The sequence below is a fragment of the Streptosporangium sp. NPDC000509 genome (assembly GCF_042898365.1).
GTDB lineage: Bacteria > Actinomycetota > Actinomycetes > Streptosporangiales > Streptosporangiaceae > Streptosporangium.
The window spans coordinates 115,343-173,013 of the sequence record NZ_JBIAYX010000020.1 but is presented as its reverse complement, the minus strand read 5'-3'; the positions used below and the strand labels follow the sequence as shown (position 1 = coordinate 173,013).

20 protein-coding genes (2 of these 20 running past the window's edge) are annotated in these 57,671 nt (G+C 71.1%); 8 read left to right on the top strand and 12 right to left on the bottom strand.

The features are described 5' to 3' along the window. Window positions 1-691, bottom strand: the beginning of a protein-coding gene (locus tag ACFY3D_RS32005; protein ID WP_389986366.1) for an AMP-binding protein. The gene continues 848 nt to the left of window position 1, outside the view; 691 of the gene's 1,539 nt are visible here — the first part of the coding sequence; the start codon lies at window positions 689-691; the stop codon falls past the left edge of the window. A 262-nt stretch (window positions 692-953) separates the two neighbouring features. On the opposite strand from ACFY3D_RS32005, the gene ACFY3D_RS32000 reads away from it, so the two are divergent. Further along, window positions 954-1,202 (top strand): acyl carrier protein, encoded by a 249-nt coding sequence (locus tag ACFY3D_RS32000; protein WP_350950179.1) that lies wholly within the window; start codon window positions 954-956, stop codon window positions 1,200-1,202. Between the two features lie 48 nt (window positions 1,203-1,250). Here ACFY3D_RS32000 and ACFY3D_RS31995 read toward each other — a convergent pair whose 3' ends face one another. From ACFY3D_RS31995 to rfbC (ACFY3D_RS31980), 4 genes are all read right to left on the bottom strand, one after another. Next, window positions 1,251-2,201, bottom strand: coding sequence for an ACP S-malonyltransferase (locus tag ACFY3D_RS31995; RefSeq protein ID WP_362906895.1), 951 nt, complete (start codon window positions 2,199-2,201; stop codon window positions 1,251-1,253). Between the two features lie 4 nt (window positions 2,202-2,205). After that, window positions 2,206-3,105 (bottom strand): proline iminopeptidase-family hydrolase, encoded by a 900-nt coding sequence (locus ACFY3D_RS31990; protein WP_350950181.1) that lies wholly within the window; start codon window positions 3,103-3,105, stop codon window positions 2,206-2,208. Between the two features lie 157 nt (window positions 3,106-3,262). Continuing rightward, a complete protein-coding gene (locus ACFY3D_RS31985; RefSeq protein ID WP_389986361.1) occupies window positions 3,263-4,387 on the bottom strand; it encodes a DegT/DnrJ/EryC1/StrS family aminotransferase in 1,125 nt (374 codons plus the stop codon). Between the two features lie 25 nt (window positions 4,388-4,412). Continuing rightward, window positions 4,413-5,042, bottom strand: a complete 630-nt coding sequence (rfbC, locus tag ACFY3D_RS31980) for a dTDP-4-dehydrorhamnose 3,5-epimerase (protein ID WP_350950183.1) — start codon at window positions 5,040-5,042, stop codon at window positions 4,413-4,415. Between the two features lie 796 nt (window positions 5,043-5,838). Here rfbC (ACFY3D_RS31980) and ACFY3D_RS31975 point away from each other — a divergent pair. The 4 genes from ACFY3D_RS31975 (at window position 5,839) to ACFY3D_RS31960 (ending at window position 10,702) form a co-directional block, all read left to right on the top strand. Further along, window positions 5,839-7,260, top strand: coding sequence for an acyl-CoA carboxylase subunit beta (locus ACFY3D_RS31975; RefSeq protein ID WP_389986382.1), 1,422 nt, complete (start codon window positions 5,839-5,841; stop codon window positions 7,258-7,260). A 203-nt stretch (window positions 7,261-7,463) separates the two neighbouring features. Further along, on the top strand, window positions 7,464-8,825 hold the full coding sequence (gene ccrA / locus ACFY3D_RS31970) for a crotonyl-CoA carboxylase/reductase (protein ID WP_389986378.1): 1,362 nt from the start codon (window positions 7,464-7,466) through the stop codon (window positions 8,823-8,825). 6 nt (window positions 8,826-8,831) lie between these two features. Further along, window positions 8,832-9,845 carry a 3-oxoacyl-ACP synthase III family protein gene (locus ACFY3D_RS31965; RefSeq protein WP_389986358.1) on the top strand — a complete coding sequence of 338 codons (1,014 nt, stop codon included), beginning with the start codon at window positions 8,832-8,834 and terminating at the stop codon, window positions 9,843-9,845. Then, window positions 9,842-10,702 (top strand): 3-hydroxybutyryl-CoA dehydrogenase, encoded by an 861-nt coding sequence (locus ACFY3D_RS31960; protein ID WP_389986355.1) that lies wholly within the window; start codon window positions 9,842-9,844, stop codon window positions 10,700-10,702. Before ACFY3D_RS31965 ends, ACFY3D_RS31960 begins: the two co-directional genes overlap by 4 nt. 359 nt (window positions 10,703-11,061) lie before the next feature. On the opposite strand, the gene ACFY3D_RS31955 is transcribed toward ACFY3D_RS31960, so the two are convergent. Next, window positions 11,062-11,859 (bottom strand): thioesterase II family protein, encoded by a 798-nt coding sequence (locus ACFY3D_RS31955; RefSeq protein WP_389986352.1) that lies wholly within the window; start codon window positions 11,857-11,859, stop codon window positions 11,062-11,064. A 623-nt stretch (window positions 11,860-12,482) separates the two neighbouring features. On the opposite strand from ACFY3D_RS31955, the gene ACFY3D_RS31950 reads away from it, so the two are divergent. After that, window positions 12,483-15,248: an AAA family ATPase gene (locus ACFY3D_RS31950; RefSeq protein WP_389986349.1), complete on the top strand. Its 2,766-nt coding sequence runs from the start codon at window positions 12,483-12,485 to the stop codon at window positions 15,246-15,248. A 61-nt stretch (window positions 15,249-15,309) separates the two neighbouring features. Here ACFY3D_RS31950 and ACFY3D_RS31945 read toward each other — a convergent pair whose 3' ends face one another. Then, on the bottom strand, window positions 15,310-16,848 hold the full coding sequence (locus ACFY3D_RS31945; RefSeq protein ID WP_389986346.1) for an MFS transporter: 1,539 nt from the start codon (window positions 16,846-16,848) through the stop codon (window positions 15,310-15,312). Window positions 16,849-17,364: 516 nt separating this feature from the next. Here ACFY3D_RS31945 and ACFY3D_RS31940 point away from each other — a divergent pair. Further along, entirely contained in the window at window positions 17,365-18,054 is a 690-nt protein-coding gene (locus ACFY3D_RS31940; RefSeq protein ID WP_350950190.1) for a TetR/AcrR family transcriptional regulator, read from the top strand. Between the two features lie 128 nt (window positions 18,055-18,182). On the opposite strand, the gene ACFY3D_RS31935 is transcribed toward ACFY3D_RS31940, so the two are convergent. Together ACFY3D_RS31935 and rfbA are read right to left on the bottom strand one after the other, a co-directional pair. Next, complete coding sequence (locus ACFY3D_RS31935) at window positions 18,183-18,473, bottom strand: DUF5988 family protein (RefSeq protein ID WP_389986342.1); 291 nt, start codon at window positions 18,471-18,473, stop codon at window positions 18,183-18,185. Window positions 18,474-18,560: 87 nt separating this feature from the next. Then, window positions 18,561-19,433, bottom strand: a complete 873-nt coding sequence (rfbA, locus tag ACFY3D_RS31930) for a glucose-1-phosphate thymidylyltransferase RfbA (protein WP_389986339.1) — start codon at window positions 19,431-19,433, stop codon at window positions 18,561-18,563. Window positions 19,434-19,787: 354 nt separating this feature from the next. On the opposite strand from rfbA, the gene rfbB reads away from it, so the two are divergent. Further along, on the top strand, window positions 19,788-20,762 hold the full coding sequence (gene rfbB, locus ACFY3D_RS31925; protein WP_389986336.1) for a dTDP-glucose 4,6-dehydratase: 975 nt from the start codon (window positions 19,788-19,790) through the stop codon (window positions 20,760-20,762). Window positions 20,763-20,943: 181 nt separating this feature from the next. Here rfbB and rfbC (ACFY3D_RS31920) read toward each other — a convergent pair whose 3' ends face one another. From rfbC (ACFY3D_RS31920) to ACFY3D_RS31910, 3 genes are all read right to left on the bottom strand, one after another. Next, window positions 20,944-21,543, bottom strand: a complete 600-nt coding sequence (rfbC, locus tag ACFY3D_RS31920; protein ID WP_389986333.1) for a dTDP-4-dehydrorhamnose 3,5-epimerase — start codon at window positions 21,541-21,543, stop codon at window positions 20,944-20,946. Window positions 21,544-21,816: 273 nt separating this feature from the next. Then, the gene (locus tag ACFY3D_RS31915) at window positions 21,817-22,635 is read right to left on the bottom strand and encodes a 4'-phosphopantetheinyl transferase (RefSeq protein ID WP_389986330.1); all 819 of its coding nucleotides are present in this window, start codon (window positions 22,633-22,635) and stop codon (window positions 21,817-21,819) included. A 201-nt stretch (window positions 22,636-22,836) separates the two neighbouring features. Then, window positions 22,837-57,671, bottom strand: the 3' portion of a protein-coding gene (locus tag ACFY3D_RS31910; protein ID WP_389986327.1) for an SDR family NAD(P)-dependent oxidoreductase. Its footprint extends 817 nt past the window's final position; the window shows 34,835 of its 35,652 coding nt (coding positions 818-35,652); the start codon falls outside the window, past its right edge; the stop codon is at window positions 22,837-22,839.

The following is a 57,671-nucleotide window of genomic DNA, read 5'->3' as shown; positions in this document are numbered from 1 at the left end:
GGTAGGCGTGCGGCGGTACGGCGACCGCCGTGGCCCCGGCGCCCCAGGCGCAGAACAGGTCGAACATCGCGCAGTCGAAGGTCAGGTCGAAGGTCTGCGAGAAGACGTCGTCCGGGGTGAAGTCGTAGCGCGCGTCGAGGAGGTCGAAGTAGTGGGCGGTGTTGCCGTGGGTGATCGGCACCCCCTTGGGGCGCCCGGTGGATCCGGAGGTGAACAGCACGTACGCGACGTCGGAGGGGGCGACGGGACGCGGGCGCGCGAGCGCGCACTCCGGGTCGAAGGAGGTGATCGCCGGTTCGAGGACCGCGACGTCCAGCCCCGCCTCGCGCAGCTCGGCGGCTCGCGCCCTGCCACGACCGTCGACGATCAGCGTGGAGACCCCCGCGGCCTCGATCATCTGCCGGGTGCGGGCCGCGGGGAAGTCCGGCTGCAGCGGCACGACGGTCGCCCCGGCGAACAGTCCGGCGAGGACGCCGGTGTAGGAGGTGGCCCCCTTGGCGGCGAGCACCCCGACGGCCCCGAGCGGGGAGGGGGTGAGGAGTGACAGCGCGCCGGCCCACAGCAGCGCCGAACGGTGGACCTCGGCGTAGGTGGCGACGGCACCGTCGACACGGAAGGCCGCCCGTCCCGGAGACGCCTCCAGGCCGCGCAGGAAACGCGCGTAGAGGGCGTGCGAGCTTTCGCCGTTCATTTCCATCCTAAGATCTCGACGAGTATCCGTGGTTATTCGGATACGCTTTACGGAAAGCACGGGAATAATTCAATTGATTCCGGCCGGCCCGGTGGACATCGAAGCGCACGCGCGCTAGATTCAACAACGGAAGGGCTGATTCCACAGCGTCGCCCGGCACGGGCACCGACTTCGACGGCGAATTCCGTGAGTCACGGCCCCGTCCCCTCCTTTTCGCACGCCCGCTCATCGCGACTCTCCTTGAGAAGGGAAATCGATTGCCATGTGGGACGATCGTTTCGAGGAAACCCTGCGCAGGCAGCTCCCCTTTCTGCCCGCCGACGAGAGGATCCGGGAGGACACCGGCCTGGCCGACTTCGGGCTGGACTCACTCGGCATCGTCGAGTTGCTGGCCACCCTGGAGGAGGAGTACGGGGTGAGGTTCAGGGACGAGGCGCTGACCATGGAGACCTTCGAGACGCCGGGGACCCTCTGGAAGGCGCTGTCCGGGATGTTCAGGCCCGTCGCCTGACCGGTGAGGGTGCCCGCGGGACACCTCCCGGCGGATCCGCGGGCCCTCTCACGCACCTGAGCGCCGCACCGGCTGCGGCATCGTCGCCACCCGGGGATTCACCGGGACCACCGTGAAGTTCCTCGTCGTGACCGGCACCCGCCCGAACAGGCTGTCCTGCCCGGCGACGCAGACCCTGGTCACGCCGAGCTCCCGGAGAGTGGCCACCACCTCCGGCCAGCGCAGCGCCCGGACGAAGCCGTCCAGCAGCATCGTCCGCACCGCCTCCCCCGTCCTCAGCACGGTCCCGTCGTGGTCGTCGACGACCGGCAGGCGCGGATCGGCGAAACGCAGGCCGTCGAGGACCTCCTCCGCGGCCCTGCGCCGCAGCGGCTCGAACGCGGCCGAGTGCATCGGGGGCCGCATGGTGTAGAGGGAGAGACCTCCGAGGGAGCGCACCCGCCCCTGCAGCCACTCGACCCGCCGCTCACGCAGGGACAGCATGTGGAAGTCGTGGTCGACGCGGCAGGAGAGGTCGTACCACTCGTTCCCCGCGTCCAGCTCCGCCAGCACCTCCTTCAGCGCGGGCTCGGGGACGCGGACGAAGGAGTGGGTGACGACGTCGGTGTGCTCGCGGCCGAAGTAGTCCTCGGTGACGCGGGCCAGCCCCGCGGTCATGCGCACGGCGTCCTCGAAGGACAGCGCGCCCGAGTAGGCCGCGGCCGCCTTGCCTCCGAAGCTGGGGCCCGCGCACACCTCGGGCTCGACGCCGAGTTCCCGCTCCGCCCAGTCGGCCAGGGCGAGGCAGTTCACCATGAACGCGACCTGGGCCGCCTCCGTGTAGTCGTCTCCCGAGTCGCGGAAGCGGTCGACCAGCGAGTAGCCGAGCGCGTCGTCGGCGAGGGCGACCAGCCGCCGCGCCGAGGGGTTGTCGAGCATGAACCCGGCGACGTCGGCGAACCTGGTGGGGCCCATGCCGGGAAAGACGATCGCCGTGACGGCCTTGGCGCCGGTCTCCATATGGCTATTCCAAACTCTTGAGAAACTCGATCATGACCGCGATGAAACGCTCCGGCTCCTCCAGGTGCGGAGTGTGGCTGGAGTCCTCGAAGATCTCCCAGCGCGCGCCGGGGACGAGCTCGGCGTACGGCCGGACCGTGGCGGGAGTGGCCTCGTCGTGCCGCCCGGAGATCACCAGCGTGGGCACCTCGATGTCGGGCAGGCAGTCGACGACCCCCCAGTCGCGCAGCGAGCCGATCACGTGGAACTCGCTGGGCCCGTTCATCGCGTAGTAGACGGTGGGATCGTTGTAGATCTCCATGAACGTGGCGACGAACTCGCGCGGCCATGGCCGGAGCGTGCAGACGTGCCTGTTGTAGAAGACCATCATGGCGTCGAAGTACTCCTTGGAGTCCGTCGTGCCCGCGGCCTCGTGCTTACGCAGCGTGTCGTCGACGCCGGGCGGCAGCCTGTCGCGCAGGACCCGCATCTCGCTCAGCCACAGCGGATACGAGGCGGGGGCGTTGGCGACCACCAGACCGCGCAGGCCCGCAGGCCGGGCGGAGGCGTGCTTCGCCGCGAGCAGGCCGCCCCACGACTGGCCGAACAGCACGTAGTCACCGTCCACGCCCAGTCGTCGCAGCAGGTTGTCCAGCTCGTCGAGGAAGAGCCGCGGCGTCCAGAAGTCCGTGCTCGCGTCGGGCAGGTGGGTGGAGCCGCCGTTGCCCAGCTGGTCGTAGTGGACGACGGGCCATCCCGACTCGGCGAGCACCGCCATGCCGACCAGGTAGTCGTGAGTGCTGCCGGGGCCGCCGTGCAGGGCGACCACGGTCGGCCGCCCCGAGTTGGGAGTGCCGGTCACCCGGTACCAGGTCCGGTGCTCACCGAACGGCACGGTTCCCTTGGCGCTGGGGGCTGTGGACATGTGAACCTCCCTCACCGGATCGGCGTGCCGGGAACGGACTCAGGGCCGGGGGTGCGACGGGCGCCTCCCCGCTCCCGGCGGTCTCCGGGAGCCCGATGCCCTCGCGCATCCGGCTCCGCGGGCGGAGGGGCACCCGGCCGCCCGGGTGACGGGGGCGTCACCACCCCTTCCTGATCGTGTCGACGACGTGGCCGCGCTGCTCGTCGGTGACCCACGAGCCGACGGGGACGCACACGACGCGCGGGGCGACGCGTTCGAGGTTGGGCAGCAGCGCCGAGTACTCGCGTACGCAGGTGTGCAGGTCGTTGCGCTCGTGCACGTTGCTGACCATGATCCCGGCATCGTCCATGCGCTTCATGAACGACTCCCGGTCCTCGACCTTCATCGGGTAGATCCAGAAGGAGGACTCCCGGTCGCCCGCCCGTTCGGTCAGCTCCAGCCCGGGGATCCCGGCGAGCTCACGGTCGTAGAAGGCGGCGTTCTCCCTGTGCCTGGCCAGGACCCGGTCGACGCCCGCGAGATTGGCCAGGCCGATCGAGGCGTTGATGTCGTTCATGTGGAACTTGAAGCCCCACTCCAGGACGTCGGGCGGGTTGCGGAGCCGGTCGGCGGTGCGGTCGATGCCGAACCAGCGCAGCAGCCGGGCGCGCTCGTGCGCCTCGTCGGTGGGCAGCACGATCGCGCCGCCGTCGCCCGAGGTGAGGTGTTTGATGGCCTGGAAGCTGAAGACGGAGATGTTGCCGTGGTTGCCGAGCGGCCTGCCCCGGTAGGTGGCACCCCAGGCGTGCGCGGAGTCCTCGATCACCGCCGGCCGGAACCCGAACCTGGCCTCGGCCTCGTCGAGGATCTCCCCCAGCCTGTCGAGGTCGACCGGGTAGCCGGCGAAGTGCACGACCATGATGGCGCGCGTTTTGGGCGAGATCTTGCGGGCCAGGTCGTCCAGGTCGACGTTGAGGGTGGCCGGATCGATGTCGACCCAGCGGATGCGCAGCCCGTTGGCCAGGATCGCCCAGTTGGTGGCCTCCATGGTCAGCGGCGTGGACAGCACCTCGCCCTCGGGGTCGCCACCGGGCCGGCCGTCGCCGGCGACCAGGCGCAGTGCCAGGTGCAGGCCGGCCGTGGCGCTGTTGAGGGTGGCCACCCTGGGGTTGCCGATGGCCGCGCCCAGGGCGCTCTCGAACTCCTCGACCTTGGCCCCCTGGCCGATCCTGCCGCTGCCCAGGACCTGGGCGACCGCGGCCGGGGCGTCGGCGGACATCGACACGCTGAACAGTGGGATCATCGCTGGCTCCAGACTTCGCGGTGTTTCATCCGGTGAAGGCGTATTCGCCGTGGGCGCCGAGGCCGTCGAGTTCCGCGTACCTGGCCTTGCAGTCGGCGTACGTCGGCAACATGCCCTGCTCGGCGGCCTCCCGCAGCGAGGGGGCCACCCGGTCCTTCTCCGACAGCAGCAGCCGCTGCCCCCGCGGCCAGGGCAGGGCCAGTTCCTCGTCCAGCGGGTCGATCTGGATCTGGCCTTCGGGTGACCAGGTGCTGGAGCACAGGTAGACGACCGTGGCGTGCTCGGTCAGCGGGGCGAATCCGTGCGCCAGGCCCTCCGCCAGGTAGAGGGCGTGGCGGTTCTCGGCGCTCAGCGTGACCGCGACGTGCTTGCCGTACGTGGGCGAGCCGACCCGGATGTCGACGAGGATGTCGACGATGGCCCCCTGGGCGCAGGTCACGTAGCGGGCCTGGCCGGGAAGGGCCGTCGCGTGCAACCCGCGGATCGTCCCGCGCCGGGACAGCGAGCAGTTGACCTGGGCGACCGAGAGCGGATGACCGATGGCCTTGTGGAACGCGGGCTGGTTGAAGACCTCCAGGAACAGTCCTCGGTCGTCCGTGAAGATCTGAGGGTTGATCAGGAACGAGCCGTCCACCTCAAGCTGGTGGATCTCCATGTCCGGAACCTTTCTGGGAGCCTGCCATGTGCCGGGGAACACGCGCGGGCCCGCGAAGCCTCTGACCACACGCAGAAAAACCGCACTCGGTCTCTCCGGATGTCACCGGAGATTTTCCTCGCACCATCGGAACGCGCATCGTTGAATCACGCCCGGTCGAATGCGAATTCATCGCGAATCGGCATTCCCGGAAACGTGTTCCGCGCCGGCCCCTCTCGTGCCCCGTCTTTCCGCCGCCTGCCTTCGGAAGGGGATGGACGTGTTTCACAGAGGCTCGGCGAACTGGATCACACGTCCGGCGCCGTTTCTCGTTGACACCGTTCATGGTTGTCAGCGACACCGCGCGGGACAACCCCTACCTGCCCCTTAACGAGGCGGGCGGGACCGTTCAGATCACGGCGTCCGCGCCGAGCCGGTCATCGGCGGAGGATCCACACGCTCCTGATCTGCGAACAGGTGCCGACATCTCCGCCCGGGGCCGCTGACGTGCACCCGCGGAGGGCTCGGTCTCCCCGACCGGTCCCGCGGGAGGATCCGGCGCCGCGCGACCGGCGCGGCGCGGCCATTCGGATGGACAATCCGTTAGGGGTGCGATAAGGGTTGGTGCTCACCTGGACGACATATAGCGTTTCCCCCACATGACGGGTAAAAACTGCGAACCCCTGTGGCGGTGACTGCGAAACCTCCTGGCCGCCGGCCGCCGATCGCGCCCGTACCTGATTTCGATGGGGGTGCCCCACGTGCAAGGAAAAACGCCCTTCACCGTGTCGACTTTTCTTGGGAATGGATTATGGCACTGACCGTCGGCTATCCGAGCACTCAGCGAGAGCCCGAGCTCGACCAGCGCGCACCGGCCGTCCGCCTGGCACGGCTGCTCGACCCGGACTCCCTGATCCCGCTGCACGAGGCGGACGGGAGCGGTGTATCCGCCGTGCGGGGCCGCGTCTCGGGCATCGACGTGATCGCCTACTGCACCGACGCCACCGACATGGGCGGCGCGATGGGCGCCGCGGGCAGCGCCAGGGTCGTGAACGCCATCGACACGGCCCTGCTGGAGGGGGCACCGGTGATCGGCCTGTGGCACTCCGGTGGCGCCAGGCTGGCCGACGGCGTCGAGTCGATGGACGGCGTGGGCCGGATGTTCGCCGCGATGACCGGAGCCTCCGGTCGGGTGCCCCAGGTGTCGGTGGTCCTCGGCCCGGCGGCGGGCGCCGCCGCGTACGGGCCCGCGCTCACCGATGTGGTGATCATGGCGGAGGCCGGCCGGATGTTCGTGACCGGACCCGACGTGGTGCGCGCCGTCACCGGTGAGCGGATCGACATGGAGTCCCTCGGCGGGACCGTCGCGCACGGCGGCAAGTCCGGTGTGGCGCACGTGGTGGTCGCCTCGGAGGCCGAGGCCTACGAACAGGCGCGCCGGACCGTCGATCTCCTCACCCGCCGGTCCGTCTTCGACGTCGCCGCGGCGCGCGAGGGAACGGACCCTCGGGCACTGCTGCCGGACAACCCTCGCCGGGCCTACGACGTGCGCCCCCTGCTGCGCGAGATCCTCGACCCCGGCGCCCCCTTCGTGGAGATGCAGCCCCGCTGGGCGGCGAACGTGGTCGTCGGCCTGGGCCGGCTCGCCGGGGGGTCGGTCGGCGTGGTCGCCAACAACCCGTTGCGCAAGGGCGGCTGCCTCGACTCGCTGAGCGCGGAGAAGGCAGCCAGGTTCGTTCGCATGTGCGACGCGTTCGGGGTGCCGCTGGTGGTCGTCGTGGACGTGCCGGGCTACCTGCCGGGTGTCGGGCAGGAGTGGGGTGGAGTGATCCGGCGCGGGGCCAAGCTCCTGCACGCCTTCGCCGAGGCGGTCGTCCCACGGGTCACCCTCGTCACCCGCCAGTCCTACGGCGGGGCGTACATCGCGATGAACTCCCGGTCCCTGGGCGCCACCGCGGTGTTCGCCTGGCCGGACGCGAAGGTCGCGGTGATGAGCGCGGAGGCCGCGGTCGGCGTGCTGCACCGCAAGCGGCTCGCCGCCGCCCCTGACGACGAACGCGAGGCGCTGCGGATGCGGCTCGTCGACGAGCACGTCCGTACCGCGGGCGGGGTGAACCGCGCCCTCTCCCTCGGCGTCGTCGACGAGGTGATCAATCCGGTGGACACCCGGCGCAGGATCGCCGAGGCCCTCGCCGCCGCCCCGGCCCAGCGTGGCCGGCACGGGAACATCCCCCTCTGAAACTCTCCTCTGATCTCTCCCCCGAGTCCCGTGACCGTCGCGGCAAGACCACTTCAGGGCCAAAGACGGGCCCGCCCGCAGAGGGCCGTCACCGCAGGCAGACCCACCACACCGAAAGGAGCCGGTGGATTCCGATGAACGCCGTTTCCCCCGACCTGCCCTTCCCACGCCGGACGACCCCGGCGGCCCTCACCGCGGATCCGATGGCCGAGGCCGTGCTCGGCGGGGCGTCCCCCGACCAACTGGCGCGGACCCCGGTACCGGAGGACTACCTCGCCGCCCACCTGCGGATCGAGGACGTCGACATGTTCACCGGCATCGAGGACAAGGACGTGCGCAAGTCGATGCGCGTCGGGCGGGTGCCGATGCCCGAGCTCGCACCCGACGAGGTCCTGATCGCGGTGATGGCGAGCTCCATCAACTTCAACACGGTCTGGTCGTCGATCTTCGAGCCGCTGCCGACGTTCAATTTCCTGAAGCGGTTCGGCGCCACCGGCGGGTTCGCGGCCAGGCACGACCTTCCGTATCACGTCGTGGGCTCCGACTGCGCCGGGGTGGTCGTGCGGGCCGGGGTCGGGGTGCGCCGCTGGCGGGTAGGCGACCGCGTCGTGGTGAGCCCGATCCAGACCGACGACCAGGAGCCGGCGACGCACGGCGACGGCATGCTCGGCGCCGAGCAGCGCGCCTGGGGCTACGAGACGAACTTCGGCGCGCTCGCCCACTACGCGGTGGCGCGTGCCAGCCAGTTGATCCCCAAACCCGCCCATCTCACCTGGGAGGAGGCCGCCAGCATCACGCTGTGCGCGGGCACGGCCTACCGCATGCTGGTCAGCCGCCAGGGGGCGGACATGAAGCAGGGCGACATCGTCCTCATCTGGGGCGCGACCGGCGGGCTCGGCGGATACGCCGTGCAGATGGTGAAGAACGGCGGCGGCATCCCGGTCGGGGTGGTCGGCTCCGCGTCGAAGGCCGCGGCCCTGGAACGGCTCGGCTGCGACATCGTCATCAACCGCAACGAGATCGGAATGGGCGGCGACGCCCCCGACAGTCCTGAGCGGACGGTCGAGCTGGGCAAGCGCCTGGGAAAGATCATCCGGGAGAGGGCGGGCGGGGACCCGCACATCGTCTTCGACTACATCGGCCGGGCCACCTTCGGGATCTCGGTGTTCGTGGCCCGCCGCGGTGGCGCGGTCGTCACCTGCGGCTCCAGCACGGGCTACCAGCACCAGTTCGACAACCGCTACCTCTGGATGAACCTCAAGCGCATCATCGGCAGCCACGCGGCCAACATGCAGGAGCTGTGGGAGTGTCTGCGGCTGTTCGAACTCGGCAAGCTGGTGCCGACCCTGTCGGCGTCGTACCCGCTCACGGAGGTCGCCGAGGCCGCCCGGCTGGTGCAGACCAACACCCACCTGGGCAAGGTGGGCGTGCTGTGCATGGCCCCCGAGCCCGGTCTTGGCGTAACCGACCCCGAACTGCGGGCCAGGGTCGGCGAGGAGAGGCTGAACCCGCTGCGAGACCCGTCGGCCCGGCGCGACGCGCCCCTCCTCGCCGGAAAGGTGTAGGCGACCGTGGCCGGGCGAACCGCCGGAATCCTGGCGACCGGCTCGTATCTTCCGAAGGAAGAGGTCGGCAACGCGCAGGTCGCGGAACGAGTCGGTGTCACCCCGGAATGGATACTGCGCAAGACCCGGATCTCCTTCCGGCGGTACGCCGCGCAGGACGAGGCGACCTCGGACCTCGCGGCGCGGGCCGCGATGAGCGCGATCGAGCAGGCAGGCATCGATGTGGACCGCATCGGCTACGTCATCGTCTCCACCTCGACGGGTGACCACCCGCAACCGCCCACCTCCTACCTCGTGCAGAACGCGCTCGGCGCCTACGGCGCCGCCTGCTTCGACATCAACGTCGTGTGCAGCGGGTTCGTGTACGGCCTCGCCCTGGCGAAGGCCCTGCTCTCGCTCCAGCCCGACACGTACGCGCTCGTGGTGGGCGCGGACCTCTACACGCGCTGTGTCGACTTCACCGACCGCCGCACCTCGGTGCTCTTCGGGGACGGCGCCGGCGCCGCCCTGGTCGGCATGGTGCCCGAGCCGTACGGGATGATCGCCTGCGACCTGTCCAGCCGGGGCGAGGCGAGCGGGCTCATCGGCGTCAAGGCCGGGGGCAGCAGGTTCCCGACCTCGCACGAGACCGTCGCGGCCGGCGAGCACTACTTCAGGATGGACGGCCGCGGGGTGCGGGACTTCGTGATGGAGAACGTCCCGCCCGCGCTGGAAAGGCTGGTGGTCGGTGCCGGGTACAGCCTCGACCAGGTCGACGCCTTTGTGCCGCACCAGGCCAACGGGGCGCTGCTCGACGAACTGGTGGAGCGCTGCGGGCTCACCGGCGCGCACACCCCACGCACCGTGGAGCGCTACGGGAACATGGGGAGCGCCTCGGTGCCGGTGGCGCTCGACGAGGCCAACAGGGCGGGCATGCTCGGCGACGGCGACCTGGTGCTGCTCGCCGGTTTCGGCGGCGGCATGTCGATGGGAATGAGCCTGCTTCGCTGGTCGGCGACCACACGTCTGGAGACGAGATGAGCGACATCCACAGGGTCGGTATCGTCGGATGCGGGCTGATGGGCTCGGGTATCGCCGACGTGTGCGCCCGCGCGGGGCTGGACGTGCGGGTCGTGGCCTCCAGCGGCGCCTCGATGAACCGGGGACGGCAGCGGCTGCTGAGATCCCTCGACGGCGGGCTGCGCAAGGCGACGATCACCGAGACGGAGCGAAACGAGGCGCTGGAGCGGGTCTCCTTCACCTGCGACCTCTACGATCTGGGCGACCGGCAGATCGTCTTCGAGGCCGTCCCCGAGCACGAGCCGACCAAGCTCGACCTGTTCCGCGCCCTGGACAAGATCGTGGAGGATCCGGACGCGATCCTGGCGTCGAACACGTCGTCCATCCCGATCATCAGGATGGCGAGGGCCACCGAGCGGCCCGGCCAGGTGGTCGGCGTGCACTTCTTCAATCCCGTGCCCGTCATGCCGTTGGTGGAGCTGATCGGGTCGCTGCTCACCGAGGACGAGCCCCTGGCGCGGGCGGAGGCGTTCGTCACCGGGACGCTCGGCAAGCAGGTGATCCGCTCCTCCGACCGGGCGGGCTTCGTGGTCAACGCCCTGATCATCCCGTACCTGCTGTCGGCCATCCGGATGGTGGAGACGGGGTTCGCCACCGCCGACGTGATCGACAAGGGGATGGTGCTGGGCTGCTCGCACCCGATGGGTCCGCTGAGGCTCGCCGACCTGATCGGGCTGGACACGGTGGCCTCGATCGCCGACGCGCTGTACGGGGAGTTCAGGGAGCAGCAGTACGCGCCTCCGCCGATACTGCTGCGCATGGTCGAGGGCGGCCTCCTCGGCAAGAAGACCGGCCGAGGATTCCACGTCTACTCCTGATATCCCTATATCCCTCTGTTCCCTGGAACGGCGCCTGGACACGGTCCGGCGCCGTTCTCGCGTCTGTGCGCGGGGACGAGACGTGTGGCCGGGGCACATGGTCGGGGCGTGTGGCCGGGGCACGTCGCCCGTCCACGCCCGTCCACGCCCGCGCGTGCCCGTGCGCGAGCACGGGTGGGCGCGCGGGACGAGGGCGCGGGACGGGGGCGCGGGACGGGGGCGCGGCGAAGCGTTTCGACGCGAGGGCATGGTCGTTTCCGCGCGGCGGGCGGCCATTTCAACACAGAGCGGGCGATACGCGAAAAGCGAAAGACGTCATTTCAACACGGAGAGGGCGCGTGACGCCCCCGGGCAGGGCCTCAGCGGCGCGAGTCCGCGGCGAGCAGGGCCGACGAGACGCGGCCCGCGACGAGGGCGACGATCTCCTCGACGTGGTCGGTGAGGTAGAAATGGCCGCCGGGAAAGAACCGCGCCTCGAACCGCGACCGCGTATGGTCGCGCCACGCCCGCACGTCGTCCGGGCGGGCCTTCGGGTCGTCGATGCCGGACAGGGCGGTGACCGGGCACGACAGCCCTGGCCCCGGCCGGTGGCGGTAGGTCTCGACGGCCCGGTAGTCGCTCCTCACCACGGGCAGCATCGCCCGCATGAAGTCGTCGTCGCCGAGCACCGTCGTGGCGGTCCCGCCCAGTGCGCGCAGTTCGGCCAGGAGCCCGTCGTCCGGCCGCAGGTGCGCCCGGTCGTTCCGGTGGATCGACGGGGCGCGCCGCCCCGAGACGAACAGTTCCAGCGGCGCCGTACCGCGCCTCTCCAGCCTGCGGGCCACCTCGAAGGCGACGAGAGCCCCCATGCTGTGCCCGAAGAGCGCCAGGGGGCGCGTGACGGCCCTGGCCGGTAGTGCCGCGACGATCCGGTCGGCCAGCTCGTCGATGTCCTCGACACACCTCTCGGCGCGCCGATCCTGCCTGCCCGGATACTGCACCGCGAGCACCTCGACCGTGGGCGGGGCGAGGCGCGCGACCGGAAGGTAGAAGCTCGCGGAGCCCCCGGCGTGCGGGAAGCAGACCAGCGTGGCCGGTGCCCGCTCGGCCCGCTCCCCCGCCTGCCCGAAAAGGAGGCGCCGGATCCACATGTCGTCGCCGTCCTTGACCGCGCTCATGACTCCCACCCCGTCTCGACCATCGCGTTCCGGCCGGCGCGTCTCGATCCCGCCGTCCAGGACGACCGGTCACCGGCGGCCTTTCCGACAGCCGGAATCAGGTCTCCGATAGATCCAAAATCACCGACCTCTTTCACATCAATACCTCGGAAGGAATATAATCCATCTCGCCCTGCACTCCCGTAAGCATTCGTCACCCACCGTCATACGCCAATCACATTACGGCAACATCTAGCCGTCGGCATGCGGAAGGATATCCAAGGTCGCCTGCGACGATCCAGGGAAGCAGCCCTTCGCGCCCCCCTAAATCAACCCCATCGATAAGGGTTAATAGGGGGTTTGCATTTTCGCCGAGAGCCATAGATGATCCCGCTGGGGCGGATACGGGGTTACCGCCTGGTTAAGCGTTCTGGATGCCGTGATGAAATTAGGTGCGAGAGAATGACGAAATCATGGGCAGTGCCGTGATGAAATTCTTAAATGGCATCCTACCGCCGTCGGCAGTTCCGTCGGAAAAGAGGAAAGGTTGACGTCACCTACCGGCAAATATAGGTTTCCTTCTCTTACCAGCCGGGTGTTATCGTTCCATCATCTGCTTTCATCTAGGGTGGACGGGGAGCCCTATGATACTTATCGAGCGGGACAACGAAACCACTTTTCTCACAAACCTGCTTTCGGATTGTGCGCGCGGCCGTGGCCGGGTGGCGACGATCACGAGCCCTACCGCGACCGGCAAGACCGAGCTGGTGTACGCCTTCGGTCGCAGCGCCGCCGAGTCGAAGGTCACCTGGCTGAGCGCCACCTGCTCAGGGGCGGACCAGAAGGTGCCCCTCGGCGTGGTGAGCCAGATCTTCCACAACGCGGCACTCCCCATCGACCACGCCTTCCGAGCGGCACAGCTCATCGAGGACGCCGTGCTCGGGGCGAAGTCGTCCGGTGAGCGCCCCGAGGAGTCCGATTGGCTCCGTATCACCCAGGGCCTGTGGGCCATTGTCCTCGAACTCTCCAAGTCGAATACCGTGCTCATCACCGTGGACGACATCGAATACGCGGACTCCCTTTCCTGGCAGCTTCTGCTCAACTTCGTCCATCGGCAGAAGAGCGCCAACGTGCTCATCCTGCTGACGGCCACAGAGGGCCTGCAGGGAATGGATCCGCATCTCGAGATAAACCTTATGCGCCATCCTCACTACGAGCGCATACCACTGGCACCGCTTTCCCTGCGAGGCGTCATCAAGACACTGTCCGCTTTTGTCGACAACACTGCGGCGGTTAAGTTCGGCCCAGCGGCCCACAATGTAAGTGGAGGCAACCCGCTGCTGGTCAAGGCATTAATAGAAGACTACAAGAGTGCCGGCGAGCCGGATAACCTCATCGTCTCCGACGCATTCTCCCGATCGGTCCGGGCTCTCCTGCACCGCAGCGATCCCACCATGTTGCTGGTCGCCCACGGGCTCGCGATACTTGGGGACCTCGCCCTGCCGACTCTTCTCTCGGAGTTACTCGGCATCACGACGACAATGGTGAACCAGGCGCTGAACCGTCTCAGTGTCATCGGCATTGTTGACTCGCTACGTTTTCAGCACCCCGCGGCCAGGTCCGCCGTGCTCGACGACCTCGACCCGCATCGGCGTCAGGAGATGCATCGGCTCGCCGCGCGGCTTCTCCACGCGGAGGGGGCCGCGGCCACCGTGGTCGCCGAGCATCTCATCGGCTCGCCCCGCTTCCGGGAGTCCTGGGCACTGGCCGAGCTCCGCGAGGCCGCCGAGCAGGCGCTCACGAACGACCGGCACGAGTTCGCGGTCCAGTGCCTGAAGCTCGCCCTGCAGCTGTGCGACGACGACCGGCAGCGCACGACGACCACGGCGATGCTCGCCCGGGCGGAGTGGCGCCTCAACCCCGCCGCCGCCAACCGGTACGTCGACCGGCTCGTCGCGGACGCCCGCGAGAACAGGCTGGGCTTCGACGAGCTGGACACCCTGCTGGGGTTCCTGCTCTGGCACGGGCAGCACGACGAGGCCGTGGAGGTGCTCGAACGGCTGACCGAGCTGGCAGGCGAACCCTGCGCCGACGAGGAGGCGGCCTGGCTCGACGTCCTCCGCCACCGGCTGTCGTGCATCCACCCCCCGGTCCTCGCCCGTGCCCGCGTCGTCGCGAGCGCCGACTCCGTGACGAGGCCGGCGTGGACGACGTGGACGACGGTCGAGAGCGGTCCGCACTCGCGGGCGGCGGCTCTGCTCGCGGGCGTCCTGCGGGACGGCCCGGACGAGAGCACGCTCAGGACCGCCGAGCGCGTGCTGCACTCCACCTCTCTGGACGACGTGAACCTGGAGACCGTGGGGGCGGCGCTCCTCGCCCTGGTCTACTCCGACCGCCCCGACAAGGCCGCGCTCTGGTGCGACCTCCTGTACTCGGAGGCCGTGCGGCGCCGCTCCCCCACCTGGCGGGCGCTACTCGCCTCCCTGCGGGCGAGCATCGCCATCCGCCAGGGGGACCTGTTGACCGCCGAGGAGTACGCGCGTGCCGCACTGGACATCCTGCCGCCCCGGAGCCTGGGCGTCCTCGTCGCGTTGCCACTCGCCGTACTGATCCGCGCCACCACCGAGATGGGTAAGTACGACGTCGCCGAGCGCCATCTCAGATGGCCGGTGCCCAACGCGATCTTCCAGACCCACTTCGGGCTCCACTATCTGCAGGCCCGTGCCCACTACTATCTGGCGACGAACCACTCGCACGCCGCGCTCAACGACTTCTCCACCTGCGGGCGGTTGATGCGTGCCTGGAATCTGGACACCCCGGCGCTGGTGCCGTGGCGTCACGGCGCCGCGGCCGCCCTGCTCCAGCTGGAACAGCGGGAACAGGCACGGACCCTGCTGGAGCAGCCCTACGAGCTACCCGGCGGCGACTCGCTCAGGACACGGGGGATCTCACAGCGTCTCCTCGCCGCCACCAGCGACCTCAGGCAGCGTCCGTCCATGCTCCGGGAGGCGATCGACACGCTCCAGAGCGCGGGCGACCGCCTGGAGATGGCCTACGCGCTGGTCGACCTCACCCACACCCTCAACGAGCTCGGCGAGCCCAACAAGGCACGGATGATCGGTTATCGTGCCGACAGCGTGGCCGGCGAGTGCCGGGCCGAGCCGCTGCGGCAGGCCGTACGGCACAACAGCGACGGCTACGACAGCGGCGACGGTCTGGAGAGCATGAACGTGCTCAGCGACGCCGAGCAGCGCGTCGCCTCGCTCGCCGCGCTCGGCTACACCAACCGCGAGATCTCCAGAAAGATCTACATCACCGTCAGCACCGTGGAGCAGCATCTGACCCGCATCTACCGCAAGCTCAACGTGAAAGGCCGCAGGGATCTGCCGGCGCAGTTCTCGCAGATGTGAATGACCGGCTCGCCGCCCGTGCCCGTCCGGCCGGGGCTTCCGAGGGCACGGGCGGCGAGGGTCACTCGGTACGACCGTCCACCTGCGGGGTGTCCACTCGTACCGATCGGAGAAGGATCGTGGCGAGAACCGCCGTCAACGCCATGATGACGGCTCCGAGGACGGCGGCCACCTGCATGCCCCCGGTGAAGGCCGAACGGGCGGCGTCGAGCAGGGCCGCCCCGGCCTGCTCCGGCATCCTCGCGGCCACCCCGAGCGCACCGCCGAGGGTCTCGCGCGCCGCCTCGGCGTCCTCCGGGGGCAGGGCGGGCGCCGAGGCGACGAACCTCTCGCCGTAGACGGACAGGCCGACGCTGCCCAGGATCGCGATACCGAGAGCGCCCCCGAGTTCGGTGGCGGCCTCCATGACCGCGGACGCCGAGCCGGCGCGTTCCGGCGGGGCTGCAGCGACGATCATGTCGGATGCCACCGCCTGCACTGCTCCGATGCCGGATCCCAGCAGGAGCAGACCGCTGACGAGAAACCATCGCTCGGAGTCCACGTCGATCAGGCTCATCACGACGAAGCCTCCGGCGGCGAGCGCCATGCCGCCGCCCATGATGAATCCCGGACGCGCCCACTTCGCGATCACGGCGGCCAGTACGGAACCGGCGAGGGCCGCACCCGCCGCGGGCAGGGTGAGCAACCCCGCGGTGAACGGCCGCAGTCCGAGCACCATCTGCAGATACTGGGCGATGAAGTAGAACAGCCCCACCAGGGCGAAGATCGCGAGTGTGCTCGTGATCAGCGACATGCTGAAGGGCCGGCTGGAGAACAGTCTCAGGTCGAGCATCGGGTCGGGCAGCAACCGCTGCCTGCGCAGGAACACGACACCGAACGCCAGCCCGACGATCACGCCGGTCATGGCCTGGAGTTCGAAGCCGTCGGCGGCGAACTGCTTGATCCCGTAGACCGTCGGCAGCAGGGCCGCCAGCGACAGCAGGGCGCTGAGCAGGTCGAACCTTCCGGGGCGGGGGTCGCGGTACTCCGGCAGCACGATCGGTCCCAGCAGCAGGAGCAGGACCATGACCGGCACATTGATCAGGAACACCGATCCCCACCAGAAACGCTCCAGCAGCCAGCCTCCGACGATCGGTCCCAGCACGCTGCCTCCGGCGAAGCCCGCGGCCCACACGGCGATGGCCATCCGACGCTGTCCGGGGTCATGGAACATGTTGCGGATCAGCGCGAGGGTCGGCGGCATCAGGCTCGCCGCCGCCGCGCCCTGCAGGGCGCGGGCCACGACGAGCAGCTCGGCGCTGGGGGCGTAGGCGGCGACGGCCGACGTGACACAGAACGCGGTGGCACCGATCAGCAGCAGTCTCCTGCGGCCGATCCTGTCACCCAGGGTGCCCATCGGAATCAGCAGACCGGCCAGCAGGAAGGCGTAGATGTCGACGATCCACAGCAGCTGGGAACCGGTCGGCGCGAGGTCCGCACTCAGGAAGGGGAGCGCGAAGTACAGCACCGTCACGGTCACGGAGATGAGCAGGACGGGCAGGACCAGCACCGCGAGGCCGAGCCATTCCCTCCGCCCGGCTGTGGCTGCGCCCTGTGTCATGACTACAACTCCTTGGGTACTTCGTACATCAAATAAACGCATACATCGTACGCACAACTCTTCGGAGAGCACAACGGCTCATCTTCAGATCGACCTTGACTTCTGAAAAGTTCCAGATAAACCCTAGAGAACAGCGGGTTCGCACCTAACGACGCCTCACTCCCACTGGTTATTTCATCACACTTGGATCGCTAATTACGTCACAAAAAGCATGTGCTAGAGTTTCGTCACACGGCTGTGCATCTGGAATCGGACGGGGACCACATGTTGACGTGCACACAATGTGGAAAGCCTTTGAACGCCGCACCTCGGGGACGACGCCCTCGGTACTGCTCCCGCGCCTGTCAGGCGCGGGCCTACCGTGCCCGAACCGCCGAGCGGTCCGCGCAGTCCGCCGGACGGACCCCGGCCTCCGCGCTGCGAGTCGCGCCCCCCAACGTTTCCCTCTCCGCGGCGCCGGGATGCGCCCCCGCCCCGGACCATGCCCCGCTCCGGCAGAGCGCCGACGATCTGGCCATGCACCACGAACCCCCGAGCGGCCTGAGCACGGAGCGGATCGTACGCACCGCGGTCCGGATCGCCGACACCGAAGGACTGGACGCGTTGTCGATGCGCCGCGTCGCGACCGAGCTGGGCGCCGGCACGATGTCGCTGTACCGCTACGTGTCGGGCAAGGACGCGCTCGTCGAGTTGATGGTCGAGGTCGTCTTCGGGGAGACCTCCTATCCGGTCTCCGTACCGGGAGGCTGGCGCACCAGGCTGGAGATCGCGGCACGAAGGGAGTGGGGGATGTACTCCAGGCACCCCTGGGCGCTGCGGGTCATCGCCACCCCCCAGCCGCCGCTCGGGCCGAACGTGCTCGCCGATGTCGAGTGGGCGATGCGCGCCATGGACGGCCTCGGCCTCGACCCGATGACGATGCACTGGGTGGCCATGATGGTGAGCGCCCAGGTGCAGGGCGCGGCCCTGCTGCTGGTGAACGAGCTGGAGGCCGAACGCCGCACCGGCGTCACGACGAGACAGTGGCGCGCGTCGAAGACGCCGATGCTCCTGGAGATCCTGGAGTCCGGGCAGTTCCCGATGCTGTCCAGGCTGTACGCGCAACAGGACGAGCCGATCGACATCGACGAGTGGTTCGAGTTCAGCCTGCGGCACCTTCTCGACGGTGTCGCCGTCCTGGTGGAGGGCCGGAACAAGGGGGCGTAGGGCACGCACCCGGATTCGCCCCGCGACCAGCCCGACGGCTCCCGCGGGACGCGAATCACTCCCCGTCACCGGAAAGCCTTTTTTCGGCAAGTCGTTCATGTATGAAAGAAAAACATCGAAGGACTGCGCTACTCGGCGATTCTGGTCCGGGTCGTCCAACGAAAGACAGCCGCTCCGGAATCATCGGAAACCGATTCCGTCTGCCGCTCGAAGTGCTCGTAGCCATTGTGCCGGGGAATCTTTATCTTTCCGTAGGCCGCCGTCGCGTCGTCGACCCGGAAGGTCCGTGAGATATCAGCGGGACCCCCTTCGAGTACGACGTCGACATATGCCCGTTCGAGCTGCGGTGCGGCGAATCCGGAATGGCCCTGCCCTTCCGCCCCGCTCTCCTGCCCGCCCTGGTCGATGGAGACGCTCATCTGGAATACCTCCGGTCTGTGTGTTCGGTCGATGTGGTCCGCCGCCGTGGCCGTGGATCGTTTCCGCGCCTCCGACCCCTGGAACGCTCAGCGGAACTCGGCCGCGACGCCGCGTACGTACCGGCCGTAGCTGGAGGCGGAGAGTTCGGCTCCCAGCCGGTCGCAGGCCTCGGCGTCGATGAAGCCCATGCGCAGCGCGACCTCCTCGATGCAGGCGATGCGTACGCCCTGCCGGTTCTCCAGCGCCTGCACGTACTGGGTGGCCTGCAGGATCGACTCCGGCGTGCCGGCGTCGATCCAGGCGAACCCCCTGCCCAGGTCACGCAGGCACGCCTTGCCCCTTCGCAGGTAGGTGCGGTTGACATCGGTGATCTCCAGCTCCCCCCGGGGGGAGGGCCGCAGGTTCTTGGCGATGTCGATCACGTCGTTGTCGTAGAGGTAGAGGCCGACGATCGCCCTGTTGGACCGGGGGTTCGCCGGCTTCTCCTCGATCGAGACGAGCCGGCCTTCGGCATCGGTCTCCCCGATGCCGTAACGCTGGGGGTCGCTGACCGGGTAGCCGAACAGCACGCAGCCGTCCACGTCCGCGACGTTCTCCTGGAGGATGTCGTAGAAGGAGTTGCCGTGGAAGATGTTGTCGCCGAGCACGAGGGCGACCGGGTCGCCGCCGATGTGGTCGGCGCCGATGACGAAGGCGTCGGCCAGGCCCTTCGGCTCGTCCTGCTGCGCGTAGCTGATGTCGAGCCCCAGATGTGACCCGTCCCGCAACAGGCGGTTCAGCTGCGGCAGGTCGGCGGGGGTGGAGATGATCATGATCTCCCTGATGCCCGCGAGCATGAGCGTCGACAGCGGATAGTAGATCATCGGCTTGTCGTTCACGGGGAGAAGCTGCTTGGAGACCGCGAGCGTGAGCGGATACAACCTCGTGCCGTGGCCGCCCGCGAGAATGATGCCTTTCATGGAAAAGCCCTTCATGACGAAGTCGGCCAACGGTGGTCAATCGGATAGGAAGCCGACCGGTACCAAAAAGACTCACATGGCGCATAGGGGGCATCAACCCCCTACCGTCTCCCTTAATCCCCCTATTTCCTCCGGTCGAATTCATCGCCCGTGGGCAGGGCTTCTCACACCGGATCTCACCGCCTACAGTCGGACCCGCGGCCCCGGAATTCCGCGCCGACGAATCATCTCCAAAAAACCATGCGTGCCGAAATTCCGAACATCCGCGCATTCACGGAAGGGCACCGCCCCCGCGACGCCCACAGCCATGAGGGCGGGTCTCCCGTCCAGCGATCACAGCGAGGTGGATCTCCGTTGAGAATTCTCGTCACCGGGGGTGCCGGATTCATCGGTTCCCACTACGTACGCACCCTTCTCGGCACGGACGGCCCGGCGACTGTCACCGTGCTGGACAAACTCACCTACGCGGGCAACCCGGCCAACCTCGACCCGGTCCGCGACAGTGACCGCTTCGCGTTCGTCCAGGGCGACATCTGCGACACCGAACTCGTCGGCGAACTCGTCTCCCGGCACGACCAGGTGGTGCACTTCGCCGCCGAGTCCCACGTCGACCGGTCGATCCTCGGCGCCGGCGAGTTCGTGCGGACCAACGTGGTGGGCACCCAGACCCTCCTGGACGCGGCACTCCACGGCGGGCCGGCGACCTTCGTGTACGTCTCCACCGACGAGGTCTACGGCTCGATCGAAGAGGGGTCCTGGCCGGAGACCGACCCGCTGAGCCCCAACTCCCCCTACGCGGCCTCCAAGGCGGCCGGCGACCTGCTGTCACTCTCCTACCACCGCACCCACGGCCTGGACGTGCGGGTGACCCGCTGCTCCAACAACTACGGGCCCCACCACTTCCCCGAGAAGGTCATCCCGCTGTTCATCACCAACCTGCTCGACGGACTGAAGGTCCCGCTGTACGGCGACGGCCTCAACGTCCGCGACTGGCTGCACGTCGACGACCACGTCAGGGGCATCGAGCTGGTCCGCACGGCGGGCCGTCCCGGTGAGGTCTACAACATCGGCGGCGGCACCGAGCTGAGCAACAGGGAACTCACCGGCCTCCTCCTGGAGGCCCTGGGCGCGGACGAGAGCAGCATCGCCTACGTGGAAGACCGTAAGGGCCACGACCGCCGCTACTCCGTCGACTGGACCAAGATCGAGCGGGAGCTGGGCTACCGCCCGCGCAAGGACTTCGCGACGGGCCTGGCCGAGACCGTGGCCTGGTACCGCGACAACCGGGCCTGGTGGGAGCCGCTCAAGGCGGGGCTGCGGACCGGCTGACCCGTCCTTCCCGCCCCCGTACGGCGCGGGTCCCCGCACAACGGTCGTACCGGGGCCCCGCACCATCCCCGGGCCGGTCTCCGGTGGCCCGAGGGCGGTGCGGGGCCCCGGAGACGGCCCGGGGCGGAGGCGCGGAGCGCGGGGGAACGCGCCGACGCCGGGACACGAAGGGCGGCGCCGCTCACGCGCGAAGCTTGGCGTACAGGCCACAGCACTCCTCGTACGTGGGGAGCATGCCCCTTCGCCGGGCCTCGGCGAGGGTCGGGGCCGCCTCGTCCTTCTCCGACAGCAGCGGCTCGAGTCCGGCGGGCCACTCGATCCCCAGTTCCGCGTCGAGCGGGTTGATGCCGTGCTCACGGCCGGGCGCGTACCCCTCGGAACAGAGGTAGACCACCGTCGCGTCGTCGGTCAGCGCCATGAAGGCGTGGCCGAGCCCTTCGGAGATGTAGACGGCGCGGTGATCCCGATCGTCGAGGACCACCGCCTCCCACCTCCCGAAGGTGGGCGATCCGACGCGGATGTCGACGAGTACGTCGAAGACCGCTCCCCTGACGCACTTGACGTACTTGGCCTGGCTGGGCGGGACGTCGGCGAAGTGCACGCCGCGCAGCGTCCCCCGGCGCGAGACCGAGTAGTTCGCCTGGGCCAGGGCCAGGCTCTGGCCGGTGGCCTCACGGAAGGGCGCGTCGTGGAACCATTCGTGAAAGCTGCCCCTGCTGTCGGGGAAAACCTTCGGTTCGAAGACCCACGCACCGTCGACACCGAGCGGACGCATGCTCATCAGATCTCCTTGAGCGTGGAGGACCCGGGCTGCGTGAGCCCCTTTCCCGCGGAGTCTTCAGGAGCCCCTTCACCCTGGAAACCCCTCATTCACGGAGGCCGACAGGGGTGGCACCCGGTTCGTTCGCCGAGGCCGACCGGGTTGTGCCCGGTTCCCTCACGGAGATCGACAGGGGTGGCACCCTGTCGGATGAGGTCAAAGGACCCGTCGCCGGGGTCCGGCGACAGGAGGACACCGGCGTTCGGCGGGACTCCCCCTCCCCCTACTCCGGACTCACGCACCCGGAGAATGGTGAACGTCCCCTTCGTTCCCCTCGCCCGAGCGGCGGACAGCGCCGTCACCGCCCGGCCGATCGGCGTCACCGCCCGGCCGCGCACTCCCCCGCCTCCGCCGGTGCCCGTCGGCGTTCCTGGCGGCCGAAGGTGCCGCCACGACCGCGACGGCCGTGATCATGAGCCCTCGGCCCACCAGCCATCGGCCGAAGAACTCCTTCAGCTCGACACCGTCGCTCAGCCTCGGCCCCTCGGCCAGCAACCGGGCGTGGAAGCCGCCCCAGGCCGGATCGAAGGTGATCGACGCCTCCGTGAAGTCGAGGCGCGGTTCCCGCAGCGGCGCGAGGGGGAACCACGCCTTGTAGACGGACTCCTTCGCGCTGAACAGCAGCCGGTCCCACCTCACCGACGGATCGCGCCGCAGGAGATACGTCACACGGCGCAGCTCCTCGCCGACCGTGATCACCTCCAGTACTCCGGAGGGCAGCGGCTTGTTCGGCTCGGCGTCGATGCCCAGGGTCGTGATGTCACCGGACCGCGCGACGGCGGCGGCCCGGTATCCGGCACAGTGGGTGATGCTGCCGACGACACCCGAGGGCCAGACCGGCGCGCCCTTCACCCCGGGCGGCACCGGCACCGGAGGGTAGCCCAGACGCCCCAGGGCGTCGCGGGCGCACCAGCGTCCCGTGGTGAACTCGCGGCGGCGCTTCTCCACCGCCCTGCTGATCACGGCCTCCTCCTCGAGGAACAGGGCGCAGGGCCGCGAGTCGTCGAACACCTCCGATGACCTGACCTCACCCGGCAGTAGATCCTCGATCATGAGGCACGTTCGGAGGTCCGCGGGACCTGCCCGGTCCGGCGAGAGCGTCCGGCACTCGGCCGGACCCCCTCGGCGGGTTTTCCACCCCTCGCGGGGACGGCGTGCGGGCTGCCCGCCGCGAGCGGACCTCGTGTCCTCATGAGGTGGCCGGCTCACGCACGAACCGAAACGGCGACGACAGCGACGACAGCGACGACAGGGTCACGACAGGCCGAGCTCGTTGTCGAGCATGTCGAACATCTCACTGTCCGAGACCGAGTCGAGGTCGAGCTCCGTATCGCCTGGATCACCGGAATCACGCGAGAGCGCCGCCCATTTCGTCTTCAGAACGTCCAGGCGCGCCGCGACCTGCCGGTGCGCCTCGGGGTCGACGGCCATCCCGCTGAACGCCCTCTCCAGCTTCGCGAGTTCGGCGAGGAGCGCCGCGGACCCCGTCTGCTCGGTCAGGCCGAGCCGGTCGAGCAGGTGGTCGACGAGGGCGAGCGAGGTGGGGTGGTCGAACACCAGGCTGACCGGCAGGCGCAGCCCGGTGGCGTCGGTCAACCTGTTTCGCAGCTCGACGGCGGTGAGCGAGTCGAAGCCCAGCTCCTTGAACGCCCGGTCCGGCTCGACGGAGCCGGTTCCGCTGTGCCCGAGTACGGCCGCCACCTGGCCTCGTACGAGATCCAGGAGCACCTCGGCGCGCTCGGCGGCGCCGAGGGCGGTCAGCCCGTGCACCAGGGTGTCCGGCTCCTGGCGCCCGCTCGCGGCCGTCCGGCGTCTTCCGGCGGGCACCAGCCCTCTCAGCAGCGGCGGAACCTCCTCACGCGCCCGCAACGCCGGCAGGTCGAACCTGACCGGCACCAGCACCGGGCGGTCCACACCTCCGGCGGCGTCGAACAGTCGCAGTCCCTGCTCCACCGACAGCGGACGGATGCCCACCCGCGCCATCCGCCGCCGGTCGGTGTCGGCGAGGGCGCCGGTCATTCCGCCGGTCGCCCCGGCGTCCCGCGCCCAGGGACCCCAGGCCAGCGACAACGCGGCGAGCCCGGCGGCCCGGCGGTGGTGGGCCAGTCCGTCGAGGAAGGCGTTGGCCGCGGCGTAGTTGCCCTGCCCCGCACCGCCGGCCACGCCGGCCATCGACGAGAAGAGCACGAACGCGGCGAGATCCACCCCCTGGGTGAGCTCGTGCAGATGCCAGGCGGCACCCGCCTTGGGCCACAGCGCGGTGTCCATCCGCTCGGGGCGCAGGGAGGGAATCGTCGCGTCGTCCAGCACCCCCGCCGCGTGGACGACCGCCGTCAGCGGATGATCGGCGGGTACGCCTGCCAGCAGGTCCGCGAGCGCGCCCCGGTCGGAGACGTCACACGCGGCGACGACGACCTCGGCGCCGCGGGCGGCCAGCTCGGCCCGCAACTCGAGGGCGCCGGGCGCCTCCAGACCTCGGCGGCCGGCCAGCAGCAGCCGCCGCACTCCGTGCTCGCCCACCAGGTGCCGCGCCACCTCGGCGCCGAGGCCACCCGTGCCGCCGGTGATCAAAACCGTGCCCTCGGGATCCCACCGCCGTACGCCGTCCCCGTCCATGGCGGCCGGCACCAGGCGCGCCGCTCTCAGCACCCCGTCACGCACCGCGACCTGCGGCTCGCCGCAGGCCAGGACGGCCCGCAGCAACGCCGCCGAAGGCTCCAGCGGCTCGTCGAGATCGACGAGCACGAACCGGCCCGGATTCTCCGCCTGCGCGGCGCGGACCAGTCCCCACACGGCGGCACCCGGCAGGTCGGTCACCCGGTCGTCCTCGTGGACGGCGACCGCGCCACACGTCATCACCACGAGGGTGCTGTCACCGAGCCGCTCCTCCGCGAGCCAACGCTGCAGAAGGCCGAGCACGCGGGCGGTGGACCCGCGGGTCGCGGTGATGACGTCAGCGGGGTCGGCGGGGTCGGCGGCGAGGAACACGGCCGCGGCACGCGGCGGGGCACCCGGCGTGACGAGATCCCCGGGATCCGCCGTCACGTCCAGCGACACCACCTCCGCCTCCGATTCCTGGGCGTCGGCGGGCGTCTGGGGCAGAGGCGTCCACTCCAGCCGGAACAGCCCCTCCCCCGATGTCCGGCGCCCGCCGGCGACCAGGCCGCCGGGCGACGCCGGACGCGACACCAGCGACTCGGCGGTGAGCACGGGCGCTCCCGCCGTGTCCACCGCGCTCACCGACACCGTGTCCTCGCCGGTTCTGGTCACGCGCACGCGCAGCGTCGTCGCGCCGGCCGCGTGCAGGTGCACGCCGCCCCACGCGAACGGCAGGCGCCCCGCCTCGGGCTCGGCGGACTCCAGGAACGGCACCGCGTGCAGGGCGGCGTCCAGCAGCGCCGGGTGCACGCCGTACGAGCCGGCGTCGCCGGCCTGCTCGGGCAGGGCGATCTCCGCGAACACCTCGTCGTCACGCCGCCAGGCAGCGCGCAACCCCCGGAAGAGCGGGCCGTAGACGAACCCCCCCTCGGCGAACCGCTCGTAGAGGCCGTCCAGTTCGACGGCGGACGCTCCCCTCGGTGGCCACACCTCGGTGTCGAAGACCTCGGCCAGGGCCGCGCCCTCGCGTCCGCCGCCGGAGAGCACACCGGTCGCGTACCGTGTCCACGGCTCGTCGTCGGCGGCGTCCGCGGGCCGCGCGTAGACGCCGAGCTCACGGTGGTCCGACGCGTCGGGCGCGCCCACCGACACCTGCAGGTCCATCGCCTCCCCCTCGCCGAACACGAGCGGGGCGGCCATGGTGAGTTCCTCCACCCGGTCGCAGCCGACCTGGTCCCCGGCCCGGACGGCGAGTTCCAGCAGTGCCGCGCCGGGCAGGATCACCATCCCGCCGACGGCGTGGTCGGCGAGCCACGGGTGTGATCGCGGTGAGAGGCGGCCGGTGAGCACGACCCCCTCCGACCCGGCGAGCCGCACCGCGGCCCCCAGCAGCGGGTGCGCCGCCGCCGCGAGCCCGAGATCCCTGACGTCCCCGACCCGCCGCCCACTCGGCCAGAACCACTGATGCCTGAAGGCGTACGTCGGCAGGTCGACCCGGCGGGCGTCGCCGAACGCGGCCCCGAACACGGCCGGCCAGTCCACCGCGAGCCCGTGCGTGTGCAACGTCGCCACCGCGGTCATGATCGCGTCCTGCTCGCCGCGGTCACCGCGCAGCGCCGGTACCAGCACCGCGGCCTCGTCCTGGACGGTGTCCTCGGCCATCGCGGTCAGCACCCCGTCGGGTCCCAGTTCGAGGTACGCGCTGACCCCGCGCCGCCGCAGCGTCTCCACGCCGTCGGCGAACCTGACCTCGCGCCGCACCTGCTCCACCCAGTGGTCCGGTGAGCACAGCTCCTCCGCCGACGCGAGCTCGCCCGTCACGGTCGAGACCACCGGGATCCGCGGTGCCGCGAAGTCCAGGCCCTCGGCCACCCCGCGGAACTCCGCCAGCATCGGCTCCATCAGCGGCGAGTGGAACGCGTGGCTCACCCTCAGCCGCCTCGTCCTGCGTCCCCTCGCCTCCAGCAGGTCGGAGATCCGGACGACCGCGTCCTCGGCACCGGCGATCACCACCGAGGCGGGACCGTTCACCGCGGCGACGGAGACCTCGTCCTCGCACCCGGCGAGAAGCGGCAGCACCTCACGCTCAGGAGCCTGTACGGCGATCATCGCGCCGCCCTCCGGCAGCGCCTGCATCAGCCGGGCACGTGCCGCCACCAGCCGACACGCGTCCGCAGGCGAGAGCACGCCCGCCACGTGCGCGGCCGCGATCTCCCCGATCGAGTGCCCCACCAGGAAGTCCGGCTTGACGCCCCAGGACTCCACCAGCCGGAACAGCGCCACCTCCAGGGCGAACAGCGCGGGCTGGGTGTATCCGGTCCGGTTCAGCGACTCGGTGTCGCCGCCGAACATCACCTCGCGCAGCGGGCGGTCCAGCTCGGGGTCCAGGTGTGCGAGCAAGGCGTCGAGGGCGTCGGCGAACACCGGGAACCGCTCGTACAGCTCCCTGCCCATTCCGGCCCGTTGGGCGCCCTGTCCGGTGAACAGCAGCGCGAGCCTGCCCGGCCGCGCGCCACGTCCCCTCACCGTTCCCGGCGCCGGGCGCCCGTCGGCCACCGCCGCCAAGCCCGCGAGCAACCCGTCCCGGTCGCCGGCCAGTACCACCGCCCGGTGCTCGAACGCGGAACGGCCCGTCGCCAGTGAGAAGCCGATGTCCGCACAGGAGACGTCCGGATCGTCCTGGACCCGCGACAGCAGGCGTGCCGCCTGCGCCCGCAGCGCGTCATCCGTCTTCCCCGACACCGGCACCGGCACCGGCACCGGCACGACGTCCGGCGCCTGGCCGGTCGGGACGCCTGACGACGATCCGTTCAGTGATCCGTCCGACGCCCCGTTCTGCGATCCGTTCTGCGACCTGCCCGGTGAGCCGTTCGGCGAGCGGCGTCCGGCCGTCGCGTCCGCGGACGGCGGCGCCTCCTCCAGGATGACGTGCGCGTTGGTCCCGCTGATGCCGAACGACGACACCCCGGCCCGGCGCGGCCATCCGCCCCCCGGCCACGGGCGGTGCTCGGTCAGCAGTTCCACCGCCCCCTGCTCCCAGTCCACGTGCGACGAGGGCGCGTCCACGTGCAGCGTGCCCGGCAGCACTTCGTGGCGCATCGCCATCACCATCTTGATCACACCGGCGACGCCCGCCGCCGCCTGGGTGTGACCGATGTTCGACTTGATCGAGCCCAGCAGCAGCGGCCGGTCCGCCGGCCTGTCCTGCCCGTAGGTGGCGAGCAGCGCCTGCGCCTCGATCGGGTCGCCCAGGCTCGTCCCCGTTCCGTGGCCCTCCACCACGTCCACGTCCACCGTGGCCAGTCCGGCGCCGGCCAGTGCCTGGCGGATCACCCGCTGCTGTGAGGGGCCGTTCGGCGCGGTCAACCCGTTGGAGGCGCCGTCCTGGTTCACCGCGGAACCGCGGACGACGGCCAGCACCTGGTGGCCGTTGCGCCGCGCGTCGGACAGGCGCTCCAGCACCAGCGTCCCGACGCCCTCGGACCAGCCGACACCGTCGGCGGCCTCGGAGAAGGACTTGCACCGCCCGTCGGCGGCGAGCCCGTCCTGGGCGCTGAAGTCGATGAACGCCCCAGGAGTCGCCATCACCGTCACACCACCGACCAGTGCGAGCGAGCACTCACCGCCGCGCAGCGCCTGCGCCGCCAGGTGCAACGCCACCAGCGAGGAGGAGCACGCGGTGTCCACCGTCATCGCCGGCCCCTCCAGACCGAGGATGTAGGACAGCCGCCCGGACAGCACGCTGCCGGCCGTACCGGTGCCCATGAAGCTCACCACGTCCGGCGGGAACTCCGCGCTCGTCGCGTAGTCGTGGTACATCACCCCGGCGAACACACCCGTGTGACTGCCGCGCAGCGAGAGCGGGTCGATCCCGGCCCGCTCGACCGCCTCCCAGGCCACCTCAAGAAGGAGCCGCTGCTGCGGGTCCATCGCGAGCGCCTCACGGGGCGAGATCCCGAAGAAACCGGGGTCGAACTCCCCCGCGTCGTGCAGGAAGCCGCCCTCGCGGACGTAACTGGTGCCCCGGCGTTCGCGGCCGGGGTCGTACAGCGACTCCAGATCCCAGCCACGAGAGGTCGGGAACGCCGAGATCGCGTCCCCACCCTCCTCGACCAGCCGCCACAGCTCCTCGGGAGAGGTCACCCCACCCGGGTAGCGGCATGCCATCGACACGATCACCACGGGGTCGTCGCCGACCGGTGTGACCGGTCGCGCGACCACGCGCCCGCTCACCGGGGCACCGAGGTCACCCGGCAGTTCCGCCAGGAGGTACTCCGTCAGCGCCGTGACGTTCGGGTAGTCGAACACGAGCGTCGCGGGCAGCCTCAGCCCGGTGTCGGCGGCCAGCCTGTTGCGCACCTCGACGGCCGTCAGCGAGTCGAAGCCCATGCTCTGGAAACTGCCCAGCGGCTCGATCGAGTCGCCGTCCGCGTGCCCCAGCGCCCGCGCCACCTGGCCCCGCACCAGCTCCAGCAGGACGGCCATCCGCTCGCCCTCCCCGAGCGGCGCGAGGCGTTCGACGAGCGTGGCCGCCACCTCGGTCGTGGCCTGCCTGCGGGCCTGCGCCCTGACCAGCCCTCGCAGCGGGAACGGGACGTCCCCGCCGGTGCGGAACGCCGACAGATCCAGACGTACGGGCAGCAGGGCCGGCTCTTCGCCCGTGACCGTCGCGTCGAACAGTGCCAGCCCCTGCTCAGGGGAGAGCGGGAGCGTCCCGCGCCTGGCGAGCCTGCCCATCTCGGCCTCGCTCAGGGCGCCGGTCATGCCACTCGCCTGGTCCCACGGCCCCCAGCCCAGCGAGACCGCCGGTAGCCCTTCGGCCCGGCGGTGCCGGGCGAGCGCGTCCAGGAAGGCGTTCGCCGCCGCGTAGTTGGCCTGCCCCGCCGTCCCGAACGTCCCGGCCACCGACGAGAACAGGACGAAGCCCGCCAGATTCTCGTCCCTGGTCAGCTCGTGGAGATGCCAGGCCGCGTCCACCTTGGGGCGGAACACCTTCTCCAGGCTCCGCGACGTCAGCGTGCCGATCACGCCGTCGTCCAGCACGCCCGCGGCGTGCACCACCGCGGTCAGCGGGTGTTCGGCGGGTATCCCGGCCAGCAGGGCGGCGACGGCGTCACGGTCCGCCAGGTCGCATGCCACGACGTTCGTCCGGGCGCCGAGTCCGGCGAGTTCCGCCACCAGCTCCTCGACGCCCTCCGCCCGGTCACCGCGACGGCTCGCCAGCGTCAGGTGGCCGACGCCGTGCTCGGTCACCAGGTGGCGGGCCAGCATGCCCCCCAGGCCGCCGGTGCCGCCGGTGATCAGCACCGTGCCCTCCGGATCCCAGGTCATACCGACCGGGTCGGCGGGCGGGAAGACGCGGGCAAGCCGACCGGCCAGCACGGCACCGTCCCTGATCACCAGTTGCGGCTCGGCGGCGGCCAGGGCCGACGGCAGTGCCGCGATCGACGTCGCCGGCACCCCCCTCGGGTCGTGGGCGTCGCCGTCCCGGAGGTCGAGGTCGATCAGCGCGAACCGGCCCGGATGCTCGGCCTCGGCGGCACGCACGAGCCCCCACACCGTCGCCGCCGCCACGTCGTCGCCGTCCACCGCGCCCCGGGTGAGGAACACCAACCGCGAATCGGCGAACCGCTCGTCCGCGAGCCAGGAACGCACCAGCTCCAGCACGGACGACGCCAGGCCGTGAGCGGCCGTCGCCACCTCGTCACCCTGGCCCGCCTCCACCGGGACCAGCACCGTACGCGGCACGGAAGCGTCACCGTCGTACGCCTCTCCCAGCGACCGCAGGTCGGCACCGACCCCGACGGGACCACCCACCGAGGCGGCGAGTGCCTCGGTGAGCCCCCAGCCGTCCGGGCCTACCACCGCCAGGGTGCCCGGCGAGACCGCGGACACCGGCGACGCCGGGACTGCCTGCGGAACCCAGTCCAGCCTGAACAGGGAGTCCCTTCCGATCGCTCGCGGACCGGCGGCCTGTCCTTCGGAAAGGAGGCGCAGGGACAGCGATCTGATCGAGGCCACCGGACCGTCCACGCCGGCGATCGCGATCGACATCGCGTCGGGTCCGGCCCAGGACATCCGCACCCGGACCGTCGACGCCCCCGCCGCGTGCAGGGACACGCCCTCCCACGCGAAGGGCACCTTACGCCGGGCCTCCTCGCTCAGGTCGAGGAGCAGGCACATGTGCAGCACCGCGTCCAGCAGCGCCGGATGCACGCCGAACGCCCCCGCCTCGGCCGCGTCCTGCTCGGGCAGGCTGACTTCGGCGTACATGTCCGAGTCGCCGCGCCAGGCCGCGGTGAGGCCGCGGAAAGCCGGTCCGTAGTCGAAGCCGTCCGCGGCCCGCCCCTCGTAGAAGCCCTCCAACGAGACCGGCGTCGTACCGGCCGGCGGCCACACGGTCGTGTCGAACGCCGGTGCGGTGTCGGGGACGGTGAGAGACTCGTCGACCGCGAGAAGCCCGTTCGCGTGCCGTGTCCAGGGACGCTCCTCCTCACCTTCCGGCCGCGCGTACACGCTCAACGGCCGCTGTCCCCTCTCGTCGGGTCCGCCCAGCCGTACCTGTACCCGGACGCCGCCCTGTTCGGGCAGGGTCAACGGCGCGGCCAGGGTCAGCTCGTCCACCCGAGCGCAGCCGACCTCGTCACCCGCCCGGATCGCCAGTTCCAGGAACGCCGTCGCAGGCACCACCACCCGGCCCGACACCACGTGATCGGCCAGCCACGGCTGGGAGCGCACCGACAACCGGCCGGTGAGGAGCACCTCGTCGCCACCCGCCAGCTCGACCGCGGCTCCCAGCAGGGGGTGATCCGGCGCTCCGAGCCCGGCCTCGGTCACATCGCCGACGCGGCCGCGCGAGGGCCCCGGCCAGAAACGCCGGCGCTGGAAGGCGTAGGTGGGCAGCTCCACCCGGTGGGCGCCGGGGAACGCCGCCCGCCAGTCCACCGGCACCCCGCGTACGTGCAGGGCGGCGAGCGCCATCATGATCGTTTTTTGCTCGTCCTGGCCCCTGCGCAGGGCCGGTACCAGCACATCCGGATCGGCCGCCGACCTCGCCTCGGCGTCGCGCGCCGGATCCGCGAGCACGTCGGCACCGGTCTCGGCCGCCACGGTGATGGTCTCGTCGGCCATCGCGGTGAGCACGCCGTCGGGGCCGAGTTCCAGATAAGCGCGTACGCCCTGTGCCTGCAGGGTGCGCACGGCGTCGGAGAAGCGGACCGCGCCGCGGACCTGCTCCACCCAGTAGTCCGGCGAACACAGTCGCTCGGCCGTCGCCTGCTCCCCGGTGAGCGTGGACACGATCGGGATCTCCGGCGGGCTGAAGGAGAGTGACCCGGCTACCGCCCGGAAGTCCTCCAGCATCGGGTCCATCAGCGGGGAGTGGAAGGCGTGCGACACCCGCAGCCGCTTCGTCCGTACTCCCCGCTCCTCCAGGGCGGCGGCCACCTCAAGCACCGTCTCCTCGACGCCGGAGATCACTACCGAGGACGGGCCGTTCACCGCCGCGATCGACACCTGCTCCTCGCGCCCGGCGAGCAGTTCGGCGACCGCCTCCTCGGCGACCTGGACCGACACCATCGCCCCACCGGCAGGTAGCGCCTGCATCAACCGCGCCCGCGCCGCCACCAACGCACACGCGTCGGCCAGCGACAGCACACCGGCCACATGCGCAGCGGCGATCTCCCCGATCGAGTGACCGGCCAGCACATCGGGCCGCACCCCCCAGGACTCCACCAGCCGGAACAGCGCGGTCTCCACCGCGAACAACGCCGGCTGCGCCCAGCCGGTCCGATCCAGCAACTCAGCCTCAGCCGACCCCGGCTCGGCGAACACCACCTCACGCAACGACCGGCCACCCAACCCTCCGGCCGATCCCCGCTCCACCCCCTCAAGCAACGGATCCAGCCCGGCGATCACCGCGTCCAACGCGGTCGCGAACACCGGGAAACGGTCGTACAGCTCCCGGCCCATCCCGGCCCGCTGACTGCCCTGACCGGTGAACAGGAACGCCAGCTGCGGCTCACCCGCGGCCACCCCGCGCACCACACCCGCACCCGGCAGATCCCCGGCCAACGCACCCAACCCGGCCAGCACACCCTCACGATCACCGACCACCACCGCCCGATGCTCGAACACCGACCGCGTCGCCACCAGCGAGAACGCCACATCACCCAGCACCAACCCCGGATCGGCACCCACATACGACGCCAACCGCCCGGCCTGCGCCCGCAACGCCTCCACCGTACGACCCGACACCACCACCGGAACCACCGGCGATCCCACCGTGACATCCGCCGCCTCGGCATCCGGCGTCCGGTCCCGTACGGGCTCTTCGGCCGTGCCCCGCTCGTCCGCCGACTGCTGTTCGAGGAGCACGTGCGCGTTGGTGCCGCTGATCCCGAACGACGACACCCCGGCCCGACGCGGACGGTCGGTCTCCGGCCACGACCGTGCCTCGGTCACCAGCTCGACCGCGCCCTCGCTCCAGTCCACATGCGAGGACGGCGCGTCCACGTGCAACGTCCTGGGCAGTGTCCCGTGCCGCATCGCCATGACCATCTTGATCACACCCGCCACACCGGCCGCCGCCTGCGTGTGACCGATGTTCGACTTGATCGACCCCAGCAGCAGCGGCCGGTCCTCCGGCCGATCCTGACCGTACGTCGCCAGCAGCGCCTGCGCCTCGATCGGGTCACCCAGCGTCGTCCCGGTGCCGTGCGCCTCCACCGCGTCCACCTCGGACGCCGACAACCCCGCACTCGCCAGCGCCTGACGAATCACCCGCTGCTGAGACGGACCGTTCGGCGCCGTCAACCCGTTCGACGCACCATCCTGATTCACCGCAGATCCGCGAACGACCGCGAGCACCTGGTGGCCATTGCGCCGAGCATCCGACAACCGCTCCAGCACCAGGATGCCCACGCCCTCGGCCCAGCCCACCCCATCGGCCGACTCCGCGAACGACCGACACCGCCCATCCACCGACAAACCCCGCTGCCGAGCGAACCCGATGAACGTGTTCGGCGTCGACATCACCGTCGCCCCACCCGCCAGCGCCAGTGAACACTCACCACCGCGTAGCGCCTGCGCGGCCAGGTGCAGCGCCACCAGCGACGACGAGCAGGCGGTGTCCACGGTCACCGCCGGACCCTCCAGGCCCAGCGTGTACGACACCCGACCCGACGCCACACTCGGCGCCGTCCCCGTACTTTCGTAACCCTCGACGGCATCACGCTGAGCGATGCCCTCGTCGGTCTGGTGCACCCGGCCGGCCGCGTTGCCCAACGCCAGACCGTAGTCGTTGTACATCAAACCGGTGAACACCCCGGTCCGGCTCCCCCGCAACGACCCCGGCTCAATGCCCGCCCGCTCCACCGCCTCCCACGACGTCTCCAGCAACAACCGCTGCTGTGGGTCCATCGCGAGCGCCTCACGCGGCGAGATCCCGAAGAGACCGGCATCAAACTCATCCGCGTCATGCAAAAACCCGCCATGACGCGTGTACGACGTCCCCACCCGACCAGGATCGGGATCATAGATCCCTTCCAGATCCCACCCCCGATTCGTCGGGAACCCGGTGATCGCGTCGGTCTCCTCCACCACCAGACGCCACAAATCCTCCGGAGAAGACACCCCACCCGGATAACGACACGCCATCCCCACGATCACCACCGGATCGTCGGCCACCGACCGCACCACCGGCGAAAGAACGCCCACATCGGCCCGCTCGCCGAGCAACTCACCCAGCAGGAACTCCGCCAGCCCAACCGGAGTCGGGTAGTCGAACACCAGCGTCGCCGGCAGCCTGATCCCCGTCGCCGCGTTCAACCGATTGCGCAGCTCCACCGCGGTCAGGCTGTCGAAGCCCAGCTCCCGAAACTCCCGCTTGACATCTACCGTCTCCGGCGAGGTGTGCCCCAGGACCATCGCCACCTGCGCCCGCACCGTGTCCACCAGCAACCGCACCCGATCGGCCTCACCCAACCCGGCCAGCCGTCCCACCAACGCACCGTCACCGGCCATGACCGACGACACCGCCGATCTGCGCGAGCCGCGCACCAGCCCGCGCAGCAGGTGCGGCACCTCACCACCCGCCCGCACCGCCGCCAGATCCAACCGCACCGGCACCACGGCCGGCCCACCGGAGCCGATCGCCGCCTCGAACAACACCACACCCTGCTCCGGCGTGATCGCCGACATCCCCGCACGCGTCAACCGACGTGCCTGAACCTCGTCCAGCCCACCCGTCATCCCGGCGTCCTGCTCCCACGGACCCCACGCCAACGACAACCCGGCCAACCCCAGCCCGCGCCGATACTCCGCCAACGCGTCCAAGAACGCGTTGCCCGCCGCGTAATTGCCCTGCCCCGCCCCACCGAACGTCCCCGCCACCGACGAGAACACGATGAAATCGGCCAGATCCTCGTCTTGGGTCAGCTCGTGCAGATGCCACGCCGCATCCACCTTCGGCCGCAACACCACATCCAGATCCTCGGCCGACAACGACGGGATCGTCCCATCGGCCAGCACACCCGCGGTGTGGATCACCGCCGTCAACGGGTGTTCCTCCGGCACCCCGGCCAGCAGCGCCGCCACCTGATCGCGATCGGCCACATCACACGCGACGACCGTGACCTCGACCCCGTGCGCGATCAACTCGGCCTGCAACTCCACCGCGCCGGGAGCGTCCAGGCCCCGGCGGCCGGCCAGCAGCAGACGCCGCACCCCACGCTCGGCCACCACATGCCGCGCGAACAAGCCCCCCAGACCACCCGTACCACCAGTGATCAACACCGTCCCCTCCGGATCCCAGACCCGATCCTCACTCAAACCGGAGACGGAACCGGAGCCGAGATCAACACCACGCTCGGAGGCGGGCGTCACCCGCGCCAGGCGCGGCACCCGCACCTCACCCCCGCGCACCGCCACCTGCGGCTCACCCGAGGCCAACACCCCCGCCAACACCGACGACGACAACTCCTCATCGATATCCACCAGCACGAACCGACCAGGATTCTCCACCTGCGCAGAACGCACCAACCCCCACACCGCCGCAGCCCCCAAATCCGCGACCACCTCACCCTCCCCGGCCACCACCGCACCCCGCGACACCACCACCAACCGCGAACCCCCACACCGCTCATCGGCCAACCACCCCTGCACCAACCCCAGAACACGAACCGCCAAAGCACGCACCGCCCCCACCACATCCCCATCCCCATCCCCATCCCCATCCCCGACCGACCCCACCACGACGGTCACCACCTCCGGCACCACCTCCAGCGCCGCCAACTCCGCCACCGATGCCAGGTCCAGAGTCGGTTCAACCTGGTCAGGCCCGGTACCGGCCGCCGACACCTCAGACGACACCGTCCAGGTCAGCTGGAACAGCGAGTCCCGGTGCGGGGCACCACCGGCGGTCGGCTGGTCGCCCGCGATCGGGCGCAGCGTCAGTGAGCGCACCGACAGCACCGGCTCCCCGACCACGTCCACCGCGCTCAACGACAGCTCACCATCACCCACCCACGCCAACCGCACCCGCAGCACCGAAGCCCCACCCGCGTGCAGACACACCCCACCCCACGAGAACGGCAACCGCACACCCTCAAAACCATCCAGATCAGCGAAAGCCACCACATGCAACGCCGCGTCCAGCAACGCCGGATGCACCCCGAAACCACCCGCATCGGAAACCTGCTCAGGCAGACCGACCTCGGCGAACACCACACCATCCGCGTCCCGCCAAGCTCCCCGCACCCCCTGGAACACCGGCCCATACCCCAGCCCACCCTCGGCCAGCCGCTCGTACAACCCACTCAACTCGACCACCGACGCACCCCTCGGCGGCCACACCCCGACCTCGAACCGCTCCCCGGCCTGGCCATCGGACGCCAGCACACCGATCGCATGCCGTACCCAGGCGTCGTGTTCACCGGCCCCCGCAGGCCGAGCATGAACACTCACCTCACGCCGACCCACCCCATCCGCAGCCCCCACCCGCACCTGCACCGCCACCGCATCGTCCTCACCCAGCACCAACGGCGCGGTCAAAGTCAACTCTTCGACCAGGTCACACCCAACCTCATCCCCCGCCCGCACCACCAACTCCAAAAACCCCGTACCCGGAAAAATCACCATCCCGCCCACCACATGATCCGCCAACCACGGATGCGACCCCAACGAGACACGACCCGTCAACAACGCCTCATCACTGTCGGCCAACCCCATGACCGCACCCAGCAGCGGGTGTCCCGCCACGACCTGTCCGAGACCTTCGGCGTCTCCGGCCCGTCTGCCACTCGGCCAGTACCACTGACGCTGGAAGGCGTACGTCGGCAACTCCACCTTGCGAGCACCGGCGAACAAGGTCGGCCAGCTGACCGGCACCCCGCGTACGTGCAGCCCGGCCAGCGCCGTCACGATCGTCGCCTGCTCGTCCTGGCCCCCGCGCAGCGCCGACACCAATACCGGGTCGGAGTCCGAATATCCGTCCATGGTGACGCGACGAGCATCCGGCTCCTCGGCGACCGCCTGAGAGCGGACCGTCTCCACCGCGTCGGCGAGCACGGTGAGGGTGTCGGCGGCCATCGCGGTGAGCACCCCGTCGGGGCCCAGCTCCAGGTAAGCCCGCACGCCCTGGCCGTGCAGGGTGCGCACGGCGTCGGCGAAGCGGACCGCGCCGCGGACCTGCTCCACCCAGTACTCCGGCGAGCACAGCTGCTCGTCGGTGGCGAGCTCCCCGGTCAGCGTCGAGACCACCGGGATCCGCGGCGGGTCATAGGTGAGCGTCGCCGCCACCGCCCGGAAGTCCTCCAGCATCGGGTCCATCAACGGCGAATGGAACGCGTGCGACACCCGCAACCGCTTCGTCCTGATCCCCCGCCCCTCCAAGGCGGCGGCCACCTCCAGCACCGCCTCTTCGGTACCGGAGATCACCACCGACGCGGCACCGTTCACCGCCGCGACCGACACCTCCTTCTCCCGCCCGGCCAGCAGCTCGACGACCACCTCCTCGGAGGCCCGCACCGACATCATCGCCCCACCGGCAGGCAACGCCTGCATCAACCGCGCCCGCGCCGCCACCAACGCACACGCGTCCTTCAGCGACAACACCCCGGCCACATGCGCCGCCGTGATCTCCCCGACCGAGTGCCCGGCCAGCACATCCGGCGCCACTCCCCAGGACTCCACCAGCCGGAACAACGCCGTCTCCACCGCGAACAGCGCCGGCTGCGCCCACCCGGTCCGATCCAGCGCCTCCGCCTCGGCCGATCCCGGCTCGGCGAACAGCACCTCACGCAGCGACCCGTCCAGCAGCGGATCCAGCTCGGCGATCACCGCGTCCAACGCCGCCGCGAACACCGGGAACCGCTCATACAGCTCCCGCCCCATCCCGGCCCGCTGACTGCCCTGACCGGTGAACAGCACCGCGAGTTCCGGCTGCGCCCCGGCCAGCCCGCGCACCACACCCGCACCCGGCCGCTCCTCGGCCAGCGCACCCAGCCCGGCCAGCACACCCTCACGACCATCGGCCAGCACCACCGCCCGATGCTCGAACGCCGACCGCGTCGTCGCCAGCGAGAACGCCACATCGGCCAGACGCGGACCGGACTCACCCTCCAGGAACGACGCCAACCGCCCGGCCTGCGCCCGCAACGCCTCCGCCGTGCGACCCGAAACCACCACCGGAACCGTCTCGGCACCCGGCACCTGACCCGCTGTGCGAGCTTCGGCGGTTTCCGGGAGCTCCGGCCCCTGCTCGACGATCACGTGCGCGTTGGTGCCGCTGATTCCGAACGACGACACCCCGGCCCGACGCGAGCGGTCGGTCTCGGGCCAATCCGTCGGCTGGGTCAGCAGCTCCACCGCACCCGAGGACCAGTCCACATGCGACGAGGGCGCGTCCACGTGCAGTGTCCGAGGCAGTGTCCCGTGCCGCATCGCCATGACCATCTTGATCACACCCGCCACACCGGCCGCCGCCTGCGTGTGACCGATGTTCGACTTGATCGACCCCAGCAGCAGCGGCCGGTCCTCCGGCCGATCCTGACCGTACGTCGCCAGCAACGCCTGCGCCTCGATCGGGTCACCCAGCGTCGTCCCCGTACCGTGCGCCTCCACCGCATCCACCTCGGACGCCGACAACCCCGCACTCGCCAGCGCCTGACGAATCACCCGCTGCTGAGACGGACCGTTCGGCGCCGTCAACCCGTTCGACGCACCATCCTGATTCACCGCAGATCCGCGAACGACCGCGAGCACCTCGTGGCCATTGCGCCGAGCATCCGACAACCGCTCCAGCACCAGCATGCCCACGCCCTCGGACCAGCCCGCACCGTCGGCACTGTCGGAGAACGCCTTGCACCGTCCGTCGGCGGCCAGCCCGCCCTGGGCGCTGAAGTCGATGAACGAGGTCGGTGTGGCCATCACCGTCACGCCCCCGGCCAGCGCCAGTGAACACTCACCACCGCGTAGCGCCTGCGCGGCCAGGTGCAGCGCCACCAGCGACGACGAGCAGGCAGTGTCCACCGTCACCGCCGGTCCTTCCAGGCCGAGCGTGTAGGACAGGCGGCCGGTCGCGACGCTACCGGCGCTACCCGTACCGGAGAAGCTCATCGCCTCGGGTGGCAGCTCAACACCGGTCGCGTAGTCGTGGTACATGACTCCGGCGAACACGCCGGTACGGCTGCCGCGCAGCGAGAGCGGGTCGATCCCGGAGCGCTCGACCGCCTCCCACGATGTCTCCAGCAACAACCGCTGCTGCGGGTCCATAGCCAGCGCCTCGCGCGGGGAGATCCCGAAGAACCCGGGATCGAACTCCCCGGCCTCGTGCAGGAACCCGCCCTCACGCACGTAACTGGTCCCCCGGCTCTCCCGATCCGGGTTGTACAACGTCCCGAGATCCCAGCCGCGTGACGTCGGGAACCCGGTGATCGCGTCGGTCTCCTCGACCACCAGGCGCCACAAATCCTCCGGAGAAGACACCCCACCCGGATAACGACACGCCATGCCCACGATCACCACCGGATCGTCGGCCACCGACCGCACCACCGGCGAGAGCACGTCCTCATCGGCCCGCTCGCCGAGCAACTCACCCAGCAGGAAGTCCGCCAGCCCAACCGGAGTCGGGTAGTCGAAGACCAAGGTGGCCGGCAATCGCAGCCCGGTCGCCGCGTTCAACCGGTTGCGCAACTCCACCGCGGTCAGGCTGTCGAAGCCCAGCTCAATGAACTCCCGCCGGACGTCCACCGCCTCCGGCGAGGCATGCCCCAGGACCGTCGCCACCTGCGCCCGCACCGTGTCCACCAGCAACCGCACCCGATCGGCCTCACCCAACCCGGCCAGCCGTCCCACCAACGCACCGTCACCGGTCACGACCGATGCCGCCGATCTGCGCGAGCCGCGCACCAGCCCGCGCAGCAGGTGTGGAACCTCACCACCGGCCCGCACCGCCGCCAGATCCAACCGCGCGATCACCAGCGCCGGACGATCCGTCGCACGCACCGCGTCGAAGGACGCCAGTCCCTGCTCGGGCGAGAACGGCGCCATCCCGGAACGCACCATCCGCCGCAGATCCACCTCGTCCAGCCCGCCCGTCATCCCGGCGTCCTGCTCCCACGGACCCCACGCCAGCGAACGCCCCGCCAGCCCCAGCCCGCGCCGATACTCCGCCAACGCGTCCAAGAACGCGTTGCCCGCCGCGTAGTTGCCCTGCCCCGCCCCACCGAACGTCCCCGCCACCGACGAGAACACGATGAAATCGGCCAGATCCTGGTCTTGGGTCAGCTCGTGCAGATGCCACGCCGCATCCACCTTCGGCCGCAACACCACATCCAACCGCTCCGCCGTCAACGACGGAATCGTCCCGTCATCCAGCACACCCGCGGTGTGAATCACCGCCGTCAACGGGTGTTCCTCCGGCACCCCGGCCAGCAGCGCCGCCACCTGATCGCGATCGGCCACATCACACGCCGCGACCGTGACCTCGACCCCGTGCGCGATCAACTCCGCCTGCAACTCCACCGCACCCGGAGCGTCCAACCCCCGGCGGCCGGCCAGCAGCAGACGCCGCACCCCACGCTCGGCCACCACATGCCGCGCGAACAACGCCCCCAGACCACCCGTACCACCAGTGATCAACACCGTCCCCTCCGGATCCCAGATCCGGCCCTCACCCAGATCAGCGTTAACCCCGGAGCCGGACGACACCGCCCGCACCAACCGGGCAACCCGCACCTCACCCCCACGCACCGCCACCTGCGGCTCACCCGAGGCCAACACCCCCGCCAACACCGACGACGACAACTCCTCGTCCACATCCACCAGCACGAACCGACCAGGATTCTCCACCTGCGCAGAACGCACCAACCCCCACACCGCCGCAGCCCCCAGATCCGCGACCACCTCACCCTCCCCAACCGCCACCGCACCCCGCGACACCACCACCAACCGCGAACCCCCACACCGCTCATCGGCCAACCACCCCTGCACCAACCCCAGAACACGAACCGCCAAAGCACGCACCGCCCCCACCACATCCCCATCCCCATCTCCATCCCCGACCGACCCCACCACGACGGTCACCACCTCCGGCACCACCTCCAGCGCCGCCAACTCCGCCACCGGATCCGATGCCGGGTCCAGGGAGAGCTCGGCCGTACGACTGACGGAGCCGGACACCGAGGAGGTCGCCGTCTCCGGCCTCCGCACCCACTCCTGGTGGAACAGCGCGTCCCGCCCCAGCACCCGACCGTCGGCGAGGGGGAGGTCATCCGTCGAGACCGGGCGCAACACCAGTGAGCGCACCGACAGCACCGGCTCCCCGACCACGTCCACCGCGCTCAACGACAGCTCACCATCACCCACCCACGCCAACCGCACCCGCAGCACCGAAGCCCCACCCGCGTGCAGACACACCCCACCCCACGAGAACGGCAACCGCACACCCTCAAAACCATCCAGATCAGCGAAAGCCACCACATGCAACGCCGCGTCCAGCAACGCCGGATGCACCCCGAAACCACCCGCATCGGCAACCTGCTCAGGCAGACCGACCTCGGCGAACACCACACCATCCGCGTCCTGCCAAGCTCCCCGCACCCCCTGGAACACCGGCCCATACCCCAGCCCACCCTCGGCCAGCCGCTCGTACAACCCACCCACCTCGACCACCGACGCACCCCTCGGCGGCCACACCCCGACCTCGAACCGCTCCCCGGCCTGGCCATCGGACGCCAGCACACCGATCGCGTGCCGTACCCAGGGTTCCTCGTCCCCGGCCTCCGCAGGGCGGGCGTGAATGCTCACCTCACACCGGCCTGACTCATCCGGTGTCCTCACCCATACCTGCAGCGCCACCGCGTCTCGTTCGCCGAGCACCAGCGGAGCGGTCAGGGTGAGTTCTTCGACCAGGTCACAGCCGACCTCATCACCCGCCCGCACCGCCAGCTCCAGGAACCCCGTGCCTGGGAAGATCACCGTCCCGCCCACCATGTGATCGGCCAGCCACGGATGCGACGTCAGCGAGACACGGCCGGTCAACAACACCCCGTCCGAACCGGCCACTCCCACAGCGGCTCCCAGCAGCGGATGGCTCGCGGCCGCGAGTCCCGCCGCCGTCACGTCTCCCACCTGCGAGCCGACGCCATCGGGCCAGAACCGTTCGCGTTGGAAGGCGTACGTCGGCAGATCCACTCGGGCGGCCCGAGGAAGTGCCGCCGGCCAGTTCACCGGCACCTTGCGCACGTGCAGGGCGGCGAGCGCCATCATGATCGATTTTTGCTCGTCCTGGCCCCTGCGCAGGGCCGGCACCAGCAGCACGTCCGGATCCGCCGCCGACCTCGCCTCCGCGCCGCTCACCGATCCCGCTGACGCAGCCCCGCGCATCATCCCATCGATGTTCGCGTCGGCGAGCGCGGTGAGGGTGTCGTCGGCCATCGCGGTGAGCACACCATCGGGGCCGAGCTCCAGGTAGGCGCGTACTCCCTGGTCGTGCAGGGTACGCACGCCGTCGGAGAAACGGACCGCGCCACGGACCTGATCCACCCAGTACTCCGGCGAACACAGTCGCTCGGCCGTCGCCTGCCCCCCGGTGAGCGTGGACACGATCGGGATCTCCGGCGCACCGTAAGTCAGCCTCCCGGCCACCGCCCGGAAGTCCTCCAGCATCGGATCCATCAACGGCGAGTGGAACGCGTGCGACACCCGCAACCGCTTCGTCCGCACCCCCCGCTCCTCCAGAGCGGCGGCCACCTCCAGCACCGCCTCCTCCACCCCGGAGACCACCACCGAGGACGGGCCGTTCACCGCCGCGACCGACACCTCACCCTCACGCCCGGCCAGCAGCCCGGCGACCTCCTCCTCGGAGGCCCGCACCGACACCATCGCCCCACCCGCAGGCAACGCCTGCATCAACCGCGCCCGCGCCGCCACCAACGCACACGCATCGGCCAGCGACAACACCCCCGCCACATGAGCAGCCGCGATCTCCCCGACCGAATGCCCGGCCAGCACATCCGGCCGCACCCCCCACGACGACACCAGCCGGAACAACGCCGTCTCCACCGCGAACAACGCAGGCTGCGCCCACCCCGTCCGATCCAGCACCTCCGCCTCAGCCGACCCCGGCTCGGCGAACACCACCTCACGCAACGACCGGCCACCCAACCCTCCGGCCGATCCCCGCTCCACCCCCTCAAGCAACGGATCCAGCTCCGCGATCACCGCGTCCAACGCCTCGGCGAACACCGGGAAACGGTCGTACAGCTCCCGGCCCATCCCGGCCCGCTGACTGCCCTGACCGGTGAACAGGAACGCGACCTTGCCGCCGCTCCGCACCGAACCGGTCACCACCCCCGGATCCGCCGCCCCCCGAGCCAGCGCCGCCAGGCCCCCCACCAACTCCGCACGCCCGGCACCGACCACCACCGCCCGATGCTCGAACGCCGACCGAACCGTCGCCAGCGACACCCCCACCCCAGCCAACCTCGCCCCGGACAAGCCCTCCACGTGCGACAACAACCGCTCCGCCTGAGCCCGCAACGCCACCTCACTACGCCCCGACACCACCCACGCGACAGTCCCGCCGTCGACCTCCTCACCACCGGCGTCCACCGGTTCCTCCACCGGCACCGGAGACTGCTCCAAGATCACATGCGCGTTGGTGCCGCTGATCCCGAACGACGACACCGCGGCCCGGCGCGACCGCTCCACCCGAGGCCACGCCCGTGCCTCGGTCACCAACTCGACCGCGCCCTCGCTCCAGTCCACATGCGAGGACGGCTCGTCCGCGTGCAACGTGCGCGGCACCATGCCCTCGCGCATCGCCATGACCATCTTGATGATTCCCGCCACACCGGCGGCCGTCTGGGTGTGACCGATGTTCGACTTGATCGAACCCAGCAGCAACGGCTCCGCGGTGTCGCGGCTCTGTCCGTAGGTGGACATCAGCGCCCGCGCCTCGATGGGATCGCCCAACCGCGTCCCGGTGCCGTGCGCCTCGACCACATCCACCTCGGACGCCGACAACCCCGCACTCGCCAGCGCCTGACGAATCACCCGCTGCTGAGACGGACCGTTCGGCGCCGTCAACCCGTTCGACGCACCATCCTGATTCACCGCAGATCCGCGAACGACCGCGAGCACCTGGTGGCCGTTGCGCCGAGCATCCGACAACCGCTCCAGCACCACCACCCCGACGCCCTCGGCCCAGCCCACCCCATCGGCCGACTCCGCGAACGACCGACACCGCCCATCCACCGACAAACCCCGCTGCCGAGCGAACCCGATGAACGTGTTCGGCGTCGACATCACCGTCGCCCCACCCGCCAGCGCCAGCGAACAATCCCCCGACCGCAACGCCTGCGCCGCCAGGTGCACCGCCACCAGCGACGACGAACACGCGGTGTCCACCGTCACCGCCGGACCCTCCAGGCCCAGCGTGTACGACACCCGACCCGACGCCACACTCGGCGCCGTCCCGGTGCCCTCGTAACCCTCGACGGCATCACGCTGGCCGAGACCTTCGACCACCTCGCCGACGGCCGCCTGGTGCACCCGGCCGGCCGCGTTACCCAACGCCAGACCGTAGTCGTTGTACATCAAACCGGTGAACACCCCGGTCCGGCTCCCCCGCAACGAGCCCGGCTCGATCCCCGCCCGCTCCACCGCCTCCCACGACACTTCCAACAGCAACCGCTGCTGCGGATCAACCGCCAACGCCTCACGCGGCGACATCCCAAAAAACCCAGGGTCGAACTCATCCGCGTCATGCAAAAACCCGCCATGACGCGTGTACGACGTCCCCACCCGACCAGGATCCGGATCATAGATCCCCTCCAGATCCCACCCCCGATTCGTCGGGAACCCGGTGATCGCGTCGGTCTCCTCGACCACCAGACGCCACAAATCCTCCGGAGAAGACACCCCACCCGGATAACGACACGCCATCCCCACGATCACCACCGGATCGTCGGCCACCGACCGCACCACCGGCGAAAGCACACCCACCTCGGCCCGCTCGGCGTCCACCGAGCCGAACAGCTCCCCGTGCAGGAACTCCGCCACGCCGTACGAGGTCGGGTAGTCGAAGACGAGCGTCGCGGGCAGCGAGAGCCCCGTCGCCGTGGCCAGCTGGTTGCGCAGTTCCACCGCGGCGAGCGAATCCAGCCCCATCGCGCTGAACGCCTGATCGGGCTCCACCGCATCCCCCGACGCGTGCCCCAGCACCACCGCCACGTGTCGTCGTACCAGCTCCTCCAGCACCCGCCGGCGCTCGGCCGTGTCCAACCCGTCCAGGCGCCGCCGCAAGCCGTCCTCTCCGCCGCCACCCGCGGCCACCCGGATCGGCCGCCTCGCCGGTACCAGTCCGCGCAGCAACGCCGGCACCTCGCCGCCACGGCCCCGCATCACCTCCGTGTCCACCCGAAGCGGTACCGTCAACGCCGCGTCCGTCCGCACGCTCACGTCGAACAGCCGCACTCCCTCGGCCGCGGACAACACGGGCAGCCCGAGCCTGGCCAGCCGGTCCCGGTCGGCGTCGGACAGCTCGGAGCTCATACCGGTGGCCACATCCCACAGCCCGTACGCCAGCGACGTCGCCGCCAGCCCTCGCGACCGTCGATGGGCCGCCAGCGCGTTCAGGAACACGTTCGCCGCCGCGTAGTTGCCCTGCCCCGCCGCCAGGACCAGCCCGCCCGCCGAGGACACCAGCGCGAACATCTCCAGCGGCAGATCCCTGGTCAGCTCGTGCAGATGCCAGGCGGCGTCCGCCTTCGGCCGGAGCACCGTCTCCAGCCGGTCTCGTGACAGCGCCTCCAGCACGCCGTTGTCCGCCGCTCCCGCCGCGTGCACCACACCCACCAGCGGAGCCGAGTCGGGAACCGACTCCACGACCTGTGCCAGCGACTCCCGATCCCCGACGTCACACGCCATCACGCGAACCTCGGCGCCCAGCGCCGTCAGCTCCCGCACCAGCGTCTCGACGCCCTCCGCCGACGGTCCTCGCCGGCTCACCAGCAGCAGGGAACGCACGCCGTGATCGGTCACCAGACGACGGGCCAGCAACGCCCCCAGTCCGCTCGTACCTCCCGTCACCAGCACCGTCCCCGCCGTCAACCCGGCGGAGCCGTCGGCCGGCTCGACGGAGTCCGGGCCCGAGCCGTCGGCGGGCCGCTCGGACCTGACCATCCTGACCAGCCGGGGCACCAGGAACGTCTCCGACCGCACCGCGAGTTCCGGCTCGCCGGAGGCCACCGCCGCCCGCACCGCCGCGTCCCGTTCCTGGTCCTCCTGAAGGTCCAGCAGCACGAAGCGCCCGGGGTGCTCGGCCTGTGCCGCACGCACCAGTCCCCATACCGGCGCGACCTTCACATCCACGTCCGCGCTCTCACCCACCGCCACCGCTCCCCTGGTCACCACCACCAGAGGTGCCGATCCCCGGCTCTCCCGCTCCAGCCACGCCTGCAGCGCCTCGAGCACGTCTCCGGTCACCGAGCGCACCACGTCCGGCGTCTCGCCGGTCGGCGGCGCCGCGCAGTCCACCACCGCGATCGAGTCATCGGCGCCGACAGCCGGGCCGGACACGTCGGAGGCATGGTCGGCGGCGAGCGCGGACCACTCCGTCACCCGCGCCGAACCGGCCGTGGGCATCTCGATCGGGTTCCACTCCACCAGGAACAGGGACCGCTCCCCTGCCGCGCCCAGCTGCTCCGCCGACACCGGACGCCCCACCATCGAGCCCGCCGACAGCACCGGCCGGCCGTTCTCGTCGGCCACGTCCAGGACCAGCGTGTGCTCGCCCGAATGCCGTACCCGCACCCGCAGCGTCGAGGCGCCCGCCGCGTGCAGCACCACCTGCCGCCACACGAACGGCAACACCGCCCGCCCACCGCTCGCCACGCCCGAGGGATCGATGAGTGACACGTGCATCGCCGCGTCCAGCAGGGCCGGATGCACCCCGAACCGCCCCGCCTCCGCGGCCATCCGCTCACCCAGCACGACCTCGGCGAACAGCTCCTCCCCTCGCCGCCACGCCGCGCGCAACGCCTGGAACGCCGGACCGTAGCCGTAACCGACCTCGGCCAGCCGTTCGTAGGCCTCCGTCACGTCCACCTCGGCCGCCCCCACCGGTGGCCACTGCGCCAGATCGAACCCCGGCTCCTCCGCTCGCTCGGCGAGCACTCCCTGGGCGTGCAGCGTCCAGTCGCCGCCCTCTCGCCCGTCGGCCCGGGAATACACCCGGACCGCGCGCCTGCCGGCCTCACCGGGGCCGTCGACCACCACCTGGACCCGCACTCCACCAGTCTCCGGCAACACCAGCGGCGCCTGCAGCGCCAGTTCCTCCAGCACCGCGCAGCCGACCTCGTCGCCCGCGCGGACCACCAGTTCCACGAATCCCGTCCCCGGCAGCAGTACCCGGCCCAGAACCTCGTGGTCCCGAATCCACGGGTGGGTCGACGCCGACAGCCGCCCGGTCAGGACCACCCCGTCCGACTCCGGTGACACCATCACCGCACCCAGCAGCGGGTGGAGCGCCGTCTCAAGCCCCAGACCCCGCGCGTCCCCGCCTCGCCTGCCGCTCGGCCAAAACCGCTCCTTCTGGAAGGCGTAGGTGGGCAGCTTCACCCGGCGGGCGTCGGGGAGCACGGCCGGCCAGGTCACCGGTATGCCACGCACGTACAGCCCGGCCAGCGCCGTCACGATCGTCTTCTGCTCGTCCTGGCCTCCGCGCAGTACCGGCGCCAGCAGCGCGTCCGGACCCGAAGCGGTTCCGGCCGCCACGTCGGCGAGCGCTGCGAGGGTGTCGGACGCCATCGCGGTGAGCACCCCGTCGGGGCCCAGCTCCAGATACGCCCGCACGCCCTGGTCGTGCAGGGTACGGACGGCGTCGGAGAAACGGACCGCGCCACGGACCTGCTCCACCCAGTAGTCCGGCGAGCACAACCGCTCGGCCGTGGCCTGCTCCCCGGTCAGGGTCGACACGATCGGGATTCGCGGCGGGTCGTAGGTGAGCGTCCTGGCCAGGGTGCGGAAGTCCTCCAGCATCGGGTCCATCAGCGGGGAGTGGAACGCGTGCGACACCCGCAGCCGCTTCGTCCGTACTCCCCGCTCCTCCAGAGCCGCGGCCACCTCCAGCACCGCCTCCTCCACCCCGGAGATCACCACCGACGCGGGACCGTTCACAGCGGCGACCGACACCTGCTCCTCACGTCCGGCCAGCAGCCCGGCGACCTGCTCCTCGGAGGCCCGCACCGACATCATCGCCCCACCCGCAGGCAACGCCTGCATCAACCGCGCCCGACCCGCCACCAACGCACACGCGTCCTGCAGCGACAACACCCCCGCCACATGAGCCGCCGCGATCTCCCCGACCGAATGACCCGCCAGCACACCCGGCCGTACCCCCCACGACGACACCAGCCGGAACAGCGCCGTCTCCACCGCGAACAACGCCGGCTGCGCCCACCCCGTCCGATCCAGCACCTCCGCCTCAGCCGACCCCGGCTCGGCGAGCACCACCTCACGCAACGACCGGCCACCCAACCCTCCGGCCGATCCCCGCTCCACCCCCTCAAGCAACGGATCCAGCTCCGCGATCACCGCGTCCAACGCGGTCGCGAACACCGGGAACCGGTCGTACAGCTCCCGGCCCATCCCGGCCCGCTGACTGCCCTGACCGGTGAACAGGAACGCCGGCTTCAGCTCGCTCCCGGCCACCCCGCGCACCACACCCGCGCCCGGCAGATCCCCGGCCAGCGCACCCAACCCGGCCAGCACACCCTCACGATCACCGACCACCACCGCCCGATGCTCGAACGCCGACCGCGTCGCCACCAGCGAGAACGCCACATCGGCCAACCCGAGACCGGGCTCACCCTCCAGGAACGACGCCAACCGCCCGGCCTGCGCCCGCAACGCCCCCGCAGAACGGCCCGACACCACCACCGGAACCACACCCGGCTCGACCTCACCGTGCGGAGCCTCCGGCTCCCGCCGCGCCTCATCGGCCTCGGCCTCGGGGAACTGCTCGATGATCACATGCGCGTTGGTGCCACTGATCCCGAACGACGACACCGCGGCCCGGCGCGGACGGCCCGTCCGCGGCCATTCCACCGGCTCGGTCAGCAGCTCCACCGCGCCCGAGGCCCAGTCCACATGCGACGACGGCGCGTCCACGTGCAACGTCCGAGGCAGCACACCGTGCCGCATCGCGAGCACCATCTTCATCACACCCGCCACACCCGCAGCCGCCTGCGTGTGACCGATGTTCGACTTGATCGAACCCAGCAGTGCCGGCCGGTCCTGCGGCCGGTCCTGGCCGTAGGTCTCCAGCAGGGCCTGGGCCTCGATCGGGTCACCCAGCGTCGTCCCGGTCCCGTGCCCCTCCACCGCGTCGACATCCGACGCCGAGAGCCCCGCTCCGGCCAGGGCCTGGCGGATCACCCGCTGCTGCGAGGGACCGTTCGGCGCGGTCAGTCCGTTGGAGGCGCCGTCCTGGTTGATCGCGGAACCGCGCACCACCGCGAGCACCTCGTGGCCGTTGCGGCGCGCGTCCGACAAGCGCTCCAGCACCAGCACCCCGACGCCCTCCGACCAGCCGACCCCGTCGGCCGAGTCGGCGAACGACCGGCACCGCCCGTCAGAGCTCAGACCGCCCTGGCGGGAGAAGTCGACGAAGGTGTCCGGGGTCGCCATCACCGTCACCCCACCGGCCAGCGCCAGCGAGCACTCACCCGAACGCAGCGCCTGCGCCGCCAGGTGCAGCGCCACCAGCGACGACGAGCACGCGGTGTCCACCGTGACCGCCGGACCCTCCAGGCCCAGCGTGTACGACACCCGCCCGGAGGTCACGCTTCCCGTGGTCCCGTTGACCACGATCCCGCGCAGTTCCTCCGGTGCGCCGTCTCCCGTCGACGGATAGTCGTGGTACATCATCCCGGCGAAGACACCGGCCCGACTGCCCTTCAGGGTGAGCGGGTCGATGCCCGCCCGTTCGACGGCCTCCCAGGAAGTCTCGAGCAGCAGTCGTTGCTGGGCGTCGATCGCCAGCGCCTCGCGCGGCGAGATCCCGAAGAACGGAGCGTCGAACTCGGCCGCGTCGTACAGGAATCCGCCCGCGCGGGCGAAGGACGCGTCAGGAACCTCCCAGCCTCGGTCGGCGGGGAAGTCCGAGATGACGTCCCTGCCCTCGGCGACCAGTTCCCAGAGTTGTTCAGGAGAGGTGACGCCGCCCGGGTAGCGGCAGGCCATGCCGACGATGACGATCGGATCCCCGGCGAGAGGGGCCGTGACCTGCGCGGGGGGCGTGTGGGTCGCCTCGACGCCGTCGAGGCGCTCGCGGATGAAGCCGGTCACCGCCGTCGGGGTGGGCTGGTCGAACACCAGGGTGGCGGGCAGCCGGATACCGGTGGCCTCGGTCAACCGGTTGCGCAGTTCCACCGAGGTGAGGGAGTCCAGGCCGAGGTCCTGGAAGGTGAGGTGCGGCGAGATCGCGTCCGCCGAGGCGTGCCCCAGCACGGCGGCCACCTGCCCGAGCACCAGCGTGGAGACGGCCTCGCCGAGTTCCTCTCCCGACAGGGCGCCGAGGGCGTCGGAGCCGGTGGAGGCGACGGCGGCCCGCCGGATGGGAGCGGGTACCAGGGCGCGGAAGACCTCCGGCACGTGGCTCCGCGCCCGTAGTGCGGCCCGGTCCAGCCGCGCCGCCACCGGTGTCGGCTCGGGGCTCGCCAGCGCGGCGTCGAGGAAGGCGAGCCCCTGCTCTCCGGAGAGGGGGCGCAGCCCGACCCGTGCCATGCGCCGCATGTCCGTCTCGGTGAGGCCGGCGGTCATGCCGGTGTCCTGCCGCCACGGCCCCCACCCGATCGACAGGCCCGCCAGTCCTCGGGCGGTGCGCTGCCGCACGAGGGCGTCGAGGAAGGCGTTCGCCGCGGTGTAGCTCGCCTGGCCCCCGTTGCCGAGCGTCCCGAACACCGAGGAGAACAGCACGAAGGCGGTCAGGTCGAGATCGCGGGTGAGCTCGTGCAGGTGCCAGGCGCCGTCCGCCTTCGGCCGCAGCACGGTGTCGATCCGCTCGGGTGTCAGTGCCTCGACCAGCCCGTCGTCGAGCACGCCCGCGGCGTGGACCACCCCGGTGAGCGGGTGCTCCGGGGAGATCTCGGCGATCAGTTCGGCGAGGGCTTCGCGGTCGGACACGTCACAGGCGACGGCCGTGACCTCGGCGCCCAGGGCGGTCAGCTCCGAGGTCAGTTCCGCGGCGCCCTCGGTGTCCATACCGCGACGGCCGACCAGGGTCAGGTGCCGTACGCCGTGCTCGGTCACCAGGTGGCGGGCGACGAGGGCGCCCAGCCCGCTCAGGCCACCGGTGACGAGGACGGTGCCCCCGGTACGGAAGGTGCTCGGTGCGGACCCGGCACGGAAGGTGTCCGGGGTGAACGAGGCGGCGTCGCCGTCGGTGCTCCGCGGGGTGTTCGACGTGAGAGAGGCGGCGTCGCCGACCTCGACGAGTCTCGGCACCCGGAGCAGACCGTCGCGTACCGCGATCTGCGGCTCGGCGGAGTCGAGCGCCGCGACCAGCGTCTCACCGGTCACCCGCTCGACGTCGAGGTCGAGCAGGAGGAACCGCCCCGGGTTCTCCGCCTGCGCCGAGCGCACCAGACCCCAGGCCGCCGCGGCGACGGGATCCGGTTCGGCGTCGACGGCGACGGCGACCGCCCCACGCGTCACGAAGATCACGGGAGTGTCGGGGTGCTCGTCACGTCCGCTCTCCCGCAGCCGGGTCAGGACCGCCGAGGTCACCGACCGTACGGCGGCCGGCACGTCGTCCCCGGCCGGTGTGGAGACCTCGACCAGCGTCACGTCCGCGGCCGGGTCGGGCTCGTGTACGAGATCCGCCGTCTGCCCGGCCGCGCGCAGGGCGGCGACGAGACCGCGTTCGTCGGAGCCGAGCACCGACCAGCGCCTCGCCGGACGGTCCTCGCTCCCGGACTCCGGTGCGAGCGGCCAGTCCAGCCGTAGCAGAGGCCCGCCGGTGCGCGTCGCGGGCCGTACGTCGTTCCGCCGGAGCGCGAGGGAGCGTACCGAGGCGACCAGGCCGCCCTCGGCGTCGGCCACGACCAGCGTGATGGCGTCCGCACCGGTCCCGCTCATCCGGACGCGGAGCGTCGAGGCACCGGACGCGTGCAGGGACACCCCGGCCCAGGCGAACGGGAGCAGCCCACCGTTCGCCTCGTCGATCCCGGTGAGGGACGCCACGTGCAGCGCGGCGTCGAGCAGGGCCGGGTGCAGCCCGTAGGAACCCGCGTCGGCGGCGGGGCCGTCCGGCAGGACGACCTCGGCGAACACGTCCCGGCCGGTACGCCAGACGGCGCGCACCCCCTGGAACGCGGGGCCGTAGGAGAAGCCCGCCTCCGCCCGCCGCTGGTAGAAACCGTCGAGGTCCATCGGGACGGCGTCGGCGGGGGGCCATTCACCCATGCCGGGGTCGGGGACACCCGGCACGCCGGGAGTGAGCACGCCGGTGGCGTGCCGGGTCCAGGGCGCCTCCGGCTCGTCCGCCGCCTGGGAGTACACGCCGATCGTCCGGGCTCCGTCGCCGTCGGCGGCGCTGAGCGCGACCTGCAGCCGCACGTCGCCCCGTTCGGGCAGCGCGAGTGGCGCGGTGAGGGTGAGTTCCTCCACCAGGCCGCATCCGACCTCGGCGGCCGCCCGCGTGGCCAGCTCGACGAAGGCCGTGCCGGGGAACAGCACCCGCCCCGCCACCACGTGGTCGGACAGCCACGGGTGCGCGGCCGTCGAGACCAGGCCGGTGAACAGGAACCCGCCGGTGTCGGGCAGTTCCACCGCCGCGCCGAGCAGCGGGTGTCGCGGCCGGTCCAGTCCCGCCGAGGTGACGTCGCCCACGGTCGCCGAGGGGTCCGGCCAGTACCGCTCCCGCTGGAACGCGTACGTCGGCAGGTCCACCCGGCGAGCCTCGGTACCGGAGAACAGCTCCGGCCAGCGCACCGGCGTCCCGCGCACGTACAGCCGGGCGGCCGCCGTCAGGGCGGCGGCCTCCTCGCCGCGGTCCCTGCGCAGGACGGGGAACGCCTGCGGTTCCGGCGTCCCCGCGGGGTTCCGGCCGGTCTCCGGGGACGGGTCCCGGCCGGTGGCCGGGGCGAGGTTCTGGTGGACGAGCGCCGACAGCCCGCCGTCGGGGCCGAGCTCCAGGAAGACCGTGGCCCCCGCCGCCGCGGCGGCGCGGATCGCGTCGGCGAAGCGCACCGGACGCGTGACGTGGTCCACCCAGTACTGCGGCGAGCACAGGTACGCGGCGTCGACGGGAGCGCCGGTCACGGTGGAGACGATGACCGTCTTCGGCCGGTGGAAGGTCAGCCCCTCGGCGACCTCCCTGAACTCCGCCAGCATGGGCTCCATCAGCGGCGAGTGGAAGGCGTGGCTCACCCGCAGGCGCCTGGCCCCGTCGAAGCGCGCGGCGACGCGCAGGACGGCCTCCTCGGCTCCGGCGATCACGACGGAGGAGGGGCCGTTCACCGCGCCGATGACGGCACCGTCCTCCAGCGCCGCCTCGACCTGCGCCTCGCCGGCCTGGACGGACACCATCGCCCCGCCCTCGGGCAGGCGCTGCATCAGCCTGCCCCTGGCGGCGACCAGCGTGCAGGCGTCGTCCAGCGACAGCACGCCCGCCACGTGGGCCGCGGCGATCTCGCCGATCGAGTGCCCGACCAGAAGGTCGGGGGTCACGCCCCAGGACTCGACCAGGCGGAAGAGCGCCACCTCGATCGCGAAGAGCGCCGGTTGGGCGTACTCGGTGCGGTTCAGCGGTCCGGCGTCCGCGCCGAACATCACCTCGACAGGCGGTCTCTCCAGCCTGCCGGCGAGTCGTGCGAACACCTCGTTGAGCGCGCGGGCGAAGACCGGGAAGCGGGCGGCGAGTTCGCGGCCCATCCCGATCCGCTGCGCGCCCTGCCCCGCGAACAGCATCGCGAGCGAGCCGGGCGCGCCCGCGACACCGCGAGCCATCTCGGTCACACCGTCGGCTCCGGCCAGCAGCACCGCCCGATGGGCGAACTCCGAACGGCCCGTCACCAGCGAGTACCCGATGTCGGCCGGATCGGCTCCGCTCTCGGCGGCGAAGGACGCCAGCCGGTCGATCTGGGCGCCGAGCGCGGCCTCGGTCTTGCCGGAGACCACCCAGGGCACCGGCGCGGGTGCCTCCGTTGTCGCACTCAGCGTCGTACTCGGGGTCGTGCTCGGGGTCGTGCTCGGGGTCGTGCTCTGTGTAGCGGCGGGCTCGGAGGGATCGGCCTGCCCGGACGGCCACTCGACGGAGGAGTCCGGCACCTGCTCGACGATCACGTGCGCGTTGGTGCCGCTGATACCGAACGACGACACCCCGGCCCGGCGGGGCCGCCCGGCCTCCGGCCATCCGGCGCGTTCGGTCACCAGCCCGACCGCGCCGGCCGACCAGTCCACCCGCGAGGTGGGGGCGTCGACGTGCAGCGTCCGCGGCACGATCCCCCGCCGCATGGCCATCACCATCTTGATCACGCCCGCGACCCCCGCGGCCGCCTGGGTGTGACCGATGTTCGACTTGATCGACCCGAGCAGCAGCGGCCGTTCCCTGTCCTGTCCGTACGTCGCCAGCAGGGCCTGCAGCTCGATCGGGTCGCCCAGCCTGGTGCCCGTGCCGTGCGCCTCCACCACGTCCACGTCCGAGGGGGCGAGCCCGGCGCCGGTGAGGGCCTGGCGGATCACCCGCTGCTGGGAGACGCCGCTGGGGGCGGTCAGGCCGTTGGAGGCGCCGTCGGAGTTGACCGCGGATCCGCGGAGGACGGCGAGCACCCGGTGGCCGTTGCGGCGGGCGTCCGACAGGCGTTCCAGCACCAGCACGCCGGCGCCCTCGGCCCAGCCCGTACCGTCCGCTGCGTCGGCGAACGCCTTGCACCGCCCGTCCGGGGAGAGTCCGCCCTGCTTGGCGAACTCCAGGAAGATGCCGGGCGTCGACATCACGGTGACCCCGCCCGCCAGCGCGAGCGAGCACTCCCCCGACCGCAGCCCCTGCGCGGCCAGGTGCAGGCCGACCAGCGACGACGAGCACGCGGTGTCCACCGTGATCGCGGGGCCCTCCAGCCCGAGGGTGTAGGCGACCCGGCCGGACAGGACGCTGGGCGAGGTGCCCGTCAGCGTGTAGCCTTCGGCGTCTCCGGACGCCTCGTGCATCCGGGCGCCGTAGTCCTGCGCCATCGCGCCGAGATACACGCCGGTGCGGGTGCCGTCCAGCGACGCGGGCGAGATCCCGGCCCGTTCCACCGCCTCCCAGGTCACCTCCAGCGCGAGCCGCTGCTGCGGGTCCATCGCGAGCGCCTCGCGCGGGGAGATCCCGAAGAAGCCGGCGTCGAAGTCTCCCGCGTCGTGGAGGAAGCCTCCGGGATGGTCCGCGGCGAGGGTTCCCATCCGCCAGCCGCGGTCGGCGGGCAGCGCGGACACCGCGTCCTCGCCGGTGTCGACGAGCCGCCACAGGCTTTCCGGGGAGTCGATACCGCCCGGGTAGCGGCAGGCCATCCCGATGATCGCGATGGGCTCGCCGGCCGCGGGAGTTGAAGCCACCGGTTCCGGAGGCGGAGGTTCGGAACCGGTGGCGGCTGTGGACCCCAGGAACGCGGCGAGTCTCGCCGGCGTGGGGTGGTCGAAGAGGGCGGTGGCGGTCAGCGCCGGTCCGCCGTCCGTGTCGAGCCGGGTCGTGAGCTCGACGAGCATCGCGGAGTCGAAGCCGAGCTCCTTGAACGGCAGGCCGAGGTCGATCCCGTCGGGGTCGTAGGTGCCGAGGACCGCCGCGCAGGCGTCGCGGACCAGGCCCAGCGGGTCGCCGGAGCCGGGCCGCCGAACGGTGTCCGACTCGTTCGGCCCGTCCGACCTGTTTGCCCCGCCCGGTTCGTCCGGCCTCGCGGCGTCCGTCGCCGCCGCTCCCGTCCGCGGTGCCGTCCGCTCCCGTTCCCTGCCGGACTCCTCCAGCCAGTGGCGGTCCCGCTGGAAGGCGTACGTCGGCAGCTCGACCCGGGAGGCGGCGGGCAGGAACCTCTCCCACTCGACCTCCACCCCGTTCGCGTAGAGCTCGGCGATCGAGGTCAGCATGCGGGAGATCCCCGCGTTGTGCCTCTGGAGGGTGCAGACGGCCACCGCCGGACGGCCGGCGGCCCGTGCGCTCTCGTGGATGCTGCCGACCAGCACGGGGTTCGGGCTCACCTCGACGAAGAGACCGAACCCGTCGGCGAGCAGCCGCTCGACCGCGCCCTGGAAGTCGACCGGCCTGCGCAGGTTGCGGTACCAGTAGTCGCCGTCGAGTTCGGCGGTGTCCAGGGGCGCGCCGGTCACCGTCGAGTAGAAGGCGATCTCCGAGCCACGCGGCCGGATCGGCGCCAGCAGCGGTGCCAGGCGCTCCTCGATCTGCTCGACGACGGAGGAGTGCGAGGCGTAGTCGATGTTGACCCGGCCCATCCGCACCGTGTCCGCCCACTCGGCCGTCATCTCGGCCAGCGCCTCGTTGTCCCCGGACACCACCACGGAGGACGGGCTGTTCACGGCGCCGATGGACAGACGGCCCGCCCAGCGGGCCAGCCGTTCCTGCACGACCTCCAGGGGAAGTCCCACCGAGACCATGCCGCTTCTGCCGGAGAGGACCTCGGTGATCAGCTTCGATCTGGCGGTCACGAGGTAGGCGCCGTCCTCCAGTGACAGCGCGCCCGCGACGCACGCGGCGGCGACCTCCCCCTGCGAGTGGCCCACCACCGCGGCCGGTTCCACACCGTACGACCGCCACAGTGCCGCGAGGGAGACCATGATCGCCCACAGCACGGGCTGGATCACGTCGGCGCGCTCCCTGGGCGGTCCGCCGGGCTCCCCCCGTACGACGCTCGTCAGCGACCAGTCGACGAACGGCGCCAGCGCCGCCTCGCACTCCGCCATGGCGGCGGCGAACGCCGGGGAGGAGTCGAGCAGCTCCGCCCCCATCCCGGCCCACTGCGATCCCTGACCGGGAAAGACGAAGACATGCTGGCCGGGGCGTTGCCACACGCCGGCCAGCGGCGCGGTGTGCTGACCGAGCCCGAGGACGAGGCGCATCTGATCGAGGCGCTCCACCCGGTCGGACAGCACACCACCGGAAGCGGACTCGACCTCGGTCCTGCCGCGCACCACTCCCGGCGCGGAACGCCCCTCCGACAGTGCGTCCAGCGCGTGGAGCAGCTGCTCGCGTCCGTCGCCGACGACGACCGCTCGATGGCGCAGACCGGCCCGCGTCGTCGCCAGCGAGAAGGCCACGTCGCCGGTCGAGAGGTCCTCCCGTTCCCTGACGTGGCGGGCGAGCCGCGCCGCCTGCGCCCGCAGCGCGCCCTCGGTGTGGCCGGACAGCGGCCAGGTCACCGGGGCCGGCGCCTCTTCGACGCCCTCGGGTGCGGCGATCCCGCCCGCGGTCACCGGGGCCGGCGAGGTGCCTACGGGGGCGGAGGTGAGCACGACGTGGCAGTTGGTGCCGCCGATACCGAACGAGGAGACGCCCGCGATGATCTGTCCGTCACCGTCACCGTCACCGTCGTTCACCGGCCACGGCGTCGCGGAGCCCACCACCCGCAGGTTCCACTCGTCGAAGCGGATCGCGGGATTCGGCCGCTCGAAGTTCAGGCTCGGCGGCAGCAGCCGGTGCTCGATGGCCAGTACGGTCTTGAGCAGCCCGACGATGCCGGCGGCGCCCTCCAGGTGGCCGACGTTGGTCTTGGCCGATCCCACCCACAGCGGCGCGTCCGCGCGGCCACTGCCGTGCACCGCGCCGAGCGCCGCGGCCTCGACGGGGTCGCCCACCCTGGTGCCGGTGCCGTGCAGCTCGACGTAGCCGACGCTCGCCGGGTCCACGCCGGCACGCCGGTACGCGGAGCGCAGCACCCGCTCCTGCGCCCGGGGGCTCGGGGTGGTGAGCGTCTCGCCGGAACCGTCGTTGTTCA

Bases quoted from the DNA above. Each gene is read 5' to 3' on its own strand.
- ACFY3D_RS32000 (WP_350950179.1), top strand. From the start codon at position 954: ATGTGGGACGATCGTTTCGAGGAAACCCTGCGCAGGCAGCTCCCCTTT.
- ACFY3D_RS31995 (WP_362906895.1), bottom strand. From the start codon at position 2,201: ATGGAGACCGGCGCCAAGGCCGTCACGGCGATCGTCTTTCCCGGCATG.
- ACFY3D_RS31990 (WP_350950181.1), bottom strand. From the start codon at position 3,105: ATGTCCACAGCCCCCAGCGCCAAGGGAACCGTGCCGTTCGGTGAGCAC.
- ACFY3D_RS31985 (WP_389986361.1), bottom strand. From the start codon at position 4,387: ATGATCCCACTGTTCAGCGTGTCGATGTCCGCCGACGCCCCGGCCGCG.
- rfbC (WP_350950183.1), bottom strand. From the start codon at position 5,042: ATGGAGATCCACCAGCTTGAGGTGGACGGCTCGTTCCTGATCAACCCT.
- ccrA (WP_389986378.1), top strand. From the start codon at position 7,464: ATGGCCGAGGCCGTGCTCGGCGGGGCGTCCCCCGACCAACTGGCGCGG.
- ACFY3D_RS31960 (WP_389986355.1), top strand. From the start codon at position 9,842: ATGAGCGACATCCACAGGGTCGGTATCGTCGGATGCGGGCTGATGGGC.
- ACFY3D_RS31955 (WP_389986352.1), bottom strand. From the start codon at position 11,859: ATGAGCGCGGTCAAGGACGGCGACGACATGTGGATCCGGCGCCTCCTT.
- ACFY3D_RS31950 (WP_389986349.1), top strand. From the start codon at position 12,483: ATGATACTTATCGAGCGGGACAACGAAACCACTTTTCTCACAAACCTG.
- ACFY3D_RS31945 (WP_389986346.1), bottom strand. From the start codon at position 16,848: ATGACACAGGGCGCAGCCACAGCCGGGCGGAGGGAATGGCTCGGCCTC.
- ACFY3D_RS31940 (WP_350950190.1), top strand. From the start codon at position 17,365: ATGCACCACGAACCCCCGAGCGGCCTGAGCACGGAGCGGATCGTACGC.
- ACFY3D_RS31935 (WP_389986342.1), bottom strand. From the start codon at position 18,473: ATGAGCGTCTCCATCGACCAGGGCGGGCAGGAGAGCGGGGCGGAAGGG.
- rfbA (WP_389986339.1), bottom strand. From the start codon at position 19,433: ATGAAAGGCATCATTCTCGCGGGCGGCCACGGCACGAGGTTGTATCCG.
- rfbC (WP_389986333.1), bottom strand. From the start codon at position 21,543: ATGAGCATGCGTCCGCTCGGTGTCGACGGTGCGTGGGTCTTCGAACCG.
- ACFY3D_RS31915 (WP_389986330.1), bottom strand. From the start codon at position 22,635: ATGATCGAGGATCTACTGCCGGGTGAGGTCAGGTCATCGGAGGTGTTC.